At 61.5% G+C, this 57671-nt stretch carries 48 protein-coding genes, 2 tRNA genes and 2 pseudogenes (2 of these 52 only partly in view); 38 read left to right on the top strand and 14 right to left on the bottom strand.

Annotated elements, in window-relative coordinates:
* The 3 genes in view from asd to ACVWZP_RS17885 are tightly spaced (at most 57 nt apart) and all read right to left on the bottom strand, a layout consistent with a single transcriptional unit that may run on beyond the window.
* Nucleotides 1–407, bottom strand: the start of a protein-coding gene (asd, locus tag ACVWZP_RS17895) for an archaetidylserine decarboxylase (RefSeq protein ID WP_017849770.1). Its footprint begins 454 nt before the window's first position; 407 of the gene's 861 nt are visible here — the first part of the coding sequence; the start codon lies at nucleotides 405–407; its stop codon lies off the left edge, out of view.
* A gap of 16 nt (nucleotides 408–423) precedes the next feature.
* Nucleotides 424–1239 carry a thiosulfate sulfurtransferase gene (gene rhdA / locus ACVWZP_RS17890; RefSeq protein ID WP_017849769.1) on the bottom strand — a complete coding sequence of 272 codons (816 nt, stop codon included), beginning with the start codon at nucleotides 1237–1239 and terminating at the stop codon, nucleotides 424–426.
* 57 nt (nucleotides 1240–1296) lie between these two features.
* Nucleotides 1297–2832: an HDOD domain-containing protein gene (locus tag ACVWZP_RS17885; protein WP_177029541.1), complete on the bottom strand. Its 1536-nt coding sequence runs from the start codon at nucleotides 2830–2832 to the stop codon at nucleotides 1297–1299.
* 166 nt (nucleotides 2833–2998) lie between these two features.
* Between ACVWZP_RS17885 and motA the strand changes: the two genes are divergently transcribed.
* Nucleotides 2999–3850 (top strand): flagellar motor stator protein MotA, encoded by an 852-nt coding sequence (gene motA, locus ACVWZP_RS17880; RefSeq protein ID WP_017849767.1) that lies wholly within the window; start codon nucleotides 2999–3001, stop codon nucleotides 3848–3850.
* Nucleotides 3851–3853: 3 nt separating this feature from the next.
* Nucleotides 3854–4864, top strand: a complete 1011-nt coding sequence (gene motB / locus ACVWZP_RS17875; RefSeq protein ID WP_046384910.1) for a flagellar motor protein MotB — start codon at nucleotides 3854–3856, stop codon at nucleotides 4862–4864.
* Nucleotides 4865–4913: 49 nt separating this feature from the next.
* Here the strand turns inward: motB and rsgA are convergent, their stop codons facing one another.
* Complete coding sequence (gene rsgA, locus ACVWZP_RS17870; protein WP_017849765.1) at nucleotides 4914–5945, bottom strand: small ribosomal subunit biogenesis GTPase RsgA; 1032 nt, start codon at nucleotides 5943–5945, stop codon at nucleotides 4914–4916.
* A gap of 108 nt (nucleotides 5946–6053) precedes the next feature.
* Between rsgA and orn the strand changes: the two genes are divergently transcribed.
* Both orn and ACVWZP_RS17860 read left to right on the top strand, forming a co-directional pair.
* Nucleotides 6054–6596: an oligoribonuclease gene (orn, locus tag ACVWZP_RS17865; RefSeq protein WP_017849764.1), complete on the top strand. Its 543-nt coding sequence runs from the start codon at nucleotides 6054–6056 to the stop codon at nucleotides 6594–6596.
* A gap of 89 nt (nucleotides 6597–6685) precedes the next feature.
* Nucleotides 6686–7303: a trimeric intracellular cation channel family protein gene (locus ACVWZP_RS17860; protein ID WP_169850564.1), complete on the top strand. Its 618-nt coding sequence runs from the start codon at nucleotides 6686–6688 to the stop codon at nucleotides 7301–7303.
* Here the strand turns inward: ACVWZP_RS17860 and queG are convergent.
* Complete coding sequence (gene queG, locus ACVWZP_RS17855; protein ID WP_017849762.1) at nucleotides 7297–8364, bottom strand: tRNA epoxyqueuosine(34) reductase QueG; 1068 nt, start codon at nucleotides 8362–8364, stop codon at nucleotides 7297–7299. The two genes, ACVWZP_RS17860 and queG, sit on opposite strands and share 7 nt — an antisense overlap.
* Nucleotides 8365–8427: 63 nt before the next feature.
* On the opposite strand from queG, the gene ACVWZP_RS17850 reads away from it, so the two are divergent.
* From ACVWZP_RS17850 to ACVWZP_RS17795, 12 genes and pseudogenes are all read left to right on the top strand, one after another.
* Nucleotides 8428–9288 carry an NAD(P)H-hydrate dehydratase gene (locus ACVWZP_RS17850; RefSeq protein ID WP_457369980.1) on the top strand — a complete coding sequence of 287 codons (861 nt, stop codon included), beginning with the start codon at nucleotides 8428–8430 and terminating at the stop codon, nucleotides 9286–9288.
* Nucleotides 9276–9746 carry a tRNA (adenosine(37)-N6)-threonylcarbamoyltransferase complex ATPase subunit type 1 TsaE gene (gene tsaE, locus ACVWZP_RS17845; RefSeq protein WP_126588424.1) on the top strand — a complete coding sequence of 157 codons (471 nt, stop codon included), beginning with the start codon at nucleotides 9276–9278 and terminating at the stop codon, nucleotides 9744–9746. Before ACVWZP_RS17850 ends, tsaE begins: the two co-directional genes overlap by 13 nt.
* Before the next feature lie 15 nt (nucleotides 9747–9761).
* Nucleotides 9762–11183 carry an N-acetylmuramoyl-L-alanine amidase gene (locus ACVWZP_RS17840; RefSeq protein ID WP_046384906.1) on the top strand — a complete coding sequence of 474 codons (1422 nt, stop codon included), beginning with the start codon at nucleotides 9762–9764 and terminating at the stop codon, nucleotides 11181–11183.
* Nucleotides 11183–13097, top strand: a pseudogene (mutL, locus tag ACVWZP_RS17835) (DNA mismatch repair endonuclease MutL). Before ACVWZP_RS17840 ends, mutL begins: the two are co-directional and overlap by 1 nt.
* Complete coding sequence (gene miaA / locus ACVWZP_RS17830) at nucleotides 13097–14068, top strand: tRNA (adenosine(37)-N6)-dimethylallyltransferase MiaA (RefSeq protein ID WP_046384904.1); 972 nt, start codon at nucleotides 13097–13099, stop codon at nucleotides 14066–14068. Before mutL ends, miaA begins: the two are co-directional and overlap by 1 nt.
* Before the next feature lie 94 nt (nucleotides 14069–14162).
* Nucleotides 14163–14423: an RNA chaperone Hfq gene (gene hfq / locus ACVWZP_RS17825; RefSeq protein WP_017849756.1), complete on the top strand. Its 261-nt coding sequence runs from the start codon at nucleotides 14163–14165 to the stop codon at nucleotides 14421–14423.
* 12 nt (nucleotides 14424–14435) lie between these two features.
* Complete coding sequence (hflX, locus tag ACVWZP_RS17820) at nucleotides 14436–15737, top strand: ribosome rescue GTPase HflX (RefSeq protein WP_457369979.1); 1302 nt, start codon at nucleotides 14436–14438, stop codon at nucleotides 15735–15737.
* A gap of 96 nt (nucleotides 15738–15833) precedes the next feature.
* Nucleotides 15834–17009 carry an FtsH protease activity modulator HflK gene (gene hflK, locus ACVWZP_RS17815; protein WP_017849754.1) on the top strand — a complete coding sequence of 392 codons (1176 nt, stop codon included), beginning with the start codon at nucleotides 15834–15836 and terminating at the stop codon, nucleotides 17007–17009.
* A complete protein-coding gene (gene hflC / locus ACVWZP_RS17810) occupies nucleotides 17009–17875 on the top strand; it encodes a protease modulator HflC (protein ID WP_046384902.1) in 867 nt (288 codons plus the stop codon). Before hflK ends, hflC begins: the two co-directional genes overlap by 1 nt.
* A 280-nt stretch (nucleotides 17876–18155) precedes the next feature.
* Nucleotides 18156–19343 carry an ATP phosphoribosyltransferase regulatory subunit gene (locus tag ACVWZP_RS17805; RefSeq protein ID WP_017849752.1) on the top strand — a complete coding sequence of 396 codons (1188 nt, stop codon included), beginning with the start codon at nucleotides 18156–18158 and terminating at the stop codon, nucleotides 19341–19343.
* Nucleotides 19344–19397: 54 nt separating this feature from the next.
* Nucleotides 19398–20687, top strand: a complete 1290-nt coding sequence (locus ACVWZP_RS17800) for an adenylosuccinate synthase (protein WP_017849751.1) — start codon at nucleotides 19398–19400, stop codon at nucleotides 20685–20687.
* Between the two features lie 139 nt (nucleotides 20688–20826).
* Nucleotides 20827–22761 (top strand): methyl-accepting chemotaxis protein, encoded by a 1935-nt coding sequence (locus tag ACVWZP_RS17795; protein ID WP_046384900.1) that lies wholly within the window; start codon nucleotides 20827–20829, stop codon nucleotides 22759–22761.
* Between the two features lie 108 nt (nucleotides 22762–22869).
* Here ACVWZP_RS17795 and ACVWZP_RS17790 read toward each other — a convergent pair whose 3' ends face one another.
* From ACVWZP_RS17790 to ACVWZP_RS17775, 4 genes are all read right to left on the bottom strand, one after another.
* Nucleotides 22870–24435 carry an ABC transporter permease gene (locus ACVWZP_RS17790; protein ID WP_411220961.1) on the bottom strand — a complete coding sequence of 522 codons (1566 nt, stop codon included), beginning with the start codon at nucleotides 24433–24435 and terminating at the stop codon, nucleotides 22870–22872.
* Nucleotides 24435–25460: an extracellular solute-binding protein gene (locus tag ACVWZP_RS17785; RefSeq protein WP_102617172.1), complete on the bottom strand. Its 1026-nt coding sequence runs from the start codon at nucleotides 25458–25460 to the stop codon at nucleotides 24435–24437. The genes ACVWZP_RS17790 and ACVWZP_RS17785 overlap by 1 nt, the downstream gene beginning before the upstream one ends.
* A gap of 144 nt (nucleotides 25461–25604) precedes the next feature.
* Nucleotides 25605–25691, bottom strand: a tRNA-Leu gene (locus ACVWZP_RS17780).
* A 176-nt stretch (nucleotides 25692–25867) separates the two neighbouring features.
* Nucleotides 25868–25954, bottom strand: a tRNA-Leu gene (locus tag ACVWZP_RS17775).
* Between the two features lie 224 nt (nucleotides 25955–26178).
* Between ACVWZP_RS17775 and rnr the strand changes: the two are divergent.
* The 10 genes and pseudogenes from rnr to ACVWZP_RS17725 all read left to right on the top strand — a co-directional run bounded on the left by rnr (nucleotide 26179) and on the right by ACVWZP_RS17725 (nucleotide 37394).
* Nucleotides 26179–28816: pseudogene (rnr, locus tag ACVWZP_RS17770) on the top strand (ribonuclease R).
* Nucleotides 28813–29568: a 23S rRNA (guanosine(2251)-2'-O)-methyltransferase RlmB gene (gene rlmB, locus ACVWZP_RS17765; protein WP_046384896.1), complete on the top strand. Its 756-nt coding sequence runs from the start codon at nucleotides 28813–28815 to the stop codon at nucleotides 29566–29568. Before rnr ends, rlmB begins: the two are co-directional and overlap by 4 nt.
* 248 nt (nucleotides 29569–29816) lie before the next feature.
* Nucleotides 29817–30239, top strand: a complete 423-nt coding sequence (gene rpsF / locus ACVWZP_RS17760; RefSeq protein ID WP_003217491.1) for a 30S ribosomal protein S6 — start codon at nucleotides 29817–29819, stop codon at nucleotides 30237–30239.
* A gap of 28 nt (nucleotides 30240–30267) precedes the next feature.
* Nucleotides 30268–30498 carry a 30S ribosomal protein S18 gene (rpsR, locus tag ACVWZP_RS17755; protein WP_002551829.1) on the top strand — a complete coding sequence of 77 codons (231 nt, stop codon included), beginning with the start codon at nucleotides 30268–30270 and terminating at the stop codon, nucleotides 30496–30498.
* Between the two features lie 36 nt (nucleotides 30499–30534).
* The gene (locus ACVWZP_RS17750; RefSeq protein ID WP_026140381.1) at nucleotides 30535–31428 is read left to right on the top strand and encodes a YybS family protein; all 894 of its coding nucleotides are present in this window, start codon (nucleotides 30535–30537) and stop codon (nucleotides 31426–31428) included.
* 18 nt (nucleotides 31429–31446) lie between these two features.
* The gene (gene rplI / locus ACVWZP_RS17745) at nucleotides 31447–31893 is read left to right on the top strand and encodes a 50S ribosomal protein L9 (protein WP_010563337.1); all 447 of its coding nucleotides are present in this window, start codon (nucleotides 31447–31449) and stop codon (nucleotides 31891–31893) included.
* A 110-nt stretch (nucleotides 31894–32003) separates the two neighbouring features.
* Complete coding sequence (gene dnaB, locus ACVWZP_RS17740; RefSeq protein WP_017849744.1) at nucleotides 32004–33401, top strand: replicative DNA helicase; 1398 nt, start codon at nucleotides 32004–32006, stop codon at nucleotides 33399–33401.
* Nucleotides 33402–33497: 96 nt separating this feature from the next.
* Nucleotides 33498–35801 carry a YgiQ family radical SAM protein gene (locus ACVWZP_RS17735; RefSeq protein WP_026140380.1) on the top strand — a complete coding sequence of 768 codons (2304 nt, stop codon included), beginning with the start codon at nucleotides 33498–33500 and terminating at the stop codon, nucleotides 35799–35801.
* Nucleotides 35802–36027: 226 nt separating this feature from the next.
* Nucleotides 36028–36954, top strand: coding sequence for a hypothetical protein (locus ACVWZP_RS17730; protein ID WP_046384895.1), 927 nt, complete (start codon nucleotides 36028–36030; stop codon nucleotides 36952–36954).
* On the top strand, nucleotides 36954–37394 hold the full coding sequence (locus ACVWZP_RS17725; protein ID WP_057003679.1) for a hypothetical protein: 441 nt from the start codon (nucleotides 36954–36956) through the stop codon (nucleotides 37392–37394). The genes ACVWZP_RS17730 and ACVWZP_RS17725 overlap by 1 nt, the downstream gene beginning before the upstream one ends.
* 15 nt (nucleotides 37395–37409) lie before the next feature.
* Here ACVWZP_RS17725 and ACVWZP_RS17720 read toward each other — a convergent pair whose 3' ends face one another.
* Complete coding sequence (locus tag ACVWZP_RS17720) at nucleotides 37410–37898, bottom strand: Hcp family type VI secretion system effector (protein WP_457369978.1); 489 nt, start codon at nucleotides 37896–37898, stop codon at nucleotides 37410–37412.
* A 187-nt stretch (nucleotides 37899–38085) separates the two neighbouring features.
* Here ACVWZP_RS17720 and ACVWZP_RS17715 point away from each other — a divergent pair, with 187 nt between their 5' ends.
* The 6 genes from ACVWZP_RS17715 (at nucleotide 38086) to ACVWZP_RS17690 (ending at nucleotide 47077) form a co-directional block, all read left to right on the top strand.
* Entirely contained in the window at nucleotides 38086–39000 is a 915-nt protein-coding gene (locus ACVWZP_RS17715) for a hypothetical protein (protein ID WP_017849739.1), read from the top strand.
* Nucleotides 38997–39455 (top strand): hypothetical protein, encoded by a 459-nt coding sequence (locus ACVWZP_RS17710; protein WP_079442726.1) that lies wholly within the window; start codon nucleotides 38997–38999, stop codon nucleotides 39453–39455. Before ACVWZP_RS17715 ends, ACVWZP_RS17710 begins: the two co-directional genes overlap by 4 nt.
* 99 nt (nucleotides 39456–39554) lie before the next feature.
* On the top strand, nucleotides 39555–40049 hold the full coding sequence (locus ACVWZP_RS17705) for a hypothetical protein (RefSeq protein WP_046384891.1): 495 nt from the start codon (nucleotides 39555–39557) through the stop codon (nucleotides 40047–40049).
* 199 nt (nucleotides 40050–40248) lie between these two features.
* Nucleotides 40249–43539 (top strand): transglutaminase family protein, encoded by a 3291-nt coding sequence (locus ACVWZP_RS17700; RefSeq protein ID WP_457369977.1) that lies wholly within the window; start codon nucleotides 40249–40251, stop codon nucleotides 43537–43539.
* Between the two features lie 161 nt (nucleotides 43540–43700).
* Nucleotides 43701–46187, top strand: coding sequence for a circularly permuted type 2 ATP-grasp protein (locus ACVWZP_RS17695; protein WP_457369976.1), 2487 nt, complete (start codon nucleotides 43701–43703; stop codon nucleotides 46185–46187).
* Nucleotides 46187–47077, top strand: a complete 891-nt coding sequence (locus ACVWZP_RS17690; RefSeq protein WP_046384888.1) for a transglutaminase family protein — start codon at nucleotides 46187–46189, stop codon at nucleotides 47075–47077. Before ACVWZP_RS17695 ends, ACVWZP_RS17690 begins: the two co-directional genes overlap by 1 nt.
* Nucleotides 47078–47179: 102 nt before the next feature.
* Here ACVWZP_RS17690 and ACVWZP_RS17685 read toward each other — a convergent pair whose 3' ends face one another.
* Complete coding sequence (locus ACVWZP_RS17685) at nucleotides 47180–47362, bottom strand: hypothetical protein (RefSeq protein WP_017849733.1); 183 nt, start codon at nucleotides 47360–47362, stop codon at nucleotides 47180–47182.
* 333 nt (nucleotides 47363–47695) lie between these two features.
* On the opposite strand from ACVWZP_RS17685, the gene azu reads away from it, so the two are divergent.
* Complete coding sequence (azu, locus tag ACVWZP_RS17680; protein WP_046384887.1) at nucleotides 47696–48142, top strand: azurin; 447 nt, start codon at nucleotides 47696–47698, stop codon at nucleotides 48140–48142.
* Between the two features lie 136 nt (nucleotides 48143–48278).
* Here the strand turns inward: azu and nadE are convergent, their stop codons facing one another.
* The 3 genes from nadE to ACVWZP_RS17665 form a co-directional block, all read right to left on the bottom strand.
* The gene (nadE, locus tag ACVWZP_RS17675; RefSeq protein ID WP_017849731.1) at nucleotides 48279–49106 is read right to left on the bottom strand and encodes an ammonia-dependent NAD(+) synthetase; all 828 of its coding nucleotides are present in this window, start codon (nucleotides 49104–49106) and stop codon (nucleotides 48279–48281) included.
* 3 nt (nucleotides 49107–49109) lie between these two features.
* A complete protein-coding gene (gene pncB / locus ACVWZP_RS17670) occupies nucleotides 49110–50324 on the bottom strand; it encodes a nicotinate phosphoribosyltransferase (RefSeq protein ID WP_017849730.1) in 1215 nt (404 codons plus the stop codon).
* 222 nt (nucleotides 50325–50546) lie between these two features.
* Nucleotides 50547–51437: a LysR family transcriptional regulator gene (locus ACVWZP_RS17665; RefSeq protein WP_057003683.1), complete on the bottom strand. Its 891-nt coding sequence runs from the start codon at nucleotides 51435–51437 to the stop codon at nucleotides 50547–50549.
* Nucleotides 51438–51590: 153 nt separating this feature from the next.
* Between ACVWZP_RS17665 and amaB the strand changes: the two genes are divergently transcribed.
* The 5 genes from amaB to livM all read left to right on the top strand — a co-directional run.
* Nucleotides 51591–53081 carry an L-piperidine-6-carboxylate dehydrogenase gene (gene amaB, locus ACVWZP_RS17660; protein WP_017849728.1) on the top strand — a complete coding sequence of 497 codons (1491 nt, stop codon included), beginning with the start codon at nucleotides 51591–51593 and terminating at the stop codon, nucleotides 53079–53081.
* 172 nt (nucleotides 53082–53253) lie between these two features.
* Nucleotides 53254–54537, top strand: coding sequence for an L-pipecolate oxidase (gene amaA, locus ACVWZP_RS17655; RefSeq protein WP_046384886.1), 1284 nt, complete (start codon nucleotides 53254–53256; stop codon nucleotides 54535–54537).
* A 386-nt stretch (nucleotides 54538–54923) separates the two neighbouring features.
* A complete protein-coding gene (locus ACVWZP_RS17650) occupies nucleotides 54924–56060 on the top strand; it encodes a branched-chain amino acid ABC transporter substrate-binding protein (RefSeq protein WP_301555729.1) in 1137 nt (378 codons plus the stop codon).
* Between the two features lie 201 nt (nucleotides 56061–56261).
* A complete protein-coding gene (locus ACVWZP_RS17645) occupies nucleotides 56262–57176 on the top strand; it encodes an ABC transporter permease subunit (protein ID WP_003236186.1) in 915 nt (304 codons plus the stop codon).
* 2 nt (nucleotides 57177–57178) lie between these two features.
* A protein-coding gene (livM, locus tag ACVWZP_RS17640) for a high-affinity branched-chain amino acid ABC transporter permease LivM (RefSeq protein ID WP_017849725.1) crosses the window boundary here: on the top strand, nucleotides 57179–57671 show its start. It continues 785 nt past the right edge of the window; 493 of the gene's 1278 nt are visible here — the first part of the coding sequence; its start codon is at nucleotides 57179–57181; the stop codon falls past the right edge of the window.

The following is a 57671-nucleotide window of genomic DNA, read 5'->3' as shown; positions in this document are numbered from 1 at the left end:
ATGGTGGCGAAATCGCCGCCCATGAACGGCGCAGCCATGGCCGCATCGCCGCCCAGCAATTCCAGCACGCTGAAACTGTGGCCCTTGGCCTGGAACACGCGACCATGCTCGATCGGGCCGAGCTGGCTGACTGCGCCATCGGCTGGGCTCAGCACGGCGCCCGGGGTTTGATCGAGTGGGCGCGCGCCGTCTTTCAGGGCGCGGGTGAAGAACGCGTTGAAGTGTTCGTAGGCGCTCAGGTCTTCAACCAGGGCCTGGGACATGTCCACTTGATAGCGCTTGGCGAACCAGGCGGTGAAGGCGTTCTTGAACCAGCGCACGCGGCACTCGGCAATGCAGCCGGCCAGGCGCGACAGCAAGTGGTGCGGCAGCAAGTACTGGCTGAGGATGAACAACTGCTTTTTCATTAACTGTCCTTAAACCTTAAATCTCGACGGGGGTGTCGGGGTGGTTGCCCCATTCGCCCCAGGAACCGGCATAACCTTTGACTCGCGGATAACCGAGCGCCTTGGCCACCAGGTAGGTGAAGCCAGAGCGGTGATGAGTCTGGCAGTGGGTGATGATTTCTTTGTCGCGGGTCAGCCCGAGGTTTTCGAGGATCTGCGGCATGTCGCGGCGGATGCGCAGGTTGCGCGCCTTGTCCATGCCGGCAGTCCACTCGAAGTTCACGGCGCCGGGGATGTGACCGCCCTTGGCTGCCAGGACCTTTTCGCCGGAATATTCCAGCGGGCCGCGTGCGTCCCAGATGCCCAGGTCGGCGGCGCCGAGACGGCTTTGCAGGTATTCGCGGGTCGCGGTGGGGCCGTCATGCAGGGTGAGGCTGACAGGCCCGCCAGCCGGGGCCGGCACCTCGGTGGACAGCGGGAGCGGGTCTGCCAGCCACGCCAGCAGGCCGCCGTCGAGGTAGTGGTATTTCGTGTGGCCGATCACGTCGAGCAGCCAGATGAAACGTCCGGCCCAGCCACCGCCTTCGTCGTCGTAGACCACGTAGGTCGCGTCCGGGGTGTGGCCCAGCTCGCCGAACAGTTTTTCCAGGTCTGCCTTGTTCGGCAACAGGCCGGGGGCTGGCGGCTGGCCCAGTTGGGTGCGCTTGGGGTCAACGAAATGCGCGCCGGGGATATGCCCTTCGGCGTAGCGGGCGGCGCTGGTGAGGTCCACCAGAATCAGTTGGTCGGCATCAAGGCGGCCAAGCAGGTCGCTGGGTTCGATCACCAGCGGCAAGCCAGAGAAGTCAGGCATGTGAGGTCTCCTGGGCACAAATGTTGGCGATAAAAGAGGGCGATTGTAGCGCAAGCATCAACTGGTGCGGTTGGTAAAGCTGTGCAGGGCTTTCTCGATGCATTGAGCGGTTTTGCCGAAGGCCTGCACGGTGGTTTCCGAGAACGGCCCGCCGCCCTGGTCGGCGATCATCAGCATAACCACCCGGCCGTTGCAGCTCAGTGAGCGCAACAGCAGGTGTTCACCGTTGAACAGGCGACGCAGGATCGGCGGCAACAGGGCGGCAAATTGCGCGTGATTGTCGGGCGTGAGGCGCACCTGGGCGGATTTTTCCAGCATGCGTTGCAGCAGCGTGCTGTTGACCACGTCGAGGCTCAAGTTGGCGGCGTCCTTCGGCAGGCCGGCGGCCTGGTGGACGCGCAGGGTGCTCAGGGCGCGATCGGCCATGAACAGCAAGACGCGCTGCATGCCGCTGGCCTCCAGGGCTTCCTTGGCGCAGGTGGTCAGGTGCATGGCGTTGGCGAAGCGGCTTGGCTCCACCAGCAGTTCGGTGCAACGGCTGCGCCAGACGGCCAGGGCCTCGGCGGTCGGCGGCGGTGCGGGCAGCAGGCCACGATGGATTTTCTGTACATTCCACGGCCAGATCAGCGACAGCGCCGGGTGCCAGAGGTCGGGCATCAGGGTTGCGCGAGCGCTGATCACCGCTTGCTGGTGAACCTGTTGCTGCACCTCGCTCAACGGCTGTTGCAGGTACAGCGCGGTGAGGTATTGCCAGCGCTCGGTATGCGGGCAGGTCCAGGATTCCTGGGCCGACATCGCCAGGCCGTTGGCCAGCAACACCGTATTGGCCGGCTGGTTCAGCCAGCGCCGCAAACTGGGTTCGGCATCCAGCAGTTGTTGCTGGCGCAGTGGGTCGTCTTCCCGGGCGATGCGCAATGCCTTGACCAGCAAGCGTTGCTCGGTCAGCAGCAGGTGATAGCCCTGGGATACCCAGATCGGCAGGTGCCAGGTTTCGGTCAGGCCAAGGCACAGGTCGAGCAGGCGCACGCCGAACAATTCCTGTTCGACCTGACGCGCCGATTGGCCTTTGTGGATCACCCGCAGTTCCCATTCTTCCAGGAGCTTGGGGTAGGCCACCGCCATTGGCCACAACGGCGCCAGGAACAGCAGGCTGCCCCAATGAATGTCTTGCCACAACCGCGCCAGGCGGCTGGCGAACAAGCCGCTGGCTTGCTGCGACGCGTGGCGGCTGACCAGCACCAGTTGGCGAAAGGCGACGGGGATTTCATTCATCGGCACCGACGGCAGTCGTTCCAGCAGGTCCTCGGCGCGTTTGAGGCCGAGACGGTTAAGCGCCACCTCAAGGTTTTCTGCCGGTTCCGCCATGCTGCCATGGGTGTGGCTGTTGGCCTCGCGCATTACGCTGAGTACCAGCGACGGGCTGTTCTGCATCAGCTCGGCAATATCTCGCAAAGAACTGCGGCTATCGCGGATGGCTTTGCACACGCGCTCGTGGCTGGCCTGGGGAACGGGCAACCGGACTTCGTCCAGGCACTTGATCCAAGCGGCGAGAGAGATGGGTCTTACAGATGGGGCTGTCTTTTCATTGGCCATGATTGGGGCGCGATCATCACTTACTTCAACACGCCCTGAACGGGCCGAACTGGCTTTTCGCCTTGACGGCCTATAGTCTGGCGCAGTTTTGCCGATAAGTAGAACAAGAGTTTTTCAGTTACCCCAAATATGTCCATGAACCCGACGGCGCAAGTACAAAACCCCTATGGCTAAAATAATCGGCATCATCGTCGTCTTTGCAAGTGTGCTCGGTGGCTATGTCCTGTCTCACGGCAAGATTGCAGCGTTGATCCAGCCCTTCGAAGTGATGATTATTGGCGGCGCGGCATTCGGCGCATTCTTGCAGGCCAACCCCGGCTACATGACCATGCATGTGATCAAGAAGTCGCTGGGCATGTTCAGTTCGCGCTTCTCCCACACCTTCTACATGGAAGTGCTGGGCCTGGTTTATGAGATCCTCAACAAGAGTCGCCGTGAAGGCATGATGGCCATCGAAGCGGACATCGAAGACGCTGCAGCGAGCCCGATTTTCGCCAAATACCCGGCAGTGCTCAAAGACGAGCGCATGACCGCCTACATCTGCGATTACCTGCGCATCATGTCCTCCGGCAACATGGCCCCCCATGAGCTGGAAGGCCTGTTCGACATGGAACTGTTCAGCCTCAAGGAAGAGCTGGAGCACCCGTCCCACGCCGTCACCGGTATTGCCGACGGCATGCCCGGCTTCGGTATCGTTGCGGCGGTACTCGGTATCGTGGTGACCATGGCCTCCCTCGGCGAGGGCGACCAGGCGGCCATCGGCATGCACGTAGGTGCGGCGCTGGTGGGTACGTTCTTCGGTATTCTCGCGGCCTACGGTTTCTTCGGTCCGCTCGCCACCTCCCTGGCCCACGATGCCAAGGAAGAAGTCAATCTGTATGAAGCGATCAAGGCCAGCCTGGTGGCTTCGGCCTCCGGCATGCCGCCTTCGCTGGCGGTGGAATTCGGTCGCAAGGTGCTGTACCCGAAACATCGCCCGAGCTTTGCCGAGTTGGAACAAGCGGTTCGCGGTCGCTAAGCCATGGAAAACAACCAGCCGATAATCATCAAGCGCGTCAAGCGCTTCGCTGCGGGGCACCATGGTGGCGCCTGGAAAATCGCCTTCGCCGACTTTGCAACGGCGATGATGGCGTTCTTCCTGGTGCTGTGGCTGATGTCCACCGCGACCCCCGAACAGAAGATCGCCATCGCCGGTTACTTCAAAGACCCGATCGGCTTCTCGGAAAGCGGCACACCCTTCGTGATCGACCTGGGCGGTTCGCCGCAGTTGGCGCCGGAGCGCACCATCAATCCTGAGGTCAAGACCGAGGCGCCGCAGGAAAAAATTCCGATCGAGCGCGACACCGTCGAGAGCCTGGCCGAACAGGTCGAGCAGGAACGCCTCGAATTGTTGCTGAAGGAATTGCAGACCAAGGTCGAAGAAAACCCGCAGTTGCTGAAATTCAAGGATCAGATTTCCTTCGAAATCACGCCGGATGGCTTGCGCATCCAGATCACCGACGCCGCCAACCGGCCGATGTTCGACTCTGGCAGTGCGCGGTTGAAGCCGTACTTTGAAGACATCCTGCTGGCCATGGCCGACACCATCAAGGCGGTGCCGAACAAGATCAGCATCAGCGGCCACACCGATGCCAAGCCGTATTCGGGGCAGGGCGACTTCGGCAACTGGGAGCTTTCGGCCAACCGCGCCAACGCCGCCCGACGTGCGCTGGTGGCCGGCAGCTACCCGGACTCGCAGGTGGCGCGGGTGGTGGGTTTCGCCTCGTCGCAGCTGTTTGATCCGAAGGACCCGTTCAACCCGATCAACCGTCGGATCGATATCGTCGTGCTGACCAAAAAGGCCCAGCGCGCGATTGAAGGTGATCAGCCGCCACCGCCCCCAGATACGGGCACGCAGGGCGGTGCACCGGCCGACCCGAACGCGATCCCGCCGGGGCAGGAGCCGTTGCCGGCGCATGAGCTGCGGCAGAAGCTGAATCTGTTCGAAGGTGGCGGGATGAAAGACCCTACGGTGCCGGGTACGGGATCGTAAGCTGTATACGACAAGGCCGCGATAAACGCGGCCTTGTCGTATGTGCTGTTTAGTAACTGCTCTCGGGCAAACTCGCAATAATCGACCGATAGCTGTTCATCCGTTGCTGCTGCACGCGGCCATCTTCCAACGCCTTGAGCAGGGCGCAACCGGGTTCGCGGTCATGTTTGCAGTCGCGGAAGCGGCAGGTGCCGATCAGGTCGTTGAACTCGATGAAACCGGCTTCCACGTCGCTGCGGCTGACATGGCCGAGGCCGAATTCACGAATGCCCGGGGAGTCGATCAGCTCACCGCCGCCAGGGAAGTGGAACAACCGCGCGGTGGTGGTGGTGTGGGTGCCCTGGCCGGACAGCTCCGACAGCGGGCCGACACGGGTGTCGACTTCCGGCAGCAGGCTGTTGACCAGCGAGGACTTGCCCACGCCAGACTGGCCGACGAACACGCTGATGCGCCCGTCCAACTGGTGTTGCAGCTGTTCCATGCCATTGCCGTGATGAGCCGACACTTCCAGCACCGGGTAACCCAGGGTGCGGTAGACCGCCAGCAACGCGTTGAGCGCCGGGGCGTTCTGTTCGTCGATCAGGTCGAACTTGTTCAGCAACAACAGCGGGCGAATGCCGGCATGCTCGGCGGCGACCAGGTAACGGTCGATCAGGTTGGCATGGGGCTCGGGCAGCGGTGCGAAGACGATGACGATCATGTCGACGTTGGCCGCCACCGGCTTCAACTGGCCGCGGCTGTCGGGACGGCGCAGTTCGGTGGTGCGGGGCAGTTGCGCGACGATCACGCCGATGCCTTGGTTGCCGGCACGCCACACCACTCGGTCGCCGGTCACCAGCGCCGGCAGGTTGGCGCGCAGGTGGCAGCGGAAGACCTGGCCGGCGAGTTCGCCTTCGAGCGCCTCGACCTCGACCTGCACACCAAAGTGCGCGATCACCAGGCCCGTTTGTTCGGGGCCCAGGTCGCCGCCCTCGAGCGCTTCCACGGCGGAGGATTCACGTTTGGCGGCGCGTGCGGCGCGTTCGCCCTGAATCTTTTCGATGCGCCAGTTTTGGCGACGGTTGAGCTGGCGTTTGGCCATTGGTGTTCCGTGTCGATAATGCAAAGGTTGGGTGAAACGGTCGCGAGTCTAGCACGGCCCCGCCTGCTAAACTGCGCAGCTACGCCAAGGTGCCAAGAGAATCAAGCCATGCAAAACCCACAGAATCTGATTTGGATCGATCTGGAAATGACCGGTCTGAACCCCGACACCGACGTCATCATCGAGATGGCGACCATTGTCACCGACAGCAACCTCAACACCTTGGCCGAAGGTCCGGTGATCGCCATCCACCACAGCGACGCCGTCCTCGCCACCATGGACGAGTGGAACACCCGCACCCACGGCAACTCCGGCCTGACCCAGCGCGTGCGCGACAGCCGTGTCAGCATGGCCGAAGCCGAAGCCGAAACCATCGCCTTCCTGGAAAAGTGGGTGCCCAAGGGCAAGTCGCCGATCTGCGGTAACAGCATCTGCCAGGACCGCCGCTTTCTTTATAACCACATGAAGGCGCTGGAAAGCTACTTCCACTACCGCAACCTGGATGTGTCCACGCTCAAGGAACTGGCCGCGCGCTGGGCGCCGGAAGTCAAAGACAGCTTCCATAAAGGCAGCACTCATTTGGCGCTGGATGACATTCGTGAGTCGATCGCCGAGTTGCAGCACTACCGCAAGCACTTCATCAAGGCTTGATGCTGGGGGCGCCTCGGTCTTTCGCCAAGCGCCCTCTTTTGGTGCCGTCAGCAAATGATTAGACTGCGCGCCTCTTTGTAAGGATCGCCATCATGCTGCTGATGCTCTACCTCGTCGCCATCACCGCCGAAGCTATGACTGGCGCCTTGTCTGCCGGTCGGCGCGGCATGGATTGGTTTGGCGTGGTGCTGATCGCCTGCGTGACGGCGTTGGGTGGCGGTTCGGTGCGCGATGTGCTGCTCGGGCATTACCCGCTGACCTGGGTCAAGCACCCGGAATACCTGGTGCTGACCTCCGTCGCCGCGCTGGTGACGATCTTTATCGCGCCGCTGATGCGCCGCCTGCGCTCGCTGTTTCTGGCGCTGGATGCCGTGGGGTTGGTCGCCTTTACCCTGATCGGCTGCATGACCGCCCTGGAAATGGGCCACGGTATGTTGGTGGCGTCGGTCAGCGGCGTGATCACCGGGGTGTTCGGTGGGATCCTGCGGGATATTTTCTGCAACGACATCCCGCTGATCTTTCGCCGTGAGCTGTACGCCAGCGTGTCATTCCTCGCCGCTTGGTTCTACTTGCTGTGCCTTTACCTGCAATTGCCGGGCGAGCAGGCGATTATGCTCACCCTGTTCAGCGGCTTTCTCCTGCGTCTGCTGGCGATCCGTTTTCACTGGGAAATGCCCAAGTTCATCTACAACGACGACGTTCACTGACGCTCGGCGTGCTGCTTCAGCGCCCATTCCACATGTTCGCGCACCAGCTCCGACGGATAGTCCCGGCGCGCCTTCAAGGCTTCCAGCACCGGAATGCTCGATGGCGCATTGCCCAGGCCTACCGCCAGGTTGCGCAGCCAGCGCTCGTAACCTGCGCGGCGTAGGGGCGAGCCTTCGGTGCTGCTGAGGAATTTTTCCTCGTCCCACATGAACAGTTCGGCCAGTTGTGCGTTATCCAGGTTGTGCCGTGGCTTGAAATCGCTTTCGGCGGTGGTGCGGGCGAAACGATTCCATGGGCAAACGATCTGACAGTCATCGCAACCGAAAACCCGGTTGCCGATCAGCGGGCGCAAGTCTTCAGGGATCGCGCTCTTGAGTTCGATGGTCAGATAGGAAATACAGCGCCGTGCGTCCAGCACGTAGGGCCCGACGAACGCGTTGGTCGGGCAGATATCCAGACAGGCGGTACAGCGGCCGCAGTGCTCGGTGGCGTGGGGCGGATCGACCGGCAGCGGCACGTCGACAAACAACTCGCTGAGGAAGAAGTAGCTGCCGGCCTTGCGATTGAGGACCAGGGTGTTTTTGCCGATCCAGCCCAGCCCGGCTTTCTCGGCGATGGCTTTCTCCAGCACCGGCGCGCTGTCGACAAAGGCGCGAAAGCCGAAGGGGCCGATTTGTGCCTGGATGCGTTCGGCCAGTTGCTGCACGCGCTTGCGGATCAGTTTGTGGTAGTCGCGGCCCAGGGCGTAACGGGAGATGTAGGCTTTTTCCGGTTGGGCCAGCCGTTGCGCCATGTGCGTGTCGCCGGGCAGGTAATCCATGCGCAGCGAGACCACGCGCAAGGTGCCCGGCACCAACTCGTCGGGGTGCGAGCGTTTGCTGCCGTGGGCGCCCATGTATTCCATCTCGCCGTGGTAGCCCGCGTCGAGCCAGCGTTGCAGGTGCTGTTCATGCTCGGCCAGGTCCAGGCCGCTGATGCCGACTTGTTGGAAACCCAGCTCGCGGCCCCAGTCTTTGATCGATTGGGCGAGCGCGGGCAGATCGGAAGTAATAGCAGGCATGAGACACGGGAAACCACAGGTTAGATGAGTATAATTCTGCCAGACATCGGAGCTTGAAGACGCATGCCGCAGACAAAACACGCAATAACCGACGTTCAGCCCCTGTTGCCCGGCAATTTGCCGCAACTGGCTGCGCGTTCCTCGGACGCCCATAAAGGCCGTTTCGGTCACCTGCTGGTCATCGGCGGCGACCGAGGCTTTGGCGGCGCTGCGTTGCTCAGTGCCGAAAGTGCGCTGCGCAGCGGGGCGGGCATGGTGTCCCTGGCGACTCGCCTTGAACACGTGCCCGCCGCGCTGGCGCGCCTGCCGGAAGTCATGAGCGTCGGCGTGAGTTCGGCCAACCAATTGATGGGTTTGCTCGAAAAGATCTCGGTTATCGTCATTGGCCCGGGCCTGGGCCATGCCGCCTGGGGCAAGAGCCTGCTGTCCGTCGCCGCCAACGCCAAGCAGCCGCAAGTCTGGGACGCCGATGCCTTGAACCAGCTGGCGACCGGCAGCGTCAGCCTTCCCGCCAACTGCGTGATCACCCCGCATCCGGGCGAAGCGGCGCGCTTGATGGGTATTTCGACAGCTGAGGTTCAGGCGGATCGTCTTAACGTGGCGCGCGCGTTGAGCCAGAAATTCAAGGCAGTGGCTATTCTCAAGGGGGCGGGCAGTCTGATCGCCTGCCCGGACGGTCGCGTCGCGCGATGTGACCAAGGCCATCCGGCCATGGCGACCGCAGGGCTCGGCGACGTGTTGGCCGGCCTGGTGGGCGCGTTACTGGCACAGGGCATGCCCGCTTATGAAGCCGGCTGCCTGGCCGTGTGGCTGCACGCCACGGCGGGAGCCCGGCAGGGCACCTTTGGCCGCGGCCTGGCGGCCAGTGACCTGATACCTGCCATCCGTCAATTGCTCGAGGAACAGTCGCCGTGTCTGAAGTAAACCTTTTCCTGGCGGATGAAGCGGCAATGGTCGCCTTCGGTCATCGGATTGCCCAGGTGACAGGCGGCGCGGGGCTGATCTTTCTCGAGGGCGACCTGGGGGCGGGCAAGACCACGCTGTCGCGGGGCATCATTCGCGGGTTGGGCCATGCTGGGGCGGTGAAAAGTCCGACCTTTACGCTGGTCGAGCCCTATGAGATCGGGGCGATAAGGGCCTTCCACTTTGATCTCTATCGTCTGGTGGACCCCGAAGAGCTGGAGTACATGGGGATTCGGGATTATTTCGAGGATGACGCGCTGTGCCTGATCGAGTGGCCAGATAAAGGCACAGGCTTTTTGCCAAAGCCGGACCTGACCATTACCATTACGCCGCATGAGCACGGACGTCGGCTGAAGTTGTTGCCCCAGGGTGCGCGCGGTGAGTCGTGGTGCGCTGCTCTGGCATTGGAATTCAAATAATTGGTGGGGTTAGGTATGCGCTTTCGCGCGTTGGTTGCTGTCGTAGGGGTGTTGCTTGCGGCAATGACTGTCAATGCTCTGGCTGCTTCACAGGTGAAGAGTGTTCGCCTGTGGCGAGCGCCGGATAACACGCGACTGGTGTTCGACCTGTCTGGCCCGGTCCAGCACAGCGTCTTTACCCTGACGGCGCCTGATCGCCTGGTGATCGACATCAACGGTGCAACCCTGGCCGCGCCGCTGAAAATCTCCACTGCCAACACGCCGATTACCAGCATGCGTTCGGCCCAGCGCACGCCGAGCGATCTGCGCGTGGTCATCGACCTGAAAAAGGCCGTGACCCCGAAAAGCTTCTCCCTGGCGCCCAACGCCCAGTACGGCAACCGCCTGGTGGTCGACCTGTTCGACAACGCCGCCGATGCCGCACCGCCGCCCGCGCCGACGCCGAGCGTGGCGACCGTTCCGGCCGTGCCGGTCAACCCGTCGCAACCGCAGGTCAAGTTGCCACCGCCGCCGCCGGCGCCAGCGGGTAAACGCGACATCATCGTGGTGATCGACGCCGGTCACGGCGGTGAAGACCCGGGCGCTTCCGGTTCGCGTGGCCAGCATGAAAAAGACGTGGTGTTGGCCATCGCCCGTGAATTGCAGCGCCAGGTCAGCGGTATGAAAGGCTATCGCGCCGAGCTGACCCGTACCGGCGACTACTTCATCCCGTTGCGTGGCCGCACCGAAATCGCGCGCAAGAAGGGCGCCGACTTGTTCGTCTCGATCCACGCCGACGCCGCGCCGTCGGCCGCCGCCTTCGGCGCCTCGGTGTTTGCCCTGTCGGATCGCGGCGCCACGTCCGAGACGGCCCGCTGGCTGGCCGACAGTGAAAACCGTTCCGACTTGATCGGCGGGGCCGGCAACGTGTCCCTCGACGACAAAGACAAGATGCTCGCCGGTGTACTGCTCGACTTGTCGATGACCGCCTCGCTGACCTCCAGCTTGAACGTCGGGCAGAAAGTCCTGAGCAACATCGGCCGTGTGACATCGCTGCACAAACAACGCGTGGAGCAGGCCGGGTTCATGGTGTTGAAATCGCCGGACATCCCGTCGATCCTGGTGGAAACCGGGTTTATCTCCAACTCCAACGAAGCCTCGAAACTGGCCAGCGCCAGCCACCAGCAGGCATTGGCGCGTTCCATCAGCGCCGGCGTGCGCCAGTTCTTCCAGCAGAACCCGCCGCCGGGCACGTATATCGCCTGGCTGCGCGACTCCGGGAAAATCGCCCAGGGCCCGCGTGACCATCGCGTCCAGCCGGGCGACACCCTGGCGATGCTGGCGGTGCGTTTCCAGGTGTCGCCTGCGACGTTGCGCAGCGCCAACAACCTGAAAACCGATGAGCTGAAAGTCGGCCAGGTGTTGACCATCCCCGGCACTGAATTGGCGGCACAGTAATGAGCGAATCGATCCTCAACAGCGGCTCGCGCATCGAACTGCTCAGCCCGCGCCTTGCCAACCAGATTGCGGCGGGCGAGGTGGTCGAGCGGCCGGCGTCGGTGATCAAGGAGTTGCTGGAAAACAGCATCGACTCCGGCGCCAAGCGTATCGATGTCGATGTGGAGCAAGGTGGCGTCAAGCTGCTGCGGGTGCGTGACGACGGCAGCGGCATCTCCTCCGATGACCTGCCGCTGGCCCTGGCGCGGCACGCCACCAGCAAGATTCGCGACCTGGAAGACCTTGAACGGGTGATGAGCCTGGGCTTTCGCGGTGAGGCCCTGGCCTCGATCAGTTCCGTGGCGCGCCTGACGCTGACCTCCCGCACGCGCAGCGCCGACCAGGCCTGGCAAGTGGAAACCGAAGGCCGCGACATGGCGCCTCGGGTCCAGCCGGCTGCGCATCCGGTGGGCACTTCGGTGGAGGTGCGTGACCTGTTCTTCAACACCCCGGCGCGGCGCAAATTCCTCAAGGCCGAGAAAACCGAATTCGATCACCTGCAGGAAGTCATCAAGCGCCTGGCCCTGGCGCGCTTCGACGTGGCATTCCACCTGCGCCACAACGGCAAGACCATCCTCAGCCTGCACGAAGCCAACGACGACGCCGCGCGCGCTCGGCGGGTGGCGGCGGTGTGCGGCGCGGGGTTCCTGGAGCAGGCGCTGCCGATTGAAATCGAACGCAATGGCCTGCGCCTGTGGGGTTGGGTGGGGTTGCCGACGTTCTCCCGCAGCCAGGCGGACTTGCAGTATTTCTTTGTGAACGGCCGGGCGGTGCGCGACAAGCTGGTGGCCCACGCGGTGCGCCAGGCGTATCGCGACGTGCTGTTCAATGGGCGGCACCCGACGTTTGTGCTGTTTTTCGAGGTCGACCCATCGGTGGTCGACGTCAACGTACACCCGACCAAGCATGAAGTGCGCTTCCGTGACGGGCGCATGGTGCATGACTTCCTCTACGGCACCTTGCACCGCGCGCTGGGCGATGTGCGCCCGGATGACCAACTGTCCGCGCCGATCGTGACGGCGGTGGTTCGTCCGAGCGGCCCGCAAGCCGGCGAGTTCGGCCCGCAGGGCGAAATGAGTCTGGCGGGCAACCTGCTGCAGTCGCCGCAACCCCTGCCGAGCTACACGGCGCCAGGTTCGGGTTCGGGGGCGGGCTATCAGTATCAATACACCCCGCGTCCGCAATCGGCGGTGCCGGCGGCCGAGGCCCAGGCGGCCTATCGTGAATTCTTTGCGCCGCTGCCGGGCGCCGAGCCGAGCGCGGTCGCGTTGCCCGAAGGTGGCGGGGATATTCCGCCACTGGGCTATGCATTGGCGCAGCTCAAGGGTATCTACATCCTCGCGGAAAACGCCCACGGCCTGGTGCTGGTGGACATGCACGCGGCCCACGAACGGATCATGTACGAGCGCCTGAAAATCGCCATGGCCAGCGAAGGCCTGAGCGGCCAGCCGCTGTTGGTGCCGGAATCCCTGGCGGTCAGCCAGCGCGAAGCCGATTGTGCCGAAGAGCACGCCAGCGTGTTCCAGAAACTCGGTTTTGAACTGCAGCGCCTGGGCCCGGAAACGCTGGCGATCCGCCAGATTCCCGCGCTGCTCAAGCAAGCCGAGGCCAACCGGTTGGTGGCCGACGTCTTGGCGGGACCTGATGGAATACGGCACCAGTGACCGTATCCAGGCGCACATCAACGAGCTGCTCGGCACCATGGCCTGCCACGGCGCGATCCGCGCGAATCGCCGCCTGGCCTTGCCGGAAATGAACGGCCTGCTGCGCGACATGGAAAACACCGAGCGCAGCGGACAATGCAACCATGGCCGACCGACCTGGACCCAAATGGGCCTGGACGATCTGGACAAACTGTTCTTGCGCGGCCGCTGATGAGTGCCTTGCCCCCCGCGATCTTCCTGATGGGCCCCACGGCCGCCGGCAAGACCGACCTGGCCATCGAGCTGAGCAAAGTGCTGCCCTGCGAGCTGATCAGCGTCGACTCGGCCCTGGTTTATCGCGGCATGGACATCGGCACGGCCAAGCCTTCGAAGGAGTTGCTGGCGCAGTATCCGCACCGCTTGATCGACATCATCGACCCTGCGATGAGCTATTCGGCGGCGGATTTCCGCAGCGATGCCCTGGCGGCCATGGCCGATATCACCGCGCGCGGCAACATCCCGCTGCTGGTGGGCGGCACGATGCTCTACTACAAGGCTTTGCAGGAAGGCCTGGCGGATATGCCGCCGGCCGACGCCCAGGTGCGCGCCGAGCTTGAAGCAGAAGCGGCGCGCCTTGGCTGGCAAGCCCTGCACGAGCAACTGGCGGCGGTCGATCCGGTGTCCGCTGCGCGCATCCACCCCAACGATCCGCAGCGCCTGAGTCGAGCTCTGGAAGTCTGGCGGGTAAGTGGTCAGACCATGACCGAGCATCGGCAGCGACAATCTGCGCAAAGTGCTGACGCAGGCGCATCGGGGCGGTCACAATTGCCCTATACTGTGGCGAATCTGGCGATTGCTCCGGCAAATCGCCAGGTGCTGCATGAACGAATTGCACAAAGATTCACAATTATGTTGGAACAGGGGTTCGTGGAGGAGGTCGTAGCACTGCGTTCAAGAGGTGACCTGCATCCGGGGTTGCCTTCGATACGTGCTGTAGGCTATCGCCAAGTCTGGGATCATCTGGATGGCAAGCTGACGTCAGCCGAAATGCAGGAGCGCGGCATCATTGCCACGCGCCAATTGGCGAAGCGCCAGTTCACCTGGCTGCGCAGCTGGAGCGATTTGCACTGGCTGGACAGCCTGGACAGCGACAATCTGTCACGCGCCTTGAAATACTTGGGAACGGTCTCCATATTGAGCTGAGTCCTTGCAATTGCCGTCTATCCTTGGGGGTGTGACGGCCATAAGCTATTTATTTTCCGATTTTTTATTATTGATCCTTAAAGGAGTGCGGCACATGTCAAAAGGGCATTCGCTACAAGACCCTTACTTGAATACTTTACGTAAAGAGAAAGTGGGGGTTTCCATCTACCTGGTCAACGGTATCAAACTGCAAGGTACGATCGAATCGTTCGACCAGTTCGTTATCCTGCTGAAAAACACCGTCAGCCAAATGGTTTACAAGCACGCTATCTCGACAGTCGTTCCCGTCCGTCCAATCCGTCTGCCTAGCGCGACTGATGGCGAACAGGGTGACGCTGAGCCAGGTAACGCCTGATAGGAGTCTCCTTTGTTCTTTGAGCGCCACGGTGGTGGTGAGCGAGTGATCCTCGTTCACTTGGATGGACAGGACCCTGAGGCGCGCGAAGATCCGCAGGAGTTTCAGGAGTTGGCTAATTCGGCCGGCGCCGAGACCGTTGCGTTTTTTAACGTGCCGCGTCATCGGCCAACCGCCAAATACCTGATTGGCAGCGGCAAGGTCGAGGAACTGCGCGACCTGGTCCATGCCGAACAGGCCGATCTGGTGATCTTCAATCACATCCTCACGCCCAGTCAGGAACGTAACCTCGAACGTGTTTTCGAGTGTCGCGTGATCGACCGTACCGGCCTGATTCTCGATATTTTCGCCCAACGCGCGCGTACCCATGAGGGCAAGCTCCAGGTTGAACTGGCCCAGCTTGACCACATGAGCACCCGGCTGGTGCGCGGCTGGACTCACCTTGAGCGTCAGGGTGGCGGTATCGGCATGCGTGGCCCGGGCGAGACCCAGCTGGAAACCGACCGGCGACTGTTGCGGGTTCGCCTGCGTCAGATCAAGGGCCGGCTGGAAAAAGTCCGCAGCCAGCGCGAACAATCGCGACGTGGCCGCAGCCGTGCGGATATCCCGACCGTTTCCCTGGTGGGTTACACCAACGCCGGCAAGTCCACGCTGTTCAACAACTTGACCAAGTCGGACGTGTACGCGGCCGACCAACTGTTCGCGACCCTCGACCCGACCCTGCGTCGCCTGGAACTGGCCGACCTGGGGCCGATCGTGCTGGCCGACACCGTGGGCTTCATTCGGCACTTGCCGCACAAGCTGGTCGAGGCGTTTCGGTCTACGCTCGAAGAGTCGAGCAACTCCGACCTGCTGTTGCACGTGATCGATGCGGCCGAGCCGGATCGCATGTTGCAGGTTGAACAGGTGATGGTGGTGCTGGGCGAGATTGGTGCCCAGGACTTGCCCATCCTCGAGGTCTATAACAAACTCGATTTGCTTGAAGGCGTTGAGCCACAAATTCAGCGCGACGAGGACGGCAAGCCCCAGCGGGTCTGGCTGTCGGCGCGTGATGGCCGGGGCCTGGACTTGCTCGAGCAAGCGATTGCCGAGTTGCTCGGCAACGATTTGTTCGTCGGCACCTTGCGCTTGCCTCAGCGTTTTGCTCGACTGCGTGCACAGTTTTTCGAGTTGGGCGCGGTACAGAAAGAAGAGCACGATGAAGATGGCGTCAGCTTGCTGGCCGTTCGATTGCCGCGCTCGGAGCTGAATCGGCTGGTCAGTCGCGAAGGCGTTGTACCGACAGAGTTCATCGAGCAACACACTTTGCAATAAAAGCCTGAGAAAGCGGTTGTGCCGCAGTAGCAGGCATTCTGTAGCATTGGTCGGCGCGCCGTGGGTGCGTCTTTGCTTTATCAGATGGAGAGCGCTATGGCTTGGAATGAGCCGGGTGGCAACTCGAATAATCAGGATCCTTGGGGTGGTAAGCGCCGCAATAATGGCGACCGCAAGGGGCCGCCGGATCTCGACGAGGCCTTCCGAAAGCTGCAGGAAAGCCTGAATGGGTTGTTCGGTGGTGGAAAAAAACGCGGTGGTGACGATGGCGGTCGCACAAGCAAGGGCGGCGGCTATGGCCTGCTGGGCCTTGGGCTTGTCGTGCTCGCGGCCGTGTGGCTGTACAGCGCGGTCTACGTGGTGGACGAGCAGGAGCAAGCCGTGGTGCTGCGCTTCGGCAAATACTACGAGACTGTCGGCCCGGGCCTGAACATCTACTTCCCGCCGATCGACAAGAAGTACATGGAGAACGTCACGCGTGAGCGTGCCTACACCAAGCAGGGCCAGATGCTGACCGAAGACGAGAACATCGTCGAAGTGCCGCTGACCGTGCAGTACAAGATCAGCAACCTGCAGGACTTCGTGCTGAACGTCGATCAACCTGAGATCAGTCTGCAACAGGCGACTGAGAGCGCCCTGCGCCACGTGGTGGGTTCCACCGCGATGGATCAGGTGCTCACCGAGGGTCGTGAATTGATGGCCAGCGAGATCAAGGAGCGCCTGCAACGGTTCCTCGACACCTATCGCACCGGTATCACCGTCACCCAGGTCAACATACAGAGCGCAGCGGCACCGCGTGAAGTGCAGGAAGCCTTCGATGACGTGATCCGCGCCCGTGAAGACGAGCAGCGTTCGCGCAACCAGGCTGAAACCTACGCCAACGGCGTCGTGCCGGAAGCCCGTGGTCAGGCCCAGCGCATCCTTGAAGATGCCAACGGTTACCGCGATGAAGTGGTCTCCCGCGCCAAGGGTGAGGCGGATCGCTTTACCAAGCTGGTCGCCGAGTACCGCAAGGCACCGGAAGTCACGCGTGAGCGTCTGTACCTGGACACCATGCAGGAAGTCTTCAGCAACACCAGCAAGGTTCTCGTGACCGGCGGCAAGGGTGGGCAGAACAACCTGCTGTACCTGCCGTTGGACAAGATGATCGAAGGTGGACGTAGTGGCGCCAGCGCACCGGCCACCGGTTCGAATGCCGCTGCCAACGAAGCGAGCGCCCGTGCGGCTGCTGACTTGCTGCAACAGCAAACACGTACCAGGGAGAGTCGTTGATGAACAATAAATCGCTGACCGCCCTGATTGTGGGCGTCGTCGTGGTCATCGCTGCCTGGAACTGCTTCTACATCGTCGCTCAGACCGAGCGTGCGGTGCTGCTGCAATTCGGTCGCGTGGTCCAGGCAGACGTCCAGCCGGGCCTGCATGTGAAAGTCCCCTACGTCAACCAGGTGCGCAAGTTCGACGCGCGCCTGATGACCCTGGATGCACCGACACAGCGTTTCCTGACCCTGGAAAAGAAAGCCGTGATGGTTGACGCCTACGCCAAGTGGCGCGTCAAGGATGCCGAGCGCTTCTACACCGCGACCTCCGGTCTCAAGCAGATTGCCGACGAGCGTTTGTCGCGTCGTCTGGAATCGGGCCTGCGTGACCAGTTCGGTAAACGCACCCTGCACGAGGTGGTGTCCGGTGAACGTGATGCGCTGATGGCGGATATCACCCGTTCGCTGAATACGATGGCGGAAAAAGAGCTGGGGATCGAAGTTGTCGATGTCCGGGTCAAGGCCATCGATCTGCCGAAGGAAGTGAACCGCAGCGTGTTCGAGCGCATGAGCACCGAGCGTGAGCGTGAAGCGCGTGAGCACCGCGCCAAAGGTAACGAACTGGCCGAGGGTATCCGTGCGGATGCCGACCGTCAGCGTCGCGTACTGCTGGCCGAGGCCTATCGCGAGTCTGAAGAGGCGCGTGGTGACGGTGATGCGCAAGCCGCGTCGATCTACGCCAAAGCCTACGGCCAGGACCAGGAGTTCTACGCGTTCTACCGTAGCCTGCGTGCCTACCGTGAAAGCTTTGCGAACAAAACCGACGTCATGGTGCTGGACCCGAGCAGCGACTTCTTCCGCTACCTGGAAAAGTCCAAGTAACTCATTGTTCACTCCCGTCGGGCGGCTAAAACGCCTGGCGGGGTGATCCTTTGAGAAAACGGGTGTATGATGCGGCAGCCGGGAAATTCCCGGCTTTTTTGCGTCTGCATGTTTGATTCGGCAGGCGCGACAGGTTTTTCGAGGAAAGTGCCCGACGAGGCCGTTTGCAGGCCGTTCGTCACGTCGCTCTTGCGCGTGGTTTATGCCGGGGGCGGGCATTTTCTGCTTCACTCAAGGCTCGGCCGAGGGCTGGCCGCCCGGATCATAGGGGAATGGCGTAATGGCAACGGTAGACCGCTGGCTGCTGCCAGATGGCATCGAAGAAGTACTGCCACCAGAAGCTGCGCGCATTGAAGTAGCGCGTCGCCAGGTGTTGGATCTGTTCCAGAGCTGGGGTTACGAGTTTGTCGTGACCCCGCATATCGAGTACCTGGAATCCCTGCTGACCGGCGCGGGCCAGGACCTCGATCTGCGCACGTTCAAGGTCATTGACCCGCAATCGGGCCGGCAAATGGGGTTCCGTGCCGACATCACGCCGCAAGTGGCGCGCATTGATGCACACACCCTGCGTCGCGAAGGCCCGAGCCGCCTGTGCTATGCCGGCAGCGTGCTGCATGCAAAACCGCGGGCGTTGTCGTCGTCGCGCAGCCCGATCCAGTTGGGCGCCGAGTTGTATGGCGATGCCAGCCCGAGCAGCGACGTGGAAGTCATCAGCCTGATGCTGGCCATGCTGCAACTGGCTGACGTGCCGGATGTCCACATGGATCTGGGCCACGTCGGTATCTACCGTGGCCTGGCGCGTGCGGCCGGTTTGTCCGGTGAAGTGGAGCAACAGTTGTTCGATGCCCTGCAGCGCAAGGCAATCGATGAAGTCGTCGCCCTGACCGAAGGCGTGCCGGCCGAACTGGCTGACATGCTGCGTGCGCTGGTGAACCTGTGCGGCGGCCGCGAAGTCCTGGACGCTGCCCGTGAGCGCCTGGCCAATGCGCCGGCGCCGGTATTGGCGGCACTGGATGACGTGCTGGCGATTGCCGCGCAGTTGTCGGCGCGGTTCCCGCAACTGCCGCTGTATTTCGACCTGGGCGAGTTGCGCGGTTACCACTACCACACCGGTGTGGTGTTCGCTGTGTTTGTGCCGGGTGTTGGCCAGGCCATCGCCCAGGGCGGTCGTTATGACGATATCGGCGCCGACTTCGGTCGTGCGCGTCCGGCCACCGGCTTTTCCACCGATTTGAAAACCCTGGTGACCCTGGGGCGTGCTGAGGTCGAGCTGCCGTCTGGTGGCATCTGGATGCCCGACAGTACGGACGCAGCACTCTGGCAGCAGGTTTGTCAGTTGCGCGGTGAGGGTCAGCGTGTCGTCCAGGCGTTGCCTGGGCAGCCATTGGCCGCCGCCCGTGAAGCGGACTGCGACCGGCAATTGATTCTGCAGAACGGGCTTTGGCAAGTATCGCCACTGGCTTCTTGAGTTTTCCTGCCGGCCATCGCCGGCACCAAGTTTGCGCGAATGAGGACAAGTGTTATGGGTAAGAATGTCGTAGTCCTGGGCACCCAATGGGGTGATGAGGGCAAAGGCAAGATCGTTGATCTGCTGACCGAACATGCTGCCGCCGTAGTGCGCTACCAAGGTGGCCACAACGCTGGCCACACCCTGGTCATTGATGGCGAAAAAACCGTCTTGCACCTGATCCCGTCGGGCGTCCTGCGCGAAGGCGTGCAGTGCCTGATCGGCAACGGCGTGGTGGTTGCACCCGACGCCCTGATGCGGGAAATCACCAAGCTGGAAGAGAAAGGCGTACCGGTGCGCGAGCGCCTGCGTATCAGCCCGGCCTGCCCGCTGATCCTGTCCTTCCACGTCGCGCTGGACCAGGCTCGTGAAAAGGCCCGTGGCGAGCTGAAGATCGGTACTACCGGTCGCGGTATCGGCCCAGCCTACGAAGACAAGGTTGCGCGTCGTGGCCTGCGTGTTGGCGACCTGCTCAACATGCCGCGCTTTGAAGACAAACTGCGTGAACTGGTGGATTACCACAACTTCATGCTGGTGGGTTACTACAAAGAGCCAGCCATCGAATTCGACAAGACCCTGGCCGAATGCAAGGAATACGCTGAGCTGCTCAAGCCGCTGATGCTGGACGTGACGGCCGAGCTGCACGACCTGCGTCGCGCTGGCAAAGACATCATGTTCGAGGGCGCCCAAGGTTCGTTGCTGGACATCGACCACGGTACCTACCCCTACGTGACCAGCTCTAACACCACCGCTGGCGGCGTCGCTACCGGTTCGGGTGTTGGCCCGATGTTCCTGGACTACATCCTGGGCATCACCAAGGCTTACACCACGCGGGTCGGTTCGGGTCCATTCCCGACTGAACTGTTCGACGAAGTGGGCGCGCACCTGGCTAAACAAGGTCACGAGTTTGGCGCGACTACTGGCCGTGCTCGTCGTTGTGGCTGGTTCGATGCCGTTATCCTGCGTCGCGCTATCGATGTGAACAGCATCTCGGGTATCTGCCTGACCAAGCTGGACGTACTCGACGGTCTGGAAACCATCAACATCTGTGTCGGCTACAAAGATGCAGAAGGTAAGGTCGTTGCCCCGACTGACGCTGACAGCTACGTAGGTCTGCAGCCGGTGTACGAAGAAGTACCGGGCTGGGTCGAATCGACCGTGGGTGCCAAGACCCTGGAAGAGCTGCCCGCCAACGCTCGTGCGTACATCAAGCGCGTTGAAGAGCTGATCGGCGCACCGATCGACATTATTTCGACGGGGCCGGACCGCAACGAGACCATCGTTCTGCGTCACCCGTTCGCTTAATAAGCTGTTGATGTAAAACGCAAAGGGCTCCTCAGGGAGCCCTTTGTCGTTTAAGTTCGCCAAGCGGCACGACCCTTGCTGTGTTTCCTTCTTTCGCGGTGCTATCAAATTAATGGCACCCGTGGTGGAGGGATTCCCGATGTCTGCCGTTCTCTCATTGTTACAAAGTCGTCTGTTGCGGCCGGTGTTCGTTACCCTAGGTATCGCTCTTTTGGTGCAAGTGCTGGTGGCGGTCGCTCTTACTCGGAGCACAGTCACGGCGCTGGAAGCTGATTTGGGCAATCGCCTCGGGGTCGACAGTCAGAAACTGTCCGGCGAATTGGCCCAGGCCGGCAAGGAAGTCACATCCAGCCTGGACAGCTTGTCCAGCAGTACCCGTCAGCGTCTGACCGTCGGGCTTTCCGCGCGCCTGCAGGAAGAGCAGAAGCAACTGCGTGCGACCCTGGAAAAAGACCTGCAAGACTCCGCTAACGACATGGCGCAACTGCTGGCCTCCGTGGCGCCTCGCGCCATGTGGGACAACGATGTGCCGACGCTGTCGGAGTTCGCCCGACGGGCCCAGCGCAATCCCAACGTGTTGTTCGTGGTCTACGACGACGCCGCCGGTGAGCATCTGACCCGCTATCTGAACCGGGAAAACCCGATCAACCAGGCGCTGCTGGAAAAGGGCAAGGGCGACCGCGCCCTGGATAAAGTGCTGGACGCCGCCAAGGCGGACCCTTCCGTGTACTACGTCGAAGCGTCCATCAGCCCCAACGGTGTCGAGATCGGCAAGGTTCGCATGGGGGTCTCGACCGCGTCGGTGGAAGCCAACCTGCAGGCGCTGGATAAGCGCTTTGCGACACTGATCGCCAGCGGCGATCAGTTGGTGGGCGATAGCCTCAAGGGTGCGGCGGCCGATAGCGCGGCCGCCATGGGCGCAAGACTGCAGTCGGCGCAGGCGACCGCCACCCAGATGACCGCCAACACCACCAATGCCGTGCAGGACGCGGCGGGCACCTTGCGCTGGCGCATCGGTATGGGGCTCGCGGCGGTCGGCTTCGGTGTGCTGCTGTTGATCGCGGTGGTGCTCGGGCGGCGGGTGGTCAATCGCCTGAAACTGTTGATCGCGGCCATGGATGATCTGGCGGCGGGCGAGGGCGACCTGACCAAGCGTGTGCAGATCAACAGCAAAGATGAGATCGGCGACATGGCGTCGGCGGTCAATCGCTTTGTGGATAAGTTGCAGCCCATCGTGCGCGAGGCCGGCGATGTGGCCCAGCGTACCGGTGTGGAAATCGGCGCGATGACCTTGCGCAATGCCGGCGCCGACGCGGCTGCCGGTTTGCAGCGCGACGAAGTGGCCGAGAGCCTGCGCGCGTTGTCGCAGATGGCGGATGAGGCGCAGGCCGAAAGCCATGCGATGCAGGCCGCGCTGCAACAGGTGGTGGATATTCGCCAGGCCACGGATGAAAACTCACGCACTTCGGCTGAAGTCGGCAGCTTGATCGAAGCGCTGGCGGGCCAGGTGCAGGCCGGTTCCAAGGTCATCGAGCGCCTCGCCGCGCAAAGCGAGCAGATCGAAGTGGTATTGACGGTGATCCATGGCATCGCCGAGCAGACCAACCTGCTGGCGCTCAACGCGGCCATCGAAGCGGCGCGTGCCGGTGAGACCGGGCGTGGCTTTGCGGTGGTGGCGGACGAGGTGCGTGCGCTGGCGAGTAAAACCCAAAGCTCCACCGGCGATATCCAGGCACATATCGTGGCGTTGCAGCAGGGCGCGCGCGAGGCGGTCGAAACCATTGGCAAGGCCGGGCGCCAGGCCAACGAAGGCTTGCTGGTGCTGCGCGACAGTGTGCGCTTGCAGCAGACGGTGCAGGCCTCGGTGGAGCAGGTACATGCGGCGATTGGCCTGGCCACTCGTGCGGCCGAGCATCAGGCCCAGGGCGCGCATGCGGTGCGTGGGCGGGTCGAGGTGATCCATGCCCAGGCCGAGCGTGCCGCACAGGCTGTGGTGGAAACCACGGCCAGCGGCAAGGTGCTGGATGGCTTGGCGGCGCAGTTGAAGGCGAGCCTGGGGCAGTTCCGGGCTTAGTGTGGTCTGTGCCGTCGCTATCGGGAGCAAGCTCCCTCCCACATTCGACTGCATTCCAAAGCTGGAACCCAGTCAACTGTGGGAGGGGGCTTGCCCCCGATAGCGGTTTCAGCGACTCAGATACATCCGCGTCGTGAGCAAATAAACCGGCAACCCCGACACCAGAATCAACAACGCCGCATACGGCGCCGCCGCCGCGAATTCGATATTCGAGGTATGCGCCCACACCGCTGTCGCCAGGGTATTCAGCCCGGTCGGGCTGAGCAGTAATGTCGCGGTCAATTCCTTCATCGCATCGAGAAATACCAGCGCGAATGCCGCCCCCAAAGCCGGGAAAATAATCGGCAGGGTCACTCGGCAAAAGGCACTGAACGACGACGCACCCAGCGTGCGTGCAGCCTCTTCCAGCTGCGGTGCCGCCTTGTTCAAGGCCGTCCGGATCGGCGCCTGGGCTAGCGGCAGAAACAGCAGCGCATAGGCAATCAGCAGCAGTGCCGACGTCTGGTACAGCGCCGGCACGTAGTGCAAGGCGAAGTACACCAGCGTCAGCGCAATCACCAGGCCGGGCAGGGCGTGCAGCAAGTACGGCAGGCGCTCGGCCCAGAGCGCCAGCGGGCCTTTGTAGCGCACCACCAGCAACCCCACCGGCACCGCGAGTGCCAGGCACAGCGCCGCGCCGCCCAGCGACAGCGCCAGGGAGGACAGCAGCGCCTCACCAATCTCGGCCACCGGGAACGCGGCCGACGAGCCCACCGCCAGCCAATAGCCGAGCATCCCCAGCGGAATGCCGCTGCCGATGATCGCCAGCGCCAGGCAATACAGCTGCCCCAATGGCGCCCACTTGCCCAGTCGGATCTGTTCCGCATGCCGCGCCGCGCCCTGGCCGATCCGCACATGTCGGCCCTTGCCGCGCGCGCGCAGTTCCAGCCACAGCAGCGTCAGGCACATTGCCAGCAACACCGCCGACAGCATCGCTGCATTGGCGTTGCTGAATTCCAGTTCGAATTGCTGATAGATCGCTGTAGTAAAGGTCTGCAGGCCGATGATCGACAGCGCACCGAATTCCACCAGCATATGCAGCGCGATCAACAATGCGCCGGCCAACAGCGACGGCCACAGCAAGGGCAGGGTGATGCGCCGGAACACGCCCCAGCGATTCAGCCCCAGGGTGCGCGCGGACTCTTCGAGGGAGGGGTCGAGATTGCGCAGGGTCGCCGCCACCGGCAGAAACACCAGCGGGTATTTCGACAGGGTCATCACCAGGATCGCCCCGCCGAGCCCTTCGAAGTTGGCGCTCAGCGACACCCAGGTGAAGCTGCTGACAAACGCCGGCACCGCAAACGGCAGGCACAGGATCACGCCCCAGAGACGGCGCCCCGGCAGGTTGCTGCGCTCCAGCAGCCAGGCAAGGGATAGGCCGATCACGCCGCACGCCAGCGTCACCCCGACCATCAGCGCCAGGGTGTTGCGCAGCAGCCCGAACACATACGGGCGCCACAGCAGATGCACGGCCTCCGCCCAGCCCGCTTGCCAGGCCTTGAGCCCGACATACGCCAGCGGCAACAGGCTCAAGCCCACCAGGAGCAGCACAGGCAGCAACAGCCAGATCGACGGGCGCTTGCGTCGCGGGCTGTAGCCCCCGCGCAGGGCGGGAGCGCGGAGCGATGGGTTCATCAGTTCAGGCCAACGTCACGTTCCAGGTCCAGGGCTTCTTGCGCGTTACCCAGGTCGGCGGGGGTGACTTTCGGCGGTTGCAGCTCGCTGAACGGCTTCAGGCCGCGACTGGACTCCATGCCCTTGCGCAGCGGGTATTCGGCCGAGGTGTTGGTGATCACGCGCTGGCCTTCTTCGCTGACCATGAACGCCAGCAATTGCTGGGCTTCTTGCGGGTGCTTGCTGGATTTCAGCGCGGCAGCGGAAGACACGGTGATCAGGCCGCCGGCATCGCCGTTGGTGAAGTAGTGCAGTTGCGAGTCCAGGTTGGTTTTTTCCTTCTTCAGGGCAAACCAGTAGTAGTTGTTCACCAGCACGCTGGCGATTTCGCCGTTTTCCACGGCTTTGAGGGCGACCATATTGTTGCTGTACACCTTGCCGAAGGCGCGCAGGCCGGTCAGCCATTCTTCGGCGGCTTCGCGACCGTGCAGCTTGATGATCGCCACGGCTTGCTCCTGGAACGCGCCGCTGGTGGGCACGAAGCCGACCTTGCCTTGCCATTCGGGGCGGGCGAAATCCAGGACCGACTTGGGCAGGTCTTTCTCGGCGATCAGTTTCGGGTTGAAGGCCACGACGCGGGTGCGTGCGGTCACGCCCATCCAGTCGCCCTGGCTGCCGATGTAATCCTTGGGCAATACCTCGAGGGTGCCAGCGTCGATTTTCGCCAGCAGGCCTTGCTCGCCGAGTTTGTTCAACGGCGGCGATTCTTCGGTGTAGATCACATCGGCCGGGGAGCGCGCGCCTTCTTCGACGACCTGGCTGGCCAGCTGGTTGCTGCTGCCTTTGCGCACGTTGACGTGAATGCCGGTCTTGGCTTCGAAGGCTTTGGCGAGTTCATCGCCGACTTCTTTGTGTTGGCCGTTGTACAGGGTCAGGGCAACCTTGTCGGCGCAATAGGCGGTGGGCGAGAGCAGGGTCAGGCCGAGCAGAGTGAGGCTAAGGCCACGCAGAAGGGATGTCTTGAGATGGGTGCCACGGATCATCATCCGGAAGTTTCCTCGCTTGAGTGCAACAAATCGTTGCAAGGATAAACGATAAAGCTTCTCAAGTGCGGATGAAGGAGAAATCCATGGGGCGGTTTTCACACCCCGGAAACGAAAAAACCCGCTTTCGCGGGTTTGATCTGAATTTGGTGCCCAGGAGAAGACTCGAACTTCCACGACCTTGCGATCACCAGCACCTGAAGCTGGCGTGTCTACCAATTTCACCACCTGGGCATTATCAAGCAACGTTGCCGCTGTTGATGGAGCGAACTATACGGAGCGCTTTTTGATCTGTAAACCCCTGATTCGAAAATATAAATCAGTTTTTCGTTAAGAATCAAAGGACTGTAACGCAAAAACCCGCTTTCGCGGGTTTCTGGATAACTCAAGGCTGACCTCGAGTTTTGAATTGGTGCCCAGAAGAAGACTCGAACTTCCACGACCTTGCGGTCACCAGCACCTGAAGCTGGCGTGTCTACCAATTTCACCATCTGGGCAGTATCTTCAACGTTGCCGTCGTCGATGGCGCGCACTATACGGAGTGGCTTTTGAACTGTAAACCCCTGCCATGAAAAAAGCCTGGAAAATTTCGCCAATGGTCGTACAAGGTGCGTGTTGGGGGTCACAAAGTGCTTTAAAACGCTTGTTGACGCCTGAAATTTCCCGTTTCAATACGCGTATGCCAAACTAACCCGCATATAGACAAGGTGAAAACTCTCTAATGGCCGATTGGCAGTCCCTCGATCCCGAGGCCGCTCGTGAAGCGGAAAAATATGAAAACCCTATTCCTAGCCGCGAACTGATCCTGGCGCATCTCGCCGATCGTGGTTCGCCTGCTAGCCGCGAGCAGCTGGTTGAAGAATTCGGTCTGACCACCGAAGACCAGCTCGAAGCCCTGCGCCCGCCGTCTGCGTGCCATGGAGCGCGATGCTCAGTTGATCTACACCCGCCGTGGCACCTATGCGCCCGTGGACAAGCTCGACCTGATCCTGGGTCGCATTGCCGGCCACCGTGACGGCTTTGGCTTCCTGATCCCGGATGACGGCAGCGACGACCTGTTCATGAGCCCGGCGCAAATGCGCCTGGTGTTCGATGGCGACCGTGCGCTGGCGCGCGTGTCGGGCCTGGACCGTCGCGGCCGCCGTGAAGGCGTGATCGTCGAAGTGGTGTCCCGTGCCCATGAGTCCATCGTCGGGCGTTACTTCGAAGAAGGCGGCATCGGCTTCGTCATTCCGGACAACCCGAAGGTCCAGCAGGAAGTGCTGGTGACCCCGGGCCGCAATGGCGCGGCCAAGGTCGGTCAGTTCGTGGAGGTGAAAATCACCCACTGGCCGACCCCGCGTTTCCAGCCTCAGGGCGATATCATCGAAGTGGTCGGCAACTACATGGCGCCGGGCATGGAAATCGACGTCGCGCTGCGCACCTACGATATTCCTCACGTCTGGCCCGAAGCCGTGCTCAAGGAAGCCGCCAAGCTCAAGCCGGAAGTCGAAGAGAAGGACAAGGAAAAGCGCATCGACCTGCGCCATCTGCCGTTTGTCACCATCGACGGCGAAGACGCCCGCGACTTCGACGATGCGGTGTATTGCGAAGCCAAGCCTGGCAAGTTGCGCCTGTTCTCCGGCGGCTGGAAGTTGTACGTGGCGATTGCCGACGTCTCCAGCTACGTGAAGATCGGTTCGGCGCTGGATAACGAAGCCCAGGTGCGCGGCAACTCCGTGTATTTCCCAGAGCGCGTGATCCCGATGCTGCCTGAGCAGCTGTCCAACGGCCTGTGCTCGCTGAACCCGAAAGTCGACCGTTTGGCCATGGTGTGCGAGATGACCCTCTCGAAAACCGGCGAAATGACCGACTACCAGTTCTACGAAGCGGTGATCCACTCCCAGGCGCGCCTGACCTACAACAAGGTCAGCACCATCCTGGAAGCGCCGAAGACCAGCGAAGCCAAGGCCCTGCGTACCGAATACGCCGGTGTGGTGCCGCATCTCAAGCAGCTGTATGCGCTGTACAAGGTGCTGCTGGGCGCACGTCATGTGCGTGGCGCGATCGATTTTGAAACCCAGGAAACCCGGATCATCTTCGGTTCCGAGCGCAAGATCGCCGAGATCACCCCGACCACCCGCAACGACGCGCACAAGCTGATCGAGGAATGCATGCTGGCGGCCAACGTGGCCACCGCTGAATTCCTGAAGAAGCACGAAATTCCTGCGCTGTACCGGGTGCACGACGGCCCGCCGCCGGAGCGTCTGGAAAAACTGCGCGCCTTCCTCGGCGAGCTCGGCCTGTCCCTGCATAAAGGCAAGGACGGCCCGTCGCCGAAGGATTACCAGGCACTGCTGGCCAGCATCAAGGACCGTCCGGATTTCCACCTGATCCAGACCGTGATGCTGCGTTCGTTGAGCCAGGCGGTGTACAGCGCCGACAATCAGGGCCACTTCGGCCTGAATTACGAGGCGTACACCCACTTCACCTCGCCGATCCGTCGTTACCCGGACTTGCTCACGCACCGCGCGATCCGCAGCGTGATCCACTCCAAGCAGGACACCCCGCACGTCAAGCGCGCCGGTGCCATGACCATTCCGAAGGCGCGGATCTATCCTTACGATGAAGCGGCCCTGGAACAGCTCGGCGAGCAGTGCTCCATGAGTGAGCGCCGTGCCGACGAAGCCACCCGCGACGTCGTGAACTGGCTCAAGTGCGAGTTCATGAAGGACCGCGTGGGCGAGTCGTTCCCTGGCGTGATCACGGCCGTGACCGGCTTTGGTCTGTTTGTCGAACTGACCGATATCTACGTCGAGGGCCTGGTGCATGTCACCGCCTTGCCGGGTGACTACTACCACTTCGATCCTGTGCATCACCGCCTGGCGGGCGAGCGTACCGGTCGCAGTTTTCGCCTGGGCGACACGGTCGAAGTGCGCGTCATGCGCGTCGACCTGGACGAACGCAAGATCGACTTCGAGATGGCCGAAAAAACCATCGCCGCGCCGATCGGCCGTAAAAAACGTGGCAGCGAAACCGCCGCGCCGGCCCCCCAAGGCAAGGGCGCTCCTGCGAAAGCAGCGGTTGCCGAGCCTGCGCCGGCCAAGGCCAGTCGTCGTCCGGCGGCCAAGGACAAGGTTCCCGAGGCCTACCGCCCAAGCGACGCAGCGGCGAAAAACGCCGAACTGCGCAGAAGCCGTGAGTTGAAGCAGCAGTTGCTCAACGAAGCCAAAAGCGGTGGTAAAGCGGCGTCTGGGGGAAAGCCCCACACGGCGGAAAAGCCGTCGAGCAAGCCCAGTAAACACCGTAAAGGCCCGCCAAAAGCGGGTTCGGCCCCCGCGAAAAGCGGCGGGTCGCGTAAACCTAAGGCCAAGTCATGAGTCTGGAAAAAATCTACGGCGTCCACGCCGTAGAAGCACTGCTGCGTCATCACCCTAAACGCGTCAAACAGGTTTGGCTGGCCGAAGGTCGCAGCGAGCCGCGCGTGCAGGCGCTGGTCGAGTTGGCCAACGAAAACCGCGTGGCGATCGGCCAGGCCGAGCGTCGCGAAATGGACGTGTGGGTTGAAGGCGTCCACCAAGGCGTCGTCGCGGATGTCAGCCCGAGCCAGGTATGGGGCGAGGCGATGCTCGACGAGCTGCTCGACCGCACCGAAGGCGCACCGCTGTTGCTGGTGCTGGACGGCGTGACCGACCCGCACAACCTCGGCGCCTGCCTGCGTTCTGCGGATGCTGCCGGTGCGCTGGCGGTGATCGTGCCCAAGGACAAGTCGGCCACGTTGACGCCAGTTGTGCGTAAAGTCGCATGCGGCGCGGCGGAAGTGATTCCGTTGGTGGCCGTGACCAACCTCGCGCGCACCCTGGAGAAACTCCAGCAGCGCGGCCTGTGGGTCGTGGGCACGGCGGGGGAGGCCGAGGTCAGCATTTATGACCAGGATCTCACCGGCCCGACCATCCTGATCATGGGCGCCGAAGGCAAAGGCATGCGTCGCCTGACCCGCGAGCATTGCGATTATCTGGTTCATCTGCCGATGGCTGGCAGCGTCAGCAGTCTCAACGTGTCGGTCGCTACCGGCGTGTGTCTGTTCGAAGCCCAGCGCCAGCGCGGTGCGAAGGCCAAGACCAAGAAGTAATGTCGGGCCTGGCATAGATGCAAAATGTGGGAGGGGGCAAGCCCTCTCCCACTTTTGTTTTGTGGTGTCTGGAAGATTGTTCAAATAATCACCAATCACCTTGCGCCCTTCCTCCCCCTTCTCTACAATTGCGCCCCTTGCCTTCCTGGCAGGCACCGATGTGCCTCCCTGCGGCAAGATCCATAAGTGTCATTCACTCCTTGTCTGACCGTTTTTGAGCGGCAGGCTACAACCCGTAAGGAGCATTCATGCGTCATTACGAAATCATCTTTTTGGTCCACCCGGATCAAAGCGAGCAAGTCGGCGGCATGGTAGAGCGTTACACCAAGCTGATCGAAGAAGACGGCGGCAAAATCCACCGTCTGGAAGATTGGGGCCGTCGTCAACTGGCCTACGCAATCAACAATGTTCACAAGGCTCACTACGTGATGCTGAACGTTGAATGCACTGGCAAGGCCCTGGCCGAGCTGGAAGACAACTTCCGCTACAACGATGCTGTGATCCGTAACCTGGTCATCCGTCGCGAAGAAGCCGTTACCGGCCAATCCGAGATGCTCAAGGCTGAAGAAAACCGCAGTGAGCGCCGTGAGCGTCGCGACCGTCCTGAGCACGAAGGCGCTGAAAGCGCTGATAGTGATGACAGCGACAACAGCGATAACGCTGACGAGTAATCCACGGACCTTTTAAGGAGCCTATCAAATGGCACGTTTCTTCCGTCGTCGTAAATTCTGCCGCTTCACCGCTGAAGACGTGAAAGAGATCGATTACAAAGATCTCAACACTCTGAAAGCCTACGTATCCGAGACCGGCAAAATCGTTCCAAGCCGTATCACCGGTACCAAAGCACGTTATCAGCGTCAGCTGGCCACCGCTATCAAGCGCGCCCGCTTCCTGGCCCTGCTGGCCTACACCGACAGCCACGGCCGCTGAGACCGGGCAGTCGACAAGTAGTAAGGGATTGAATGCATGCGCGCCTTAGCTGAGTTCATCATGCGCGGTCGCGTGCAGGCCACTCTGGTAGTGGCTGGATGTGCAGCATTGCCGTTGTTGTATTGGTTGGGTGCTGCCGCGGGATGCCTTGTGCTTCTGCGGCGCGGTTTGCAGGATGCCGTTGGCGTCCTGGCCCTGGGGTTGCTGGCTGCCTTGATCTGGTGGCTGCAATTGGGCGAACCCAAAGTGCTTATGGTGCTGCTGGGGTCGTCGAGCCTTGCGTTGGTTTTACGCGCAAGTGAGTCCTGGGTCCGCACGCTGCTGGTCAGCGTGGCATTGGGGTTGGTGTTTTCAGTGTTGCTCGGCGCGGCTTTCCACCCGCAAATCGAGGCGCTGGCGCAAGAGATCGTCAAGGTCCTGCCGCTGGCTCTCGGGGAGCTCTACCAGCAATTGTCGGTAGACGAGCGAGCGCGCCTTGCGGCGCTGATAGCACCGGCCCTGATCGGCCTGATGGCGGTGGTGTTGCAGATTGTCAGTGTGCTGAGCCTGATGCTTGGGCGTTACTGGCAGGCGTTGTTGTACAACCCGGGTGGTTTTGGTCGCGAGTTTCGCCGTATCAGAATTCCCGCGGGCCCGGCGATGTTGCTGCTGGCATGCATGGTGGTCGGACCGAACTTCGGTCCAGAGGCGGCCTTGTTATTGCTGTTTTGCAGCGTACCGCTGGTGTTCTCCGGGCTGGCCCTGATTCACGGGCTGGTGGCGCAGAAGCGCCTGGCCAGGTTCTGGCTGGTGGGGTTGTACGTCACGCTGATGCTGTTCATGCAGCTGATCTATCCGTTACTCGTGGTTTTGGCCATTGTCGACGGCCTGATTGATTTTCGCGGTCGTCTGGCGCCGAAAGACGCCGATAACGCGAACGGTGAAGGTTAAAAGTTAGAGGATTTTCACATGCAACTGATCCTTCTGGAAAAAGTCGCCAACCTGGGCAACCTGGGCGACAAAGTGAACGTTAAGGCCGGCTACGGTCGTAACTACCTGCTGCCATACGGCAAAGCCACCGCTGCAACCGCTGCCAACCTGGCTGCGTTTGAAGAGCGTCGTGCTGAGCTGGAAAAAGCAGCAGCAGACAAAAAAGCTTCGGCCGAAACTCGCGCTGCCCAACTGGCTGAGCTGGAAGTGACTATCACTGCCACCGCCGGTGACGAAGGCAAGCTGTTCGGTTCGATCGGCACCCACGACATCGCTGACGCACTGACCGCCTCTGGCGTTGAAGTTGCGAAAAGCGAAGTTCGTCTGCCGAACGGCACCATCCGCAACGTAGGTGAATTCGACGTAGCCGTGCACCTGCACGCTGAAGTTGAAGCCACTGTACGCGTTGTCGTGGTAGCAGCTTAAGTCGCACCTAACTGACTGGCACCTCGCGTGCCAGGCGGTTAACATCGGGCACGATCCTGTTTACAGGTCGTGCCTTTTGTTTTTTACACACCCCCTAATTCCAAGTGGCCATGAACGATATTTCAGCTCCTGAGCAATACGATCTGCAAACCGCTGCCCTGAAGGTGCCGCCGCATTCCATCGAGGCCGAACAGGCCGTGCTCGGTGGTTTGATGCTGGACAACAACGCCTGGGAACGCGTGCTGGATCAAGTCTCGGACGGTGATTTCTATCGTCATGACCACCGCCTGATCTTCCGTGCCATCGCCAAGCTGGCCGACCAGAACTCACCGATCGACGTGGTGACCCTGGCCGAGCAGCTGGACAAGGAAGGCCAGACCTCCCAGGTCGGCGGCCTGGGCTACCTCGGTGAGTTGGCCAAAAACACGCCGTCCGTCGCCAACATCAAGGCGTATGCCCAGATCGTTCGCGAGCGCGCCACCTTGCGTCAGTTGATCGGCATCAGCACCGAAATCGCCGACAGCGCCTTCAACCCCGAAGGTCGCAGCGCCGCCGAGATCCTTGACGAGGCCGAGCGCCAGATCTTCCAGATCGCCGAAGCCCGGCCGAAAACCGGCGGCCCGGTCAGCGTCAACGACCTGCTGACCAAGGCCATCGACCGCATCGATACGTTGTTCAACACCGACAACGCCATCACCGGCATCTCCACCGGCTACACCGACCTCGACGAGAAGACCAGCGGCCTGCAGCCGTCCGACCTGATCATCGTCGCCGGCCGTCCATCCATGGGTAAAACCACCTTTGCGATGAACCTGGTGGAAAACGCCGTGTTGCGCAGTGACAAGACCGTGCTGGTGTACTCCCTGGAGATGCCAGGCGAATCGCTGATCATGCGGATGCTCTCGTCCCTGGGCCGTATCGACCAGACCAAAGTGCGTGCCGGTCGCCTGGAAGACGACGATTGGCCGCGCCTGACCTCGGCGGTCAACCTGCTCAACGACCGCAAGCTGTTCATCGATGACACCGCCGGCATCAGCCCGTCGGAGATGCGCGCGCGTACCCGCCGCCTGGTGCGTGAACACGGCGATATCGCCCTGATCATGATCGACTACCTGCAACTGATGCAGATCCCGGGTTCCAGCGGCGACAACCGGACCAACGAGATTTCCGAGATCTCCCGGTCCTTGAAAGCCCTGGCCAAGGAATTCAACTGCCCGGTGGTGGCGCTGTCGCAGCTCAACCGTTCCCTGGAACAACGCCCCAACAAGCGCCCGGTGAACTCCGACTTGCGTGAATCCGGAGCGATCGAGCAGGATGCCGACGTGATCATGTTCGTCTACCGCGACGAGGTGTATCACCCGGAGACCGAGCACAAAGGCATTGCCGAAATCATCATCGGCAAGCAGCGGAACGGCCCGATCGGCTTTATCCGCCTGGCGTTCATCGGTAAATACACGCGTTTCGAGAACCTTGCGCCGGGCAGTTACAACTTCGACGACGACGAATAATCCTTCTGTTCAATTCCTACTGTTATCGTCGGAATTGGTCAAAATTTGTGCTATATTCCGCGCCCGCGATTTTTCATCTCAACACCGGTCACCGTCATGCAAACAGCCAAGCCGTTATTTGACTATCCCAAGTACTGGGCCGAATGTTTCGGTCCTGCGCCATTCCTGCCGATGAGCAGGGAGGAGATGGATCAGCTTGGCTGGGATTCCTGCGACATCATCATCGTCACCGGTGATGCCTACGTTGACCATCCGTCGTTCGGCATGGCGATCATCGGCCGGCTGCTGGAGTCCCAGGGCTTCCGCGTCGGGATCATTGCCCAGCCGAACTGGCAGTCCAAAGATGACTTCATGAAGCTCGGCGAGCCGAACCTGTTCTTCGGCGTCGCGGCCGGCAACATGGACTCGATGATCAACCGCTACACCGCTGACAAGAAAATCCGCTCCGACGACGCCTACACCCCTGGCGGCATGGCCGGCAAACGCCCGGACCGCGCGAGCCTGGTGTACAGCCAGCGGTGCAAGGAAGCCTACAAGAACGTGCCGATCGTGCTCGGTGGCATCGAAGCGTCCCTGCGCCGCATCGCCCACTACGACTACTGGCAGGACCGGGTGCGCAATTCGATCCTGATCGACGCCACCGCCGACATCCTGCTGTACGGCAACGCCGAGCGGGCCATCGTCGAAGTGGCCCAGCGCCTGTCGTGGGGCCACAAGATCGAAGACATCACCGATGTGCGCGGCACCGCGTTCATTCGCCGTGATACGCCCGAAGGCTGGTATGAGGTGGACTCCACCCGTATCGACCGTCCGGGCAAGGTCGACAAGATCATCAACCCATACGTGAATACCCAGGACACCCAGGCCTGCGCCATCGAGCAGGAAAAGGGGCCGGTTGAAGATCCGCAGGAAGCCAAGGTCGTGCAGATCCTGGCCAGCCCGCGCATGACCCGTGAGAAGACCGTGATCCGCCTGCCATCGGTGGAAAAAGTCCGTGGTGACGCGGTGCTTTATGCCCACGCCAACCGCGTGTTGCACCTGGAAACCAACCCAGGCAACGCCCGGGCCCTGGTGCAGAAACACGGCGAAGTGGACGTGTGGTTCAACCCGCCGCCCATTCCGATGACCACCGAAGAAATGGACTACGTGTTTGGCATGCCTTACGCACGTGTCCCGCACCCTGCGTATGGCAAGGAAAAAATCCCGGCCTACGACATGATCCGTTTCTCGGTGAACATCATGCGTGGCTGTTTCGGCGGCTGTACCTTCTGCTCGATCACCGAGCACGAAGGCCGCATCATCCAGAACCGTTCCGAAGAGTCGATCATTCGCGAGATCGAAGAAATCCGCGACAAGGTTCCGGGTTTCACCGGCGTGATTTCCGACCTCGGCGGCCCGACCGCGAACATGTACCGCATCGCCTGCAAGAGCCCGGAAATCGAATCCGCGTGCCGCAAGCCGTCGTGCGTGTTCCCTGGCATCTGCCCGAACCTGAACACCGACCACTCGTCGCTGATCCAGTTGTATCGCAGCGCCCGTGCGTTGCCGGGTGTGAAGAAGATCCTGATCGCCTCCGGCCTGCGCTACGACCTGGCCGTTGAGTCGCCGGAGTATGTGAAGGAACTGGTCACCCACCACGTCGGTGGTTACCTGAAGATCGCGCCGGAACACACTGAGGAAGGTCCGCTCAACCAGATGATGAAACCGGGCATCGGCAGCTATGACAAGTTCAAGCGCATGTTCGAGAAGTACACCAAGGAAGCGGGCAAGGAACAGTACCTGATCCCGTACTTCATCGCCGCCCACCCTGGCACCACCGATGAAGACATGATGAACCTGGCCCTGTGGCTCAAGGGCAACGGTTTCCGCGCCGACCAGGTGCAGGCGTTCTACCCGTCGCCGATGGCCACCGCCACCGCGATGTACCACTCGGGCAAGAACCCGCTGCGCAAGGTCACCTACAAGAGCGACGCGGTGACCATCGTCAAGAGCGAAGAACAGCGCCGTCTGCACAAGGCGTTCCTGCGCTACCACGACCCGAAAGGCTGGCCGATGCTGCGCGAAGCACTGACCCGCATGGGCCGCGCCGACCTGATCGGGCCGGGCAAGGATCAACTGATCCCGTTGCACCAGCCGGCCACCGACAGCTACCAGAGCGCGCGTCGCAAGAACTCGACGCCGGCCGGCAGCCACAAGGTCGCCAAGGAAACCACCACCAGGATCCTCACCCAGCACACCGGCCTGCCGCCCCGTGGCAGCGACGGCAGCAACCCGTGGGACAAGCGCGAGCAAGCCAAGGCCGCGGCCATGGCGCGCAACAAGCAGGCCGCCAAGGAACGCGCTGATGCGGCCAAGGGCAAGGGTGGCAAGCCAGCCCGCAAGCCGGTGGTACCGCGTTGATCGTTGCCTGAATATGCCAAACGCCAGCCTCGTGCTGGCGTTTTGCTTTCTAGCCGGTGGGGAGTCTGTTTGTTAAGGTGGCGGCCATTAAATCGCTATCGGGAGCAAGCCGAATCGTCGCACCGGCCCTCCCGCATTTTGAATGTATTCACACTTCAAATGTGGGAGGGGGCTTGCCCCCGATGGCGTCAGTCCAGTCCCCAACTTTTCAAGGAAGAACACCCCCATGAGCAACCCCCTGCTCAACATCGGCATGGACTCCAATCGCTCGCAGTTCATGGCGCGCCAGCGCATCGAGAGTGAAGTCGACCTGCCTCGGCTGTTTGCCATCATCGACGCCGACCCCGGCATCGTCGGCGCGGGCGTGGTGTATATCGATGCTGACTTCAACGTCGTGACCCTGCGCGAGTTCAAGCCGATCTGCAGCATTCGACCCAAGCGCATCATTGTGCGCGAGGCGCAGAAATACATCGCCCCGGCGCAGTTCGCCGACCAAGTGTTGAACAACCCGCGCGAGTCGCGACTGGTGAGTGAAGCCTTCAACACCACGTTGTCCTGCGGTGGCGCGGTCATTGGCTGGCTGGTGGTGTTGAGCGGCACTATCGCGATCCCGTTCACCGCCGGCGCCAGCACGGTCGTGACGGCCATCGGCTATACCGCCGCCTCGGCGAGCACCGTGTCGTGCCTGGTCGGTGGGTTCCGCACGCGCAACGAAATCGTCAACCCGTCGATGAATGATTACCTGGATAACGAAGAGTGGTACCAGACGGCGACCAAAGTCCTCGACGGTGCCGCCTTGGTCGGCGTGGGCGCCTCGGCGCTGACGACAGTCAAGCTGGTCAACGTCACTCGTGCGGCCACGGGTAAAAGCCTGCGTCAGGTGCTCAAAGGCCTGAACGGGCAGGAGCGGGAGAAACTCACCAAAGAGCTGCTGAAAGTGGCCGACCCGCAAATGTCGAACAAGATGCGCAAGCTGCTGCAACTGAGCGGCGAGTTGCCCAAACGCTTTACGCCGACCCAGCTCAAGCACGCCACCTATGTCCAATTGGGCGATGCCTTCAGTGCGGGGCTGAGCGTCTGGGGCTTGAAGCGTTCGGATAACTACAAACAGGCCAAGACCTTCGCGATTGGCTTGTACGAAGAGGCCGAGTGATGGGTGGTGTTCCTTCGCTTAAACCGTTTTTGCTGGAGCATTTTCCCGCATTCATCGGCGTGATTCTCGCTGGTTGCCTCGGCGGTTCGGCGGCGATTTCCCTGGCGGCCAGCACCTATTTTTCCGACGTGCCCATGGCAACCAATGCCACTGTGTCCTGGTTCGTGGTGATAGCCGCCGCACTGTTCGTGGCCAACAGCAACTTCCTGGTGGTGCGCGGCCGAGCCTGGGCCGTGTGGGCGATGGTGGCGTTTTTTGCGGTGTGCCTGTTGGTCGTGCTGCCGACACTGCTCTATCGGCCGCACTGGTTTATCTACAGTGAAAGCCTGTTCTGGCCATTGCTGGGGTTGTTGCTGATCAACAGCAAGGGCTATCGGTCGATGGTCAAGAAGTTGGTTGAAGTGCGGCGGTTGCGGGAGGCGGCCAAGGCGGGGCTGTAGCCTCGGCACGTGGTTTCAGATTTTGACGTTCTGGCGAATGTTCCAGCCGTATTTGACGGCGCCGCCGTCCTTGCCGCCGTCGGATTTCTGCGGCTGGTAGCTGACTTCGACCGTGGCGAAGTTCAGGGCTATCACCTCAGTCAGCACATCGCTGCTGGTCACCGCGTCGGTTTGGTAGGACGTGACCATCACTTCCTTCAGCGTGATCACCAGATACTCCACGGCATTGCTGCCACCGGCCTTGCGCACCACCAACCGTGCCTCCGGGTAATGCTTGCCGGTGGAGCAGGCCATCATCAGGTTGGGTGAAGACTTGTCCATGACCTTGGAGACAGACAGGTTTTCAATATTGACCTTGCCGGCACCGCCGCCGCTGCCGGTATGCATCGAACCGGTCTGGGACATGCCCCAGACCCATCGGCTGATCTCGATTTCGTCGCGATGAGCCTGGTCTTTGGACTCGCCCTTGATGTCCCCCAGCTTCAAAAACATATCAGTTGCCATTGTCACTCCCTGTTTTGGTGTGCGCCGGTAGTGGCGCGGGGCGTACTTTTTCTTATTCGGGATATGGCTTACAAGGGGCGGCATCACGATCAGGAAGTGCCTGTCCGGATAAAACGAAGCTTCTGACATTTTTCGGGGATAGGCAGTCTTTACCCTCTGCGCTCTTGTGAACCTCAGGAGTAAAGGGATGACTTCCAGCGTATTCAGAGACAGTTTCCTCAGTCCCAATTACATGACGCGGCAGCGGCTGGAAAGCAGTATTGATCTGCGCAAGTTATTTGCGGCGATTGATGCTGATCCGGCCATCGTCGGTGCCGGCGTGGTGTACATCGACGCGCAGCTACGGATGGTTGTGCTGCGTGAATTTCAGCCGATTTGCAGTATCGCGCCGAAGAATGTGATTTTGCGCGAGGCGCCCAGCTATGTCGGGCGGGTGGAGTTCGCTCGGCAACTGGCGAATGAGCCGCGAGAGTCGCAGGTGGCGTTTGAGGCGGTGAATACAGCTTTGGCGTGTACTTCTGCGGTAATCAGTTGGATCGTGGTACTGAGTGGATCGGCGCTCAGTCCGTTCAGCTTTGGGGTTACTGGGGTGGTAGCTGCGATAAGCTTTACATCAGCAACAGCCAGTTCAATTCAGTGCTTAGTTGGCGGCCAGAGGACTCGCAACGAAATTATTGACCCGGCTCTTAACGATGCTCTGGATAGCGAGCCATGGTATCAGGCTGTGACGATTGGTTTGGACGCTGTTTCGCTACTGGGCGCTAGTGTCTCGGCACTGGCAACTATACGACTGGTTAATGCGACAAGAAAATCTACCGGAAAAACTTTGCCGCAGGTGTTGAAAGGACTGAGTCGTCAAGAGCGAGCAAAGTTGACCCAGGAGTTGTTGAGTATTCGGCACCCGGAAATGACCCGGAAAATGATCAGGTTGAAGCAACTCGCTGGAAAAATGCCAAAGCGTTTTACGCCCGCAGAAGTAAAACAGGGCACTGTTTTGCAGATTCAAGACGCTCTAGGTGCTGCCTTAGGGGTTGCTAGCAGTTCGATGTCTGGGAATATTCGCACTGTCGCGGTCGGAATTTATGAGGAGATGACCGAGTGATATTGCTGCTGCCCCTTCGCCCTTTTCTCAAGCGTTATTTACCCGTGTTTCTCGGGGGGATTTTTTCAAGCATTTTTGCTGGATCTTCCGTAGTGGTGGTAGTGCAAAATTACTATCTCAAAGCCATTTCTTTAGCTATTTCGGCACAAGTAGCGTGGTGGGCATGTGTCGTTCTGGCATGCGCCTTGAGTCTTAGCAACATTATGATTGTCCGTGGGCGACGAGACTGGGTGTGGGTCATGGTTGTCTATTTTGGAGCCTGCCTGGTTACCGCTCTTCCGGCCATTCGTTATTCCCCTCATCTGTTCATCTATGCCGAAAGTTTGTTTTGGCCATTGCTTGGTCTGCTGATTCTCAACAGCAAGCGTCATCGTGAGATGCGTGGGAAGCTTGTTGAACTTCGTTTTAGGCGAAAACGGATACAGAAAATTGCTGACAGGCTACAAAAAAGGTGATTTTGCTTTGATTAATTGGGAGCGTTGCCTCATTCCCGACAACTTACTGTTCGGGAACATCCGGATCGTCGCGGTTGGGCTGTATGAGGATATATCAGAGTGAGACTTCTCGGACGGAAACCTCTCATACCGGTGCGCCCTTTTCTTTTGCGCTACTTTCCCGTGTTTATCGGCGTAATTTTAGCGGGCATCTTCGGCAGTTCTTCTGTTGTTGTGCTGGTGGAAAACTATTATTTTCCATCGTTATCGAACGCGGCTGCTAAAAGTGCCGGCGTGCTCTTGGCCTGGTTTATCACCCACTGCAATTTCATGATCGCCTACGGGCGACCTAAGTGGGTCTGGGGCATGTATGGCCTTTTCATCGCCTGCCTGTTGGTCGCTGTGCCAGGTTTTCATTTTTCACCGAACCCATTCATTTACGCGGAATGCTTCTTTTGGCCGGTACTCGGCCTGCTGCTGCTTCGCAGCAAACGCCACCGGGAACTGCGTGCCAAATGCGTAGAACTTCGCCATATGCGCGGGAAGGTAAGGGTGGCCATTGAAAAGCGGCGTAAACACGAGCGCGCAATAATCAGAATAAAGAAATCGAGGTAATTCCCCACCCCGCCCCCAAAACCGATACCGCCCCACCCACTCCCCGCCACATATATGTGCAGCTCTTGCACCATTGCACCAACGTTGGCGCCGTTTTGGTGCTGTACTGCACCGGGTCTTACGATAAAGCGCAATGACTGCCGCTCTGGCATAAGTCTTGCGCGCGTTGTGTCCATGCCCTGGCTTGCAGGAGGCCGCCGTGTCGATTCATGTCGCGTTGCACCACGTTACGCATTACCGCTACGACCGCGCTGTCGAACTCGGCCCACAGATCGTGCGTTTGCGCCCGGCGGCCCATAGCCGCACGCGGATTTTGTCCTACGCACTGAAAGTGCTGCCCGAGCAGCATTTCATCAATTGGCAGCAGGACCCTCAGGGTAATTACCTGGCGCGCCTGGTGTTCCCGGAAAAGACTGACGAACTGCGTATCGAAGTCGACCTGGTCGCCGAGATGGCGGTGTTCAACCCGTTCGATTTTTTCCTTGAACCCTACGCGGAAAAAATCCCGTTTCGCTACGCCGCCGACGAGCAGCGCGAGCTGGCGCCGTACCTGGAAACCTTGCCGCTGACGCCGAGGTTCGCCGCTTACCTGGCGGGTATCGACCGCACGCCGCTGCCGGCCGTGGATTTCCTGGTGGGCCTCAACCAACGCCTGGCCGCCGATATCGGTTACCTGATCCGCATGGAACCCGGCGTGCAGACCCCGGAGTTCACCCTGGAAAATGCCTCCGGCTCGTGCCGCGATTCGGCTTGGCTGCTGGTGCAATTGCTGCGCAACCTGGGGCTGGCGGCGCGGTTTGTGTCCGGCTATCTGATTCAGCTCACCGCCGACGTCAAAGCCCTCGATGGCCCGTCCGGCACCGAGGTGGACTTCACCGACCTGCACGCCTGGTGCGAAGTGTATTTGCCCGGCGCCGGCTGGATCGGCCTGGATGCCACCTCCGGGTTATTCGCCGGTGAAGGCCATATTCCGTTGGCCTGTAGTCCCGATCCATCGTCTGCCGCGCCGATCAGTGGCCTGGTGGAGCCGTGCGAGTGCGAATTCACCCACGAGATGTCGGTAGAGCGCATCTGGGAAGCGCCACGGGTAACCAAGCCCTACACCGAAGAACAGTGGCTGGCGATCCAGGCCCTGGGGCGGCAGATCGATGGCGACCTGCTGGCGGACGACGTGCGCCTGACCATGGGCGGCGAACCGACCTTCGTCTCCATCGACGACCCCGACGGCGCCGAGTGGAACACCGCTGCCCTGGGGCCGGACAAGCGTCGCCTGTCGGCCGAGCTGTTCCAGCGCATGCGCAAGCACTACGCGCCCAAGGGCCTGGTGCATTTCGGCCAGGGCAAGTGGTACCCCGGCGAGCAACTGCCGCGCTGGTCGCTCAACTGTTACTGGCGCCGCGATGGCGAGCCGATTTGGCACAACAGCGCGCTGATCGCCGATGAGCAACAGGACTACGGCGCCGACGGCGTGCTGGCCGGGCGTTTCCTGGGCAGTGTTGCCGAGCGCCTGAAGTTGCCGGCGCGCTTTGTGTTTCCGGCCTTTGAAGACAACTTCTACTACCTGTGGCGCGAAGGCGCGCTGCCGCAAAACGTCACCGCCCTCGACCCGCGCCTGAGCGATGAGCTGGAACGCGAGCGTCTGCGCAAAGTGTTCAGCCAGGGCCTGGACAAGGTCATCGGCCAAGTGCTGCCGCTGGCGCGCACCGCTGCCAATGACCGCTGGCAGAGTGGGCGCTGGTACCTGCGCGACAATCACTGCCGACTGGTGCCGGGGGATTCGCCGCTGGGTTATCGCCTGCCGCTGGCCTCGCAGCCCTGGGTGACGGCGGCAGAGTACCCGTTTGTCCACCCGACCGACCCCAACCAGGACTTGCCCGAGCTGCCGAGCACGGCGCAATTGCAACGCCATGGCGAAGCGGCGCCGAGCGTTGAGCGCCTGCCGAAGATCGACGAGTCCGCCGACTGGCTGACCCGCACCGCACTGTGCGCCGAAGCGCGCGAAGGCCGCCTGTATCTGTTCATGCCGCCGCTGGAGCTCGTCGAGGACTACCTGGAGCTGGTGGCCGCCATCGAAGCCACCGCCGAAGAGCTGCACTGCCCGGTGCTGCTGGAGGGCTACGAGCCGCCGGCGGATTACCGTCTGAGCAACTTCCGGGTCACGCCCGACCCGGGTGTGATCGAGGTCAACGTGCAGCCGTCCGCCACCTGGGACGAGTTGGTGGAACGCACCGAATTCCTCTACGAAGAGGCGCGGCAAACCCGCCTGACCACCGAAAAGTTCATGATCGACGGGCGCCACACTGGTACCGGCGGCGGTAACCACTTCGTGCTGGGCGGCGCGACACCCAAGGACTCACCGTTCCTGCGGCGTCCCGATCTGCTGCGCAGTTTGATCAGCTACTGGCACAACCATCCGTCATTGTCCTACCTGTTTTCCGGCTTGTTCATCGGCCCGACGTCCCAGGCGCCCCGGGTCGATGAAGCGCGTAACGATGCGCTGTATGAGCTGGAAATCGCCTTCGCGCAAATGCCCGCGCCAGGCGAAGAGTGCCCGCCGTGGCTGGTCGACCGCCTGCTGCGCAATCTGCTGATCGACGTGACGGGCAACACCCACCGCGCCGAATTCTGTATCGATAAGCTCTACTCGCCCGATGGCGCCACCGGGCGCCTGGGCCTGCTGGAGTTGCGCGCCTTTGAAATGCCGCCCCATGCGCGCATGAGCCTGACCCAGCAACTGCTGCTGCGCGCGCTGGTGGCGCGCTTCTGGCGCGAACCCTATGCGCCCCCGAAACTGGCGCGCTGGGGCACTGAGCTGCATGACCGTTTCCTGTTGCCGCACTTCATCGAGCAGGATTTTGCCGACGTGATCGTCGAACTCAACGCCGCCGGCTACCCGCTGCGCGCCGAATGGTTTGCCGCGCACCTGGAATTCCGCTTTCCCAAAGTCGGCGACTACGCCGTCAGCGGTATCGAGCTGGAACTGCGCCAGGCCCTGGAACCCTGGCATGTGCTGGGCGAGGAGGGCGCGGTGGGCGGCACGGTGCGTTATGTGGATTCGTCCCTGGAGCGCCTGCAGGTGAAATTGAGCGGGCTGCCACCGCAACGCTATTTGCTCACCTGCAACGGCATCCCGGTGCCGCTGCAAGCGACCGGGCGCATCGGCGAGTTCGTCGCCGGCGTGCGGTATCGCGCCTGGCAACCGGCCAACTGCCTGCAGCCGACCATCGCGGTCCACGCGCCGTTGGTGTTCGACCTGCTGGACACCTGGATGCAGCGCTCCCTGGGCGGTTGCCAGTATCATGTGGCGCATCCGGGCGGGCGTAACTACGACAGCCTGCCGGTGAATGCCAATGAAGCCGAGAGCCGGCGCATGGCGCGGTTCTTCCGCCTGGGTCATACACCGGGCAAGCAGCCGGTTCCGACCGTAGTGGTGAACGATGAATTACCGATGACCCTGGATCTGCGACGTTTCCCCAATAAAAATGACTGAATGCAAGCCAAAATGTGGGAGGGAGCTTGCTCCCGATTGCGGTAAATCAGCCGATACATGAGTTGACTGACCCACCGCAATCGGGAGCAAGCCCCCTCCCACAAAGGATTTGCAGTGTTTGTTAGGTTAATCTGAGCCCCCTTGCCCCTGCCGAGCGTTCCATGTCCGACTTGCTCGACCGTTACCCGCTGACCGCGGGCACTTATCACGAACTGCTGGACGACAGTGGCGCGGTACGTGCCCATTGGCGTCGCCTGCTCGACCATCTGCAACGCAGCACCCCCGCGCAACTGGCCCAGCGCCAGGCGTTGCTGACCCGGCAGATCCAGGAAAACGGCGTGACCTACAACGTCTACGCCGACCCCAAGGGCGCTGATCGCCCGTGGGAACTGGACCTGCTGCCCCATGTGCTGGCGGCCGATGAATGGCAGCACCTGTCGGCCGGTATCGCCCAGCGTGCGCGGCTGCTCAACGCGGTGCTGGCAGACCTCTACGGCCCGCAACGCCTGATCAAGGAAGGCCTGCTGCCGGCCGAACTGGTGTTCGGGCATAACAATTTTCTGTGGCCGTGCCAGGGCATCCAGCCGCCCGACGGTACGTTCTTGCACCTGTACGCCGTCGATCTGGCGCGCACCCCGGATGGCCGCTGGTGGGTCACTGCCGACCGCACCCAGGCCCCTTCAGGCGCCGGTTATGCGCTGGAAAACCGCACCATTGTGTCCCGCGCCTTTCCGGATCTGTACCGCGACCTGCAGGTGCAGCACCTCACCGGTTTCTTTCGCACCCTGCAGGAAACCCTGGCGCGCCAGGCGCCCAGCGATAGTCAGCCGCCGTTGATCGTGCTGCTCACGCCTGGGCGTTTCAACGAAAGCTATTTCGAACACCTGTACCTCGCCCGTCAGCTCGGCTACCCGCTGGTGGAAGGCGGCGACCTCACGGTGCGCGACAGCACGGTGTTCCTGAAAACCCTCAGTGGCCTGCGTCGGGTACACGCGATCATGCGCCGCCTCGACGACGACTTCTGCGACCCCCTCGAACTGCGCACCGACTCGGCCCTCGGCGTGCCCGGCCTGCTCGACGCCGCGCGCCAAGGCAACGTGCTGGTGGCCAATGCCCTGGGCAGCGGTGTGCTGGAATCCCCCGGCCTGCTGGGCTTTCTGCCGAAGATCAACGAATTTTTGTTTGGCGAAGAACTGCTCCTGCCGTCCATTGCGACGTGGTGGTGCGGCGAAGCGCCGGTGCTTGCCGAAGCCCTGGAGAAACTGCCCGAGCTGCTGATCAAGCCGGCATTTCCGTCACAGAGCTTCAACCCGGTCTTCGGCCGTGACTTGAACGACGCACAACGCGAGGCCCTGGCCGAGCGCATGCGCGCGCGGCCTTACGCGTATGTCGCCCAGGAGCTGGCGCAGCTGTCCCAGGCGCCGGTGTGGCACACCGTCGAAGACCACCTGCAACACCGCGCCATCGGCATGCGCGTCTACGCCGTGGCCAGCGCCGACGGTTACCGGGTATTGCCCGGCGGTCTGACCCGCGTGGCTGCCGAGGCCGATGCCGAGGTGGTGTCGATGCAACGCGGCGGCGCGAGCAAGGACACCTGGGTGCTCGGCGAACGCGCCGCCGGCGGCGAGCAGTGGCGCGCGCAGCGGCCGATCGGCGCCCATGACCTGGTGCGCCGCGACCCTTATCTGCCGTCGCGGGTGGTGGAAAACCTGTTTTGGTTTGGCCGTTATTGCGAACGCTGCGATGACAGCGCGCGCTGGCTGCGCATCGTGTTGGCGCGCTATGTCGACGGCGACGATCCGCTGGCGTTGCAGGCGGCGGTCGAACTGGGCGAAAACCTGCGCCTGTTGCCGGAGGAGGGCGAGTTGCCCGAACGCCTGCTCGCGGCCTTGCTTGGCGACGACTGGCCGTCGAGCCTGCGCGCCAACCTGCAGCGCTTGCAGTGGGCGGCGTCCCAGGTGCGCGGCAAGTTGTCCCGAGAGAACTGGCAGGCCCTGGTGGAGCTGCAACGCGAAGCGCTGGAACTGGAGAGCGAAAGCCCCGACTTTGGCGAGTTGCTGGACTTCCTCAACCGCCTGGTGATGTCCCTGGCGGCGCTGTCCGGGTTTGCCCTGGACGACATGACCCGCGACGAAGGCTGGCGCTTTCTGATGATGGGCCGGCGCATCGAGCGCCTGCAGTTTCTCAGCAGCAGCCTCGCGGCGTTCCTGCGCGGCGTGGCGGTGTTCGATCAGGCCGGGCTGGAATGGTTGCTGGAACTGGGCAACAGCAGCATCACCTACCGCTCGCGCTACCTGGCGGTGCCGCAACTGATTCCGGTGCTCGACCTGTTGCTGCTGGATGAGCAGAACCCCCACGCCGTGTTGTTCCAGTTGAAGCTGGTGAGCCGCACCTTGCGTCGTCTCAACGATGATTTCGCGGTGCCCCGGGAAACCGGCCTGGCGCCGTTGGTCGAGCGCCTTGCGCGGTTCGACCTGGGTTGCCTGGAGAACCCGCTGTTTGGCGAGGCCAGCGTGCGTGCCGCGCTGGACGGCCTGGCCGACCTGCTGCAAGCGGTCGCCGATGAGAGTGGGCAAGTGTCGGATCGCCTGGCCTTGCGCCATTTTGCCCATGTGGATGATGTCAGCCAACAAACGGTGTCGGTGTGATGAGTGCGCGCTATCAGATTTTTCACGATACCCATTACCACTACGACAGCCCGGTGTCCCTGGCCCAGCAGTTGGCGCATCTGTGGCCACGGCCATGTGCCTGGCAGCGCTGCACCTCGCAGCAACTGGATATCAGCCCGTTGCCGTCCTCGCGCCGCGATGAGCTGGACGTGTTCGGCAACCCGATCACCCGCCTGGCGTTCGAGCGGCCCCATGATGAATTGTTGGTGAATGCCGGGCTGACCGTGGAAGTGCTGGCGCGGCCGCTGCTGGATTTCCAACAGTCGCCGGCCTGGGACCAGACTCGCGACAGCCTGACCTACAGCAGCCAACCGCTGTCACCGGCGTTGATCGAAGCCTGTCGCTTTCGCTTCGAATCGCCCTACGTGCATCTGAAGAAAACCTTCGTCGAGTTCTCCGAAAGCTGTTTCCCGCCCGGGCGTCCGCTGTTGCTGGGCGCTCAGGCCCTGATGGAAAAAATCTTCGGCGAATTCACCTTCGATGCCGAAGCCACCCAGGTCGCCACGCCGCTGGTGGAGGTGCTGGAGCGCCGTCGCGGGGTGTGCCAGGACTTCGCTCACCTGATGCTCGCCTGCCTGCGCTCACGGGGCCTGGCGGCGCGCTATATCAGCGGCTACCTGCTGACCCAGCCGCCGCCCGGCCAGCCACGGCTGATCGGCGCCGATGCGTCCCATGCGTGGATTTCGGTGTACTGCCCGATGTCGGGCTGGGTGGATTTTGATCCGACCAACAATGTGCAGCCGGCACTGGAACACATCACCCTGGCCTGGGGCCGGGATTTCTCCGATGTTTCGCCGTTGCGTGGGGTGATTCTGGGGGGAGGCAGCCATGACCCGGAAGTGCGGGTGACGGTGATGCCGCTCTTGTAGGAGCGAGCTTGCTCGCGAAAAAACCGAGGGCGCCGCGTTGAACCAGGCACCCCGCGTTATCGTTAACGCACTTCGCGAGCACGCTCGCTCCTACAGTGATGCTTACTCGGCCGGGTCTTTCGGTGTCTCGGTGTCGTCGGTTGCCACTTCGCCTTCCGCATCCGGGTTCAGTGCGCCGGTCTCTTCGTCTGCAGCGGCTTTCTTGCGTTGCAGCTTTTCCTCTTTCTTCTGTTCCTTGGCCAAGTCTCTTTGACGTTTGGCGAAGGAGTAATTAGGTTTGGCCATGGGCGATCCTCTAGGGTCGAAGGTGAGGGTGGGCGGCGCGCAGCTGCCTTGGGTCGCTATGGTAGCAGCTTAGCGGCGCGCTTGGCCTTCACTTACCGCAGGCGTATGCGGCCAACAGACCGCTGAACAGATGATTGAGGTGCATGGTCCGGACTCCAGTGGGTGATGGACCGATCATAGGCGGGGCGTGGCACTTTGGCTGGTTGATTGTATCGATAAGTCTGATAGCCTAAAGTTGTATACAATTTGTTGATTCAGGTCATAAGACTTTCTGCCCGCCTCGGGCACCCTTGTCGCACTATGCGTTGTTTAAACCCTGCCTTGGAGAATCACATGTTTGCCAAACTCGTTGCTGTTTCCCTGCTGACTCTGGCAAGTGGCCAGTTGCTTGCTGCAGAGTGCAAGGTCACCGTCGACTCTACCGACCAGATGTCCTACAACACCAAGGAAATCGTGATCGACAAGAGCTGCAAGACGTTCACCGTCGAGTTGACTCACTCCGGCAGCTTGCCGAAAAACGTCATGGGCCATAACTGGGTGCTGACCAGCGCAGCCGACATGCAACCGGTCGCGACCGATGGCATGGCTGCCGGCCTCGACAAGAACTACCTGAAAGACGGCGACGAGCGCATCATCGCCCACACCAAAGTCATTGGCGCTGGCGAGAAAGACGCGGTGACCTTCGATGTGTCCAAGCTGAAAGCGGGCACTGACTATGCGTTCTTCTGCTCGTTCCCAGGCCACATCTCGATGATGAAAGGCACTGTGGTCGTCAAGTAAGACCGCATTATCGTTCATCGGGGGCAAGCCCCCTCCCACATTCGACCGCATTCTCATATGGGAACTCGGTCAACTGTGGGAGAGGGCTTGCCCCCGATGGCTACCTCACAATCAACACAACACTATCTGGTTCACCTCACGGCGCAAACGGCATGACCCGCTTGTGCTCGGTCTTGCGATACGTCTCGCAAATGATCCTGAACGCTTCTTCCCGCACCGGCTCGCCGTGCAGGAACGCATCGATCTCGGCATAGGTCACGCCATGTGACGCCTCGTCCGGCTTGCCCGGCGAGAGGTCTTCCAGGTCGGCGGTCGGGATTTTCTCCACCAGCGACTCCGGCGCACCGAAGTGCCGCGCAATCGATCGCACCTGGTTCTTCACCAGCCCGCTCAACGGTGCCAGATCGCAGGCGCCATCACCGAACTTGGTGAAAAAGCCCATCACCGCTTCCGCCGCATGGTCGGTGCCGATCACCAGGCCGCTGGCCGCGCCGGCGATGGTGTACTGCGCGACCATCCGCATGCGCGCCTTGGTGTTGCCCAGCACAAAATCGCGGGACACCGCCGCCTTGCCTTCAAATGCCGCCACTTCATTGGCCAGGGATTTCACCGCTGGGCCGATGTTCACGGTGTGGCGCTCATCCGGCTCGATAAAGTCCACCGCGGCCTGGGCGTCGATTTCATCGAACTGGGTTTCGTAGGGCAGGCGCACCGCGATAAAACGATAGGCCTCGTCGCCGGTGCTGGAGCGCAGCTCCTGCATGGCGCGTTGGGCGAGCAGGCCTGCGGTCAGGGAGTCGACGCCACCGCTGATGCCCAACACCAATGTCTTGAGCCCTGAATTGCGCAGGCAGTCCTGGATAAAGGTCACGCGCCGGGCGATTTCGGCCTCAAGGGCGGCCTGGTCTTTGAACGGCGCTTGAACCTTGAGCTGCTGCGCAATCTCACGCTGTACGGCTTGCATGATTCACTCCTTGCTGGAAAGGGCAGGTACTTTGAAAACGTGTCGCAAATAGGCGACGAAATTCGGGTCCGTGCAGTGGGTCTTGCCCGCTTCATCGGAGATCTTCGCGACGGGCTGGCCATTGCAGGCCGTCATTTTAAGCACAATGCTCATCGGTTCCACACCTGGAATATCGCAGGTCAGGTTGGTGCCGATGCCAAAGCTCACATTGATCCGACCACGCAGCGCCCGGAATATCTCCAGGGCCTTGGGCAGCGACAGGCTGTCGGAGAACACCAGGGTCTTGCTCATCGGCTCGATGCCCAGCTTGTGATAGTGGGCGATGGCTTTTTCCGCCCACAGCACCGGGTCACCGGAATCGTGGCGCAGGCCGTCGAACAGCTTGGCGAAGTACAAGTCGAAGTCGCTGAGGAAGGCGTCGGTGGTGATGCAATCGGTCAGGGCGATACCCAGCAGGCCGCGGTATTCGCGGACCCAGCAGTCGAGGGCGGCGATCTGGCTGTCGATCAGGCGCGGGCCGAGTTGCTGGTGGGCCATGATCCATTCATGGGCCATGGTGCCCAGCGGTTTCATATCGAACTCGCGAGCCAGGTGGACGTTGCTGGTGCCGACAAACCGGCCGGGGAAGTCGTGCTTGAGCACGCTCACCACTTCTTCCTGCACGCGGTAGGAGAAGCGTCGGCGAGTGCCGAAGTCCGCCACCTGCAGCTCGGCGAGCTCGTCGCTGCTGGCGTTTGCGATCAGCCAGTCGAACTTGCGGTACAACTGCTCGCGGGCCTGTTCGAGGACCACGGTCTGGTAGCGGTAGCGGTTGCGCACTTCGCTGATGATGGCGAGCATCGGCACTTCAAACAGGATCACATGCAGCCACGGCCCGCGCAGGCGGATAAACAGCTCGCCGTTTTCGATGCCGGTGTGGACATAGCGCAGGTTGAAGCGGAACAAGCCGAGAAAGCGCAAAAAATCCGGCTTCATGAAGCTGATGCGCTCCAGGAAACTCAGTTGGTCCGCGCTCAGGCTCAACTCGGCGAGGCGCTCGAACTGGTAACGGATCTCCGCCAGGTATGGGCGCAGGTCTTCACTGTTGCGGCAACGAAACTCCCATTCAACTTCCACATTGGGGTAGTTGTGCAGCACCGCCTGCATCATGGTCAGCTTGTAGAAGTCGGTGTCGAGCAGGTTCTGCACGATGCGATCGGCAAACACACTCTCGCTCATAACGGGAATCTCCAGACAGGACGGCGATGGGCGCCGGCCTTTACGCACAAGAAAGGAAGGGGGCTAGTGGCGCATAGACCTGTGGGGTTTTGCCAGTGATTTTTTCAGTGAGGCCACTGGCCCTATCGGGGGCAAGTCGAATCGTCGCACCGCCCCTCCCACAGGTTGGAATGCATTTCAAATGTGGGAGGGGGCTTGCCCCCGATAGCGGTATTCCAGGCACTAAATAACCTGCTCCATCATCCACTTCACAAACTCCCGCACCTTGGGCACCTCCGCCGAATGCTCGGGGTACGCCAGGTAATACGCATCCTGGCTCGGCATTGCATGCTGCCAAGGGATCACCAGCTTGCCGTCGGCCAGTTCCTCCTCCACCAGGAAGCGCGGTAGCAACGCCACGCCACAGCCCACCTGCGCCGCCCGAATGCACATATAGAACGTGTCGAAACGTGGCCCGTGATAGCTGTGCTCGGTGTGAAACCCCTGGTCGGCGAACCAGTCATGCCAGCCCTGGGGGCGCGAGGCGTTTTGCAGCAGGACCAGGTTGCTCAGTTGCGTGGGGTCGGTGAACGGCTGCGCGGGCAGGCTTTCCGGGGCGCACACCGGGATCAGTTCTTCACTGAACAGTTTCAGGCTCTCGGTGCCGGGGCGTGAGCCTTGGCCGAAGTAGAACGCCATGTCGGCCTTGCCTTGCAGCAGCTCGTCCGGTTCCTGTTCGTTGCACAGGTCCAGGTGGATTTGCGGATGACGCAAGCGCCAGCCCTTGAGGCGCGGCACCAGCCAGCGCGCGCCGAAGGTGTAGGGCGTAGACACGCGTAATACTTCGGTCTCGCCACCGTAGGAGCGCAGGTAATGGGTGGACATCTCCACCTGGGTGAGGATTTTGCGCACTTCCACCAAATACAAATCGCCCGCCGGGGTCATCTGCAAGCGTCGGCGTACCCGGCGAAACAGCAGGTGCTGCAGCAGTTCTTCCAGTTGCGCCACCTGTTTGCTCACCGCGCTTTGCGTGAGGTTCAGCTCCTCGGCGGCGCGGGTGAAGCTCAGGTGGCGGGTGGCGGCTTCGAAACACTGCAGGGCAGTGATCGAGGGCAAATGTCTTTTGTTCAGCACGGCATGCCTCTTTTTATGCTTTGCATGAATAAACGGAATGATATCTCGCCTAATCGTCGTTTGTTGGCAAGTCTTGGGCCAGCTACAAATAAGCCCTGGATCGCCGTGCGGGCCGCGGCGCAATTTTTTCTGTATAGATTGAAGGAGTGACCCATGGTTGCTGCATTGCTTGATCGTCTCGGGGTAAACCCGGCGCTGTACCAAGCGGGGAAACAACCCGTGCATTCGCCGATCGATGGCAGCCGTATCGGCAGTGTGAACTGGGAAGGCGCCGCCGAGGTGGAGCAACAGGTCAGTCGCGCCGAGCATGCATTCGAGGCCTGGCGCAAGGTGCCGGCACCGCGTCGCGGCGAGTTGGTGCGCCAGTTCGGCGACGTGTTGCGCGAGTACAAGGCCGACCTGGGCGAGCTGGTCTCCTGGGAAGCCGGCAAGATCACTCAGGAAGGCCTGGGTGAAGTGCAGGAAATGATCGACATCTGCGACTTCGCCGTCGGCCTGTCGCGCCAGTTGTATGGCTTGACCATCGCCTCCGAGCGCCCGGGCCACCACATGCGTGAAACCTGGCACCCGCTGGGCGTGGTCGGTGTGATCAGCGCGTTCAACTTTCCGGTGGCCGTGTGGGCGTGGAACACCACCCTGGCCCTGGTGTGCGGCAACGCCGTGATCTGGAAGCCGTCGGAAAAGACCCCGCTCACCGCCCTGGCCTGCCAGGCGCTGTTCGAGCGCGTGCTGAAAAAATTCAACGATGCGCCGCAATACCTGAGCCAGGTGATCATCGGTGGCCGCGATGCCGGTGCCGCGTTGGTGGATGACCCGCGTGTCGCACTGATCAGCGCCACCGGCAGTACGCGCATGGGCCGTGAAGTGGCGCCGAAAGTCGCCGCGCGCTTTGCCCGCAGCATCCTCGAGCTGGGCGGCAACAACGCGATGATCCTCGGCCCAAGCGCCGACCTGGACATGGCGGTGCGCGCCATCCTGTTCAGCGCCGTCGGCACCGCCGGGCAGCGTTGCACCACGCTGCGCCGGTTGATTGCCCATGAGTCGGTCAAGGAAGAAATCGTCACGCGCCTCAAGGCCGCCTATTCCAAGGTACGCATCGGCCACCCGCTGGAAGGCAACCTGATCGGCCCGCTGATCGACAAGCACGGCTTCGACGCGATGCAGGATGCGCTGGAGCAGGCCCTGAGCGAAGGCGGCAAGGTGTTCGGCGGCAAGCGTCAGCTGGAAGACAAATTCCCGAATGCCTACTACGTGTCGCCGGCGATTGTGGAAATGCCGGAGCAAAGCGACGTGGTCTGCACTGAGACCTTCGCGCCGATCCTGTACGTGGTCGGCTACAGCGACTTCGCCGAAGCCCTGCGCCTGAACAACGCCGTGCCGCAAGGCCTGTCGTCATGCATCTTCACCACCGATGTGCGCGAAGCCGAGCAGTTCATGTCGGCGGTCGGCAGCGACTGCGGCATTGCCAACGTCAACATCGGCCCGAGCGGCGCGGAAATCGGCGGCGCGTTTGGCGGTGAGAAAGAGACGGGCGGCGGGCGTGAGTCGGGCTCGGATGCGTGGCGCGGGTACATGCGTCGCCAGACCAATACCGTGAACTACTCGCTGGAACTGCCGCTGGCCCAGGGCATTACCTTCGACTGATTACCTTAAGTCGAAGTGCGGTCAAAATGTGGGAGGGGGCTTGCCCCCGATGGCGGTGTGTCAGTCAACAGATGTCCAGCTGATCCACTGCCATCGGGAGCAAGCCCCCTCCCACAGTTGAGCTATATGCAGTTCGGAATAGATGTTTGTTAGGTCTCATCGGAGTCTGGCAATGGCACTACGCGAAACATGTTTGTGGGAACAACTCACCCCTGGCCGGCCGGATCGCGCTGCGCTCAAGGGCGAAGTGAAGGTGGATGTGTGCGTGATCGGCGCCGGGATTACCGGTTTGTCGGCGGCCATTCACTTGCTGGAACAAGGCAAGACTGTCGCCGTGCTGGAAGCCCATCGCACCGGCCATGGCGGCTCGGGACGCAATGTCGGGCTGGTCAACGCCGGCTTGTGGATTCCGCCGGACGAGATCGAAGCCGGTTTCGGCGAGGCGGTGGGCAGCCAGCTCAACCGCATGCTGGGCGCGGCGCCGTCGCTGGTGTTCAGCCTGGTCGACAAATACAACATCGATTGCCAATTGCGCCGCGAGGGCACTTTGCACATGGCGCACAACGCCCGGGGCGAGGCGGATTTGCGCAGTCGTGAAGAACAATGGAAGCGCCGCGGCGCGCCGGTCGAACTGCTCACCGGTTCGGCCTGCGAGCAAGCCACCGGCACTCAAAAGATCTCCGCCGCACTGCTGGATAGACGTGCCGGCACCTTGAACCCGATGGCCTACACCAGCGGCCTGGCCAATGCGGCCGTGGGGTTGGGCGGGCAGCTTTTCGACCATTCCCCTGTTGCGCGCCTGGAACGCCAAGGTGCGGAGTGGTCGGTGCAGACCGCGAACGGTGCGGTGCAGGCTGCACAAGTGGTGATCGCCTCGAATGCCTACACCGAAGGCGAATGGACCGAACTGCGGCGCAATTTCTTCCCTGGCTATTACTACCAGGTCGCCTCCGCACCGCTGACCGACGACGCGGCCCAGCGAATCCTTCCCGGTGGCCAGGGTTCGTGGGACACGCGCCAGGTGCTCAGCAGCATCCGCCGCGACGCCGATGGCCGTCTGTTGCTCGGCAGCCTGGGCAACGGCAACCAGAAACCGACGTGGTTTCTCAAGGCGTGGGCCGATCGGGTGCAGCAGCACTACTTCCCATACCTCAAATCGGTGCAGTGGGAATGCACCTGGACCGGCTGCATCGCGTTCACCCCGGACCACTTGATGCGCTTGTTCGAACCCGCGCCCGGCCTGGTGGCCGTGACCGGCTACAACGGCCGCGGCGTGACCACCGGCAGCGTGGTCGGCAAGGCCTTTGCCGACTACTTGTGTCACCAGAATCCCCAGGCCCTGCCGATTCCGTTCGCGCCGATGCAACCGCTGGCCGGGGTGGGCCTGCGCAGTTGCCTGTATGAAGCCGGATTCTCGCTGTATCACGCCGGCCAATGCTTGCGGATCGTGATCTGATCAGCGAAATAGCCTTCAGAAGCCGGCACGTTCTTCGCCGACGACTAATCTGTATTGGTGCAAGTTGTAGCAATCACGCACTGTAAATGTGCAGTTCCGTTACGTGCATTGTTACAGCTGTAGGAAGTGTCGTTTGGCGGTCTGGTTGCAGGTGCGACCCATGAAGGTTGTACTTTTTTGATCCATGGGTTGCACCTATTGACGTTAGAGGGTTGCACGTCCCGACGAACGGAGCCGAAACACCTGCAATAACAATGACACCGTGTCTTTTTGAAGAATAAAAACGTAATGGCACGCGGCTTGCTCTGGGCTTTCAGTGAAAGTTTTGGTTGAAGGTTTGCAGTGAATACTTAGTGCCAATAAACAAAAACCTCGGAGCACCACTCATGTCCCAGACGTTTTACAAGAAAGGTTTTCTGGCCCTCGCCGTTGCAGCGGCGCTGGGTGTTTCTACGTTTGTTCAAGCTGATGTGAAGATTGGCGTAGCGGGGCCGATGACGGGCGCCAACGCCGCTTTCGGTGAGCAGTACATGAAGGGCGCCCAGGCGGCAGCCGATGTCATCAACAAGGCTGGCGGCATCAACGGTGAGCAGATCAAGCTGGTCGCCGGCGACGATGCCTGTGAACCCAAGCAGGCCGTGGCCGTGGCCAACCGCCTGGCCGACCAGGACAAAGTGATCGGCGTGGTCGGGCACTTCTGCTCGTCCAACACCATCCCGGCGTCCGAGGTCTACGACGAAGCCGGCATCATCGCCATCACCCCAGGCTCGACCAACCCGCAGGTCACCGAACGCGGCCTGGGCGCCATGTTCCGTATGTGCGGGCGTGACGACCAGCAAGGCATCGTGGCCGGCGACTACATCGTCGACGTGCTCAAGGGCAAGAAAGTCGCGGTCATCAACGACAAGGACACCTACGGCAAAGGCCTGGCCGACGCCACCGCTGCCCAGTTGACCAAGCGCGGCGTGAAACCGGTGCTGGAAGAAGGCCTGACCCGTGGCGAGAAAGATTTCAGCGCCCTGGTCACCAAAATCCGCTCCCTGGGCGCCGACGTCGTGTACTTCGGCGGCCTGCACCCGGAAGCCGGTCCGCTGGTTCGCCAGATTCGTGAAGCAGGCCTCAAGGACGTGAAATTCATGTCCGACGACGGCATCGTGACCGACGAACTGGTCGCGACCGCTGGCGGTGCGCAGTACGTGGACGGCGTGTACATGACCTTCGGCGCTGACCCGCGCCTGCTGCCGGACAGCAAGGCAGTGGTTGAAGAGTTCCGTAAAAACGGCACCGAGCCAGAAGGCTACACCCTGTATGCCTACGCGTCGGTCCAGGCGCTGGCTGCCGGCTTCAACGGTGCCAAGTCCAACAAGGGTGAAGACGCCGCCAAGTGGCTCAAGGCTCACCCGGTAAAAACCGTGATGGGTGAAAAAGCCTGGGATGGCAAGGGCGACCTGAAAGTCTCCGACTACGTGGTTTACCAGTGGGACAAAGACGGCAAATACCACCAGCTGGAAAAGCAGAAGTAAGGCTGAGTACCACAGACCTAATGTGGGAGGGGGCTTGCCCCCGATGACGGTGTATCAGCCACCCGATGTATAGCTGACCCTCCGCAATCGGGGCCAAGCCCCCTCCCACAGGGGGACTGGGTTGTGATTGAGATCTGTCTTTTCCTCCAGAAGCGCCGCACACCTACCGGTGTGCAGGTGCTCACCGCGTGAGATTGCGTTATGGATGGTATTTTCCTGCAGCAACTGGTCAACGGCCTGACCCTCGGGTCGGTCTATGGCCTGATCGCCATCGGCTACACAATGGTCTATGGCATCATTGGCATGATCAACTTCGCCCATGGCGAGGTTTATATGATTTCCGCTTACCTCGCGGCGATCAGTCTGGCACTGCTGGCTTATTTCGGCATCGAATCCTTCCCGCTGCTCATTCTCGGCACCCTGATCTTCACCGTGGTCGTCACCGGCGTTTACGGTTGGGTCATCGAACGGGTCGCCTACAAACCGCTGCGCAACTCCACCCGACTGGCACCGCTGATCAGCGCCATCGGTATCTCCCTGATCCTGCAGAACTACGCACAGATCGCCCAGGGCGCCAAGCAACAAGGCATTCCGACCCTGCTGGCCGGCGCCTGGCGCGTCGATATCGGCAGCGGTTTCGTCCAGTTGACGTACACCAAGGTCTTCATCCTGGTCGCTGCCTTCGCCGGCATGGCCTTGCTGACCTACATCATCAAGTACACCAAGCTCGGCCGCATGTGCCGCGCTACCCAGCAAGACCGCAAGATGGCCTCGATCCTCGGCATCAACACCGACCGCGTGATTTCCTACGTGTTTGTCATCGGTGCCGCCATGGCGGCCCTGGCCGGCGTGTTGATCACCCTCAACTACGGCACGTTCGACTTCTACGCCGGCTTCATCATCGGCATCAAGGCCTTCACCGCGGCGGTACTCGGCGGCATCGGTTCCCTGCCTGGGGCGATGCTGGGCGGGATCATCCTCGGTATTTCGGAGTCGCTGTTCTCGGGGTTGATCAACTCTGACTACAAAGACGTGTTCAGTTTCTCCCTGTTGGTGGTGATTCTGATTTTCCGTCCCCAGGGCCTGCTTGGTCGCCCACTCGTGGCTAAGGTATAAACATGTCTGCTGCCAAATCGATTGATATCAAAAAAAGTGTGGTCGATACGATCCTCGCCGGGCTGATTGCGTTGATCGTGTTCGGTCCGATCGTCGGCGTGGTGCTCGACGGCTACAGCTTCAACCTGCAACCTGCGCGCGTGGCGATCCTGGTCGCCATCGTGATGGCCGGCCGCTTTGCCCTCAGCCTGTTCCTGCAAACGCCCAAGGGCGTGAAGATTCTGCAGGGCTTCGAGAGCAGCGGTTCGGGCGTCCATGTGCTGGCGCCGGACTACAAGTCGCGGCTGCGCTGGATCATCCCGGCGCTGATCGTGATCGCCATCGTGTTCCCGATCTTCGCCAACAAGTACTTGCTCACCGTGGTGATCCTCGGGCTGATCTACGTACTGCTCGGCCTGGGCCTGAACATCGTGGTCGGCCTGGCCGGCTTGCTCGACCTGGGTTACGTGGCGTTCTACGCCATCGGTGCCTACGGCCTCGCGCTGGGGTATCAAT

The organism is Pseudomonas sp. TE36184 (assembly GCF_054060055.1).
The sequence above is the reverse complement of the archived record's forward strand: the minus strand, read 5'-3'. Positions and strand labels throughout refer to the sequence as shown.

Excerpts from the sequence above, each read along its gene's own strand:
- orn (WP_017849764.1), top strand. The coding sequence starts at position 6,054 with ATGCAAAACCCACAGAATCTGATTTGGATCGATCTGGAAATGACCGGT.
- ACVWZP_RS17715 (WP_017849739.1), top strand. The coding sequence starts at position 38,086 with ATGACTTCCAGCGTATTCAGAGACAGTTTCCTCAGTCCCAATTACATG.
- dnaB (WP_017849744.1), top strand. The coding sequence starts at position 32,004 with ATGAACGATATTTCAGCTCCTGAGCAATACGATCTGCAAACCGCTGCC.
- ACVWZP_RS17800 (WP_017849751.1), top strand. The coding sequence starts at position 19,398 with ATGGGTAAGAATGTCGTAGTCCTGGGCACCCAATGGGGTGATGAGGGC.
- amaB (WP_017849728.1), top strand. The coding sequence starts at position 51,591 with ATGGTTGCTGCATTGCTTGATCGTCTCGGGGTAAACCCGGCGCTGTAC.
- miaA (WP_046384904.1), top strand. The coding sequence starts at position 13,097 with ATGAGTGCCTTGCCCCCCGCGATCTTCCTGATGGGCCCCACGGCCGCC.
- ACVWZP_RS17690 (WP_046384888.1), top strand. The coding sequence starts at position 46,187 with ATGAGTGCGCGCTATCAGATTTTTCACGATACCCATTACCACTACGAC.
- pncB (WP_017849730.1), bottom strand. The coding sequence starts at position 50,324 with ATGAGCGAGAGTGTGTTTGCCGATCGCATCGTGCAGAACCTGCTCGAC.
- rplI (WP_010563337.1), top strand. The coding sequence starts at position 31,447 with ATGCAACTGATCCTTCTGGAAAAAGTCGCCAACCTGGGCAACCTGGGC.
- ACVWZP_RS17730 (WP_046384895.1), top strand. The coding sequence starts at position 36,028 with ATGAGCAACCCCCTGCTCAACATCGGCATGGACTCCAATCGCTCGCAG.
- hflC (WP_046384902.1), top strand. The coding sequence starts at position 17,009 with ATGAACAATAAATCGCTGACCGCCCTGATTGTGGGCGTCGTCGTGGTC.
- rlmB (WP_046384896.1), top strand. The coding sequence starts at position 28,813 with ATGAGTCTGGAAAAAATCTACGGCGTCCACGCCGTAGAAGCACTGCTG.
- ACVWZP_RS17795 (WP_046384900.1), top strand. The coding sequence starts at position 20,827 with ATGTCTGCCGTTCTCTCATTGTTACAAAGTCGTCTGTTGCGGCCGGTG.
- rpsF (WP_003217491.1), top strand. The coding sequence starts at position 29,817 with ATGCGTCATTACGAAATCATCTTTTTGGTCCACCCGGATCAAAGCGAG.
- hflK (WP_017849754.1), top strand. The coding sequence starts at position 15,834 with ATGGCTTGGAATGAGCCGGGTGGCAACTCGAATAATCAGGATCCTTGG.
- ACVWZP_RS17650 (WP_301555729.1), top strand. The coding sequence starts at position 54,924 with ATGTCCCAGACGTTTTACAAGAAAGGTTTTCTGGCCCTCGCCGTTGCA.
- ACVWZP_RS17685 (WP_017849733.1), bottom strand. The coding sequence starts at position 47,362 with ATGGCCAAACCTAATTACTCCTTCGCCAAACGTCAAAGAGACTTGGCC.
- ACVWZP_RS17725 (WP_057003679.1), top strand. The coding sequence starts at position 36,954 with ATGGGTGGTGTTCCTTCGCTTAAACCGTTTTTGCTGGAGCATTTTCCC.
- motB (WP_046384910.1), top strand. The coding sequence starts at position 3,854 with ATGGAAAACAACCAGCCGATAATCATCAAGCGCGTCAAGCGCTTCGCT.
- ACVWZP_RS17840 (WP_046384906.1), top strand. The coding sequence starts at position 9,762 with ATGCGCTTTCGCGCGTTGGTTGCTGTCGTAGGGGTGTTGCTTGCGGCA.
- rpsR (WP_002551829.1), top strand. The coding sequence starts at position 30,268 with ATGGCACGTTTCTTCCGTCGTCGTAAATTCTGCCGCTTCACCGCTGAA.
- ACVWZP_RS17790 (WP_411220961.1), bottom strand. The coding sequence starts at position 24,435 with ATGAACCCATCGCTCCGCGCTCCCGCCCTGCGCGGGGGCTACAGCCCG.
- ACVWZP_RS17750 (WP_026140381.1), top strand. The coding sequence starts at position 30,535 with ATGCGCGCCTTAGCTGAGTTCATCATGCGCGGTCGCGTGCAGGCCACT.
- azu (WP_046384887.1), top strand. The coding sequence starts at position 47,696 with ATGTTTGCCAAACTCGTTGCTGTTTCCCTGCTGACTCTGGCAAGTGGC.
- ACVWZP_RS17720 (WP_457369978.1), bottom strand. The coding sequence starts at position 37,898 with ATGGCAACTGATATGTTTTTGAAGCTGGGGGACATCAAGGGCGAGTCC.
- rhdA (WP_017849769.1), bottom strand. The coding sequence starts at position 1,239 with ATGCCTGACTTCTCTGGCTTGCCGCTGGTGATCGAACCCAGCGACCTG.
- motA (WP_017849767.1), top strand. The coding sequence starts at position 2,999 with ATGGCTAAAATAATCGGCATCATCGTCGTCTTTGCAAGTGTGCTCGGT.
- ACVWZP_RS17645 (WP_003236186.1), top strand. The coding sequence starts at position 56,262 with ATGGATGGTATTTTCCTGCAGCAACTGGTCAACGGCCTGACCCTCGGG.
- nadE (WP_017849731.1), bottom strand. The coding sequence starts at position 49,106 with ATGCAAGCCGTACAGCGTGAGATTGCGCAGCAGCTCAAGGTTCAAGCG.
- ACVWZP_RS17785 (WP_102617172.1), bottom strand. The coding sequence starts at position 25,460 with ATGATGATCCGTGGCACCCATCTCAAGACATCCCTTCTGCGTGGCCTT.
- ACVWZP_RS17695 (WP_457369976.1), top strand. The coding sequence starts at position 43,701 with ATGTCCGACTTGCTCGACCGTTACCCGCTGACCGCGGGCACTTATCAC.
- hfq (WP_017849756.1), top strand. The coding sequence starts at position 14,163 with ATGTCAAAAGGGCATTCGCTACAAGACCCTTACTTGAATACTTTACGT.
- rsgA (WP_017849765.1), bottom strand. The coding sequence starts at position 5,945 with ATGGCCAAACGCCAGCTCAACCGTCGCCAAAACTGGCGCATCGAAAAG.
- amaA (WP_046384886.1), top strand. The coding sequence starts at position 53,254 with ATGGCACTACGCGAAACATGTTTGTGGGAACAACTCACCCCTGGCCGG.
- ACVWZP_RS17885 (WP_177029541.1), bottom strand. The coding sequence starts at position 2,832 with ATGGCCAATGAAAAGACAGCCCCATCTGTAAGACCCATCTCTCTCGCC.
- ACVWZP_RS17735 (WP_026140380.1), top strand. The coding sequence starts at position 33,498 with ATGCAAACAGCCAAGCCGTTATTTGACTATCCCAAGTACTGGGCCGAA.
- ACVWZP_RS17850 (WP_457369980.1), top strand. The coding sequence starts at position 8,428 with ATGCCGCAGACAAAACACGCAATAACCGACGTTCAGCCCCTGTTGCCC.
- ACVWZP_RS17805 (WP_017849752.1), top strand. The coding sequence starts at position 18,156 with ATGGCAACGGTAGACCGCTGGCTGCTGCCAGATGGCATCGAAGAAGTA.
- queG (WP_017849762.1), bottom strand. The coding sequence starts at position 8,364 with ATGCCTGCTATTACTTCCGATCTGCCCGCGCTCGCCCAATCGATCAAA.